The sequence below is a fragment of the Rhodobium orientis genome, assembly GCF_003258835.1.
Taxonomy (GTDB): Bacteria; Pseudomonadota; Alphaproteobacteria; order Rhizobiales; family Rhodobiaceae; genus Rhodobium; species Rhodobium orientis.
On sequence record NZ_NPEV01000003.1, the window covers coordinates 1 to 55976 of the forward strand.

The 55976-nt window shown below is 66.7% G+C and carries 56 protein-coding genes and 1 pseudogene (1 of these 57 running past the window's edge); 22 read left to right on the top strand and 35 right to left on the bottom strand.

Going from position 1 to position 55976, the window contains the following annotated elements; genetic code table 11:
* Nucleotides 1-21: 21 nt before the first annotated feature.
* The gene (locus tag CH339_RS24530) at nt 22-165 is read right to left on the bottom strand and encodes a hypothetical protein (RefSeq protein ID WP_170138368.1); all 144 of its coding nucleotides are present in this window, start codon (nt 163-165) and stop codon (nt 22-24) included.
* A 180-nt stretch (nt 166-345) separates the two neighbouring features.
* Nucleotides 346-1545 carry a LysR family transcriptional regulator gene (locus CH339_RS02230; protein WP_111432653.1) on the bottom strand — a complete coding sequence of 400 codons (1200 nt, stop codon included), beginning with the start codon at nt 1543-1545 and terminating at the stop codon, nt 346-348.
* A 249-nt stretch (nt 1546-1794) separates the two neighbouring features.
* On the opposite strand from CH339_RS02230, the gene CH339_RS02235 reads away from it, so the two are divergent.
* The 5 genes from CH339_RS02235 to CH339_RS02255 all read left to right on the top strand — a co-directional run bounded on the left by CH339_RS02235 (nt 1795) and on the right by CH339_RS02255 (nt 5902).
* On the top strand, nt 1795-2904 hold the full coding sequence (locus CH339_RS02235; RefSeq protein ID WP_170138369.1) for a pyridoxal phosphate-dependent aminotransferase: 1110 nt from the start codon (nt 1795-1797) through the stop codon (nt 2902-2904).
* A gap of 26 nt (nt 2905-2930) precedes the next feature.
* Nucleotides 2931-3725, top strand: a complete 795-nt coding sequence (locus tag CH339_RS02240; protein ID WP_111432655.1) for an ABC transporter substrate-binding protein — start codon at nt 2931-2933, stop codon at nt 3723-3725.
* A gap of 106 nt (nt 3726-3831) precedes the next feature.
* Nucleotides 3832-4506, top strand: coding sequence for an amino acid ABC transporter permease (locus CH339_RS02245; protein WP_170138370.1), 675 nt, complete (start codon nt 3832-3834; stop codon nt 4504-4506).
* A gap of 4 nt (nt 4507-4510) precedes the next feature.
* The gene (locus CH339_RS02250) at nt 4511-5158 is read left to right on the top strand and encodes an amino acid ABC transporter permease (RefSeq protein WP_111432657.1); all 648 of its coding nucleotides are present in this window, start codon (nt 4511-4513) and stop codon (nt 5156-5158) included.
* A 15-nt stretch (nt 5159-5173) separates the two neighbouring features.
* Entirely contained in the window at nt 5174-5902 is a 729-nt protein-coding gene (locus CH339_RS02255; RefSeq protein ID WP_111432793.1) for an amino acid ABC transporter ATP-binding protein, read from the top strand.
* Between the two features lie 207 nt (nt 5903-6109).
* On the opposite strand, the gene CH339_RS24535 is transcribed toward CH339_RS02255, so the two are convergent.
* The 3 genes from CH339_RS24535 to CH339_RS25280 form a co-directional block, all read right to left on the bottom strand.
* Entirely contained in the window at nt 6110-6565 is a 456-nt protein-coding gene (locus CH339_RS24535) for a hypothetical protein (protein WP_170138367.1), read from the bottom strand.
* 218 nt (nt 6566-6783) lie between these two features.
* Nucleotides 6784-6909, bottom strand: a complete 126-nt coding sequence (locus CH339_RS25275; RefSeq protein WP_274609896.1) for a hypothetical protein — start codon at nt 6907-6909, stop codon at nt 6784-6786.
* Between the two features lie 116 nt (nt 6910-7025).
* Nucleotides 7026-7661, bottom strand: coding sequence for an EF-hand domain-containing protein (locus CH339_RS25280; RefSeq protein ID WP_111432658.1), 636 nt, complete (start codon nt 7659-7661; stop codon nt 7026-7028).
* 170 nt (nt 7662-7831) lie between these two features.
* Between CH339_RS25280 and CH339_RS02265 the strand changes: the two genes are divergently transcribed.
* The 8 genes from CH339_RS02265 (at nt 7832) to CH339_RS02305 (ending at nt 15450) form a co-directional block, all read left to right on the top strand.
* Complete coding sequence (locus CH339_RS02265; protein ID WP_111432659.1) at nt 7832-8566, top strand: response regulator; 735 nt, start codon at nt 7832-7834, stop codon at nt 8564-8566.
* Complete coding sequence (locus CH339_RS02270; protein ID WP_111432660.1) at nt 8563-9954, top strand: ATP-binding protein; 1392 nt, start codon at nt 8563-8565, stop codon at nt 9952-9954. The genes CH339_RS02265 and CH339_RS02270 overlap by 4 nt, the downstream gene beginning before the upstream one ends.
* Nucleotides 9955-10308: 354 nt before the next feature.
* A complete protein-coding gene (locus tag CH339_RS02275; RefSeq protein ID WP_111432661.1) occupies nt 10309-10716 on the top strand; it encodes a c-type cytochrome in 408 nt (135 codons plus the stop codon).
* A gap of 51 nt (nt 10717-10767) precedes the next feature.
* Nucleotides 10768-11166 (top strand): hypothetical protein, encoded by a 399-nt coding sequence (locus CH339_RS02280; RefSeq protein ID WP_111432662.1) that lies wholly within the window; start codon nt 10768-10770, stop codon nt 11164-11166.
* A gap of 58 nt (nt 11167-11224) precedes the next feature.
* Nucleotides 11225-11830 carry a c-type cytochrome gene (locus tag CH339_RS02285; protein WP_201240986.1) on the top strand — a complete coding sequence of 202 codons (606 nt, stop codon included), beginning with the start codon at nt 11225-11227 and terminating at the stop codon, nt 11828-11830.
* Nucleotides 11827-12726 carry a c-type cytochrome gene (locus CH339_RS02290; protein ID WP_111432663.1) on the top strand — a complete coding sequence of 300 codons (900 nt, stop codon included), beginning with the start codon at nt 11827-11829 and terminating at the stop codon, nt 12724-12726. The genes CH339_RS02285 and CH339_RS02290 overlap by 4 nt, the downstream gene beginning before the upstream one ends.
* The gene (locus CH339_RS02295; protein WP_111432664.1) at nt 12723-14117 is read left to right on the top strand and encodes a multicopper oxidase family protein; all 1395 of its coding nucleotides are present in this window, start codon (nt 12723-12725) and stop codon (nt 14115-14117) included. Before CH339_RS02290 ends, CH339_RS02295 begins: the two co-directional genes overlap by 4 nt.
* A gap of 544 nt (nt 14118-14661) precedes the next feature.
* Nucleotides 14662-15450 carry a L,D-transpeptidase gene (locus CH339_RS02305; RefSeq protein WP_111432666.1) on the top strand — a complete coding sequence of 263 codons (789 nt, stop codon included), beginning with the start codon at nt 14662-14664 and terminating at the stop codon, nt 15448-15450.
* 75 nt (nt 15451-15525) lie between these two features.
* Here the strand turns inward: CH339_RS02305 and CH339_RS02310 are convergent, their stop codons facing one another.
* The 8 genes from CH339_RS02310 to CH339_RS02345 form a co-directional block, all read right to left on the bottom strand.
* Nucleotides 15526-16740 carry an anaerobic sulfatase maturase gene (locus CH339_RS02310; protein ID WP_111432667.1) on the bottom strand — a complete coding sequence of 405 codons (1215 nt, stop codon included), beginning with the start codon at nt 16738-16740 and terminating at the stop codon, nt 15526-15528.
* Between the two features lie 7 nt (nt 16741-16747).
* Nucleotides 16748-17677: a sulfite exporter TauE/SafE family protein gene (locus tag CH339_RS02315; RefSeq protein WP_111432795.1), complete on the bottom strand. Its 930-nt coding sequence runs from the start codon at nt 17675-17677 to the stop codon at nt 16748-16750.
* A gap of 171 nt (nt 17678-17848) precedes the next feature.
* Entirely contained in the window at nt 17849-18622 is a 774-nt protein-coding gene (locus tag CH339_RS02320; RefSeq protein WP_111432668.1) for an L-iditol 2-dehydrogenase, read from the bottom strand.
* A gap of 44 nt (nt 18623-18666) precedes the next feature.
* Complete coding sequence (locus CH339_RS02325) at nt 18667-19677, bottom strand: ABC transporter ATP-binding protein (protein ID WP_111432669.1); 1011 nt, start codon at nt 19675-19677, stop codon at nt 18667-18669.
* Nucleotides 19678-19701: 24 nt separating this feature from the next.
* Nucleotides 19702-21162, bottom strand: a complete 1461-nt coding sequence (locus CH339_RS02330; protein ID WP_111432670.1) for a sulfatase family protein — start codon at nt 21160-21162, stop codon at nt 19702-19704.
* 125 nt (nt 21163-21287) lie between these two features.
* A complete protein-coding gene (locus tag CH339_RS02335) occupies nt 21288-22616 on the bottom strand; it encodes an ABC transporter substrate-binding protein (RefSeq protein WP_111432671.1) in 1329 nt (442 codons plus the stop codon).
* Between the two features lie 46 nt (nt 22617-22662).
* The gene (locus CH339_RS02340; RefSeq protein ID WP_111432672.1) at nt 22663-23478 is read right to left on the bottom strand and encodes a carbohydrate ABC transporter permease; all 816 of its coding nucleotides are present in this window, start codon (nt 23476-23478) and stop codon (nt 22663-22665) included.
* Nucleotides 23475-24335: a carbohydrate ABC transporter permease gene (locus CH339_RS02345; RefSeq protein WP_170138372.1), complete on the bottom strand. Its 861-nt coding sequence runs from the start codon at nt 24333-24335 to the stop codon at nt 23475-23477. Before CH339_RS02345 ends, CH339_RS02340 begins: the two co-directional genes overlap by 4 nt.
* A gap of 123 nt (nt 24336-24458) precedes the next feature.
* Here CH339_RS02345 and CH339_RS02350 point away from each other — a divergent pair, with 123 nt between their 5' ends.
* The gene (locus tag CH339_RS02350) at nt 24459-25334 is read left to right on the top strand and encodes a LysR family transcriptional regulator (RefSeq protein WP_111432674.1); all 876 of its coding nucleotides are present in this window, start codon (nt 24459-24461) and stop codon (nt 25332-25334) included.
* Nucleotides 25335-25435: 101 nt separating this feature from the next.
* Here CH339_RS02350 and CH339_RS02355 read toward each other — a convergent pair whose 3' ends face one another.
* The 9 genes and pseudogenes from CH339_RS02355 to CH339_RS02395 form a co-directional block, all read right to left on the bottom strand.
* Nucleotides 25436-27358 carry a bifunctional sugar phosphate isomerase/epimerase/4-hydroxyphenylpyruvate dioxygenase family protein gene (locus CH339_RS02355; protein ID WP_111432675.1) on the bottom strand — a complete coding sequence of 641 codons (1923 nt, stop codon included), beginning with the start codon at nt 27356-27358 and terminating at the stop codon, nt 25436-25438.
* A gap of 73 nt (nt 27359-27431) precedes the next feature.
* A complete protein-coding gene (locus CH339_RS02360) occupies nt 27432-29225 on the bottom strand; it encodes a thiamine pyrophosphate-binding protein (protein WP_111432676.1) in 1794 nt (597 codons plus the stop codon).
* Nucleotides 29226-30632: an aldehyde dehydrogenase family protein gene (locus CH339_RS02365; protein ID WP_111432677.1), complete on the bottom strand. Its 1407-nt coding sequence runs from the start codon at nt 30630-30632 to the stop codon at nt 29226-29228.
* A gap of 27 nt (nt 30633-30659) precedes the next feature.
* Nucleotides 30660-31496, bottom strand: a complete 837-nt coding sequence (locus CH339_RS02370; protein ID WP_111432678.1) for a sugar phosphate isomerase/epimerase family protein — start codon at nt 31494-31496, stop codon at nt 30660-30662.
* On the bottom strand, nt 31493-32425 hold the full coding sequence (locus CH339_RS02375) for a hydroxymethylglutaryl-CoA lyase (RefSeq protein WP_111432679.1): 933 nt from the start codon (nt 32423-32425) through the stop codon (nt 31493-31495). Before CH339_RS02375 ends, CH339_RS02370 begins: the two co-directional genes overlap by 4 nt.
* A pseudogene (locus CH339_RS25360) lies at nt 32425-33698 on the bottom strand (TRAP transporter large permease). Before CH339_RS25360 ends, CH339_RS02375 begins: the two are co-directional and overlap by 1 nt.
* A 3-nt stretch (nt 33699-33701) precedes the next feature.
* Nucleotides 33702-34247 (bottom strand): TRAP transporter small permease, encoded by a 546-nt coding sequence (locus tag CH339_RS02385; protein WP_111432680.1) that lies wholly within the window; start codon nt 34245-34247, stop codon nt 33702-33704.
* Between the two features lie 74 nt (nt 34248-34321).
* Entirely contained in the window at nt 34322-35335 is a 1014-nt protein-coding gene (locus CH339_RS02390; protein ID WP_111432681.1) for a DctP family TRAP transporter solute-binding subunit, read from the bottom strand.
* 33 nt (nt 35336-35368) lie between these two features.
* Complete coding sequence (locus CH339_RS02395) at nt 35369-36262, bottom strand: shikimate dehydrogenase (protein WP_111432682.1); 894 nt, start codon at nt 36260-36262, stop codon at nt 35369-35371.
* 105 nt (nt 36263-36367) lie between these two features.
* Here CH339_RS02395 and CH339_RS02400 point away from each other — a divergent pair, with 105 nt between their 5' ends.
* The 6 genes from CH339_RS02400 (at nt 36368) to CH339_RS02425 (ending at nt 41384) form a co-directional block, all read left to right on the top strand.
* The gene (locus CH339_RS02400) at nt 36368-37042 is read left to right on the top strand and encodes a TetR/AcrR family transcriptional regulator (RefSeq protein WP_111432683.1); all 675 of its coding nucleotides are present in this window, start codon (nt 36368-36370) and stop codon (nt 37040-37042) included.
* 195 nt (nt 37043-37237) lie between these two features.
* A complete protein-coding gene (locus CH339_RS02405) occupies nt 37238-37762 on the top strand; it encodes an SH3 domain-containing protein (protein ID WP_111432684.1) in 525 nt (174 codons plus the stop codon).
* Nucleotides 37763-37812: 50 nt separating this feature from the next.
* Nucleotides 37813-38094, top strand: coding sequence for a cysteine rich repeat-containing protein (locus CH339_RS02410; RefSeq protein WP_111432685.1), 282 nt, complete (start codon nt 37813-37815; stop codon nt 38092-38094).
* A gap of 43 nt (nt 38095-38137) precedes the next feature.
* Nucleotides 38138-39493 (top strand): efflux RND transporter periplasmic adaptor subunit, encoded by a 1356-nt coding sequence (locus CH339_RS02415; protein ID WP_170138373.1) that lies wholly within the window; start codon nt 38138-38140, stop codon nt 39491-39493.
* On the top strand, nt 39490-40656 hold the full coding sequence (locus CH339_RS02420; protein WP_111432687.1) for an ABC transporter permease: 1167 nt from the start codon (nt 39490-39492) through the stop codon (nt 40654-40656). The genes CH339_RS02415 and CH339_RS02420 overlap by 4 nt, the downstream gene beginning before the upstream one ends.
* Entirely contained in the window at nt 40653-41384 is a 732-nt protein-coding gene (locus tag CH339_RS02425; RefSeq protein ID WP_111432688.1) for an ABC transporter ATP-binding protein, read from the top strand. The genes CH339_RS02420 and CH339_RS02425 overlap by 4 nt, the downstream gene beginning before the upstream one ends.
* 10 nt (nt 41385-41394) lie before the next feature.
* On the opposite strand, the gene CH339_RS02430 is transcribed toward CH339_RS02425, so the two are convergent.
* Entirely contained in the window at nt 41395-42753 is a 1359-nt protein-coding gene (locus tag CH339_RS02430; RefSeq protein WP_111432689.1) for a HAMP domain-containing sensor histidine kinase, read from the bottom strand.
* Nucleotides 42753-43472 carry a response regulator gene (locus CH339_RS02435; protein ID WP_111432690.1) on the bottom strand — a complete coding sequence of 240 codons (720 nt, stop codon included), beginning with the start codon at nt 43470-43472 and terminating at the stop codon, nt 42753-42755. The genes CH339_RS02430 and CH339_RS02435 overlap by 1 nt, the downstream gene beginning before the upstream one ends.
* Nucleotides 43473-43668: 196 nt before the next feature.
* On the opposite strand from CH339_RS02435, the gene CH339_RS02440 reads away from it, so the two are divergent.
* Together CH339_RS02440 and CH339_RS02445 are read left to right on the top strand one after the other, a co-directional pair.
* Nucleotides 43669-43980, top strand: coding sequence for a hypothetical protein (locus CH339_RS02440; RefSeq protein ID WP_244669089.1), 312 nt, complete (start codon nt 43669-43671; stop codon nt 43978-43980).
* Nucleotides 43981-43997: 17 nt separating this feature from the next.
* The gene (locus tag CH339_RS02445; RefSeq protein ID WP_111432691.1) at nt 43998-45374 is read left to right on the top strand and encodes a cytochrome P450; all 1377 of its coding nucleotides are present in this window, start codon (nt 43998-44000) and stop codon (nt 45372-45374) included.
* A 9-nt stretch (nt 45375-45383) separates the two neighbouring features.
* On the opposite strand, the gene CH339_RS02450 is transcribed toward CH339_RS02445, so the two are convergent.
* From CH339_RS02450 to CH339_RS02500, 11 genes are all read right to left on the bottom strand, one after another.
* The gene (locus CH339_RS02450) at nt 45384-46139 is read right to left on the bottom strand and encodes a hypothetical protein (RefSeq protein WP_201240982.1); all 756 of its coding nucleotides are present in this window, start codon (nt 46137-46139) and stop codon (nt 45384-45386) included.
* 179 nt (nt 46140-46318) lie between these two features.
* Nucleotides 46319-47236 (bottom strand): RDD family protein, encoded by a 918-nt coding sequence (locus tag CH339_RS02455; RefSeq protein ID WP_111432693.1) that lies wholly within the window; start codon nt 47234-47236, stop codon nt 46319-46321.
* Nucleotides 47233-48231: a stage II sporulation protein M gene (locus tag CH339_RS02460; protein ID WP_111432694.1), complete on the bottom strand. Its 999-nt coding sequence runs from the start codon at nt 48229-48231 to the stop codon at nt 47233-47235. Before CH339_RS02460 ends, CH339_RS02455 begins: the two co-directional genes overlap by 4 nt.
* Nucleotides 48231-49502, bottom strand: coding sequence for a DUF58 domain-containing protein (locus tag CH339_RS02465; RefSeq protein WP_201240981.1), 1272 nt, complete (start codon nt 49500-49502; stop codon nt 48231-48233). Before CH339_RS02465 ends, CH339_RS02460 begins: the two co-directional genes overlap by 1 nt.
* A gap of 23 nt (nt 49503-49525) precedes the next feature.
* Complete coding sequence (locus CH339_RS02470; RefSeq protein ID WP_111432695.1) at nt 49526-50482, bottom strand: AAA family ATPase; 957 nt, start codon at nt 50480-50482, stop codon at nt 49526-49528.
* Nucleotides 50472-51788, bottom strand: coding sequence for a hypothetical protein (locus tag CH339_RS02475; protein WP_111432696.1), 1317 nt, complete (start codon nt 51786-51788; stop codon nt 50472-50474). Before CH339_RS02475 ends, CH339_RS02470 begins: the two co-directional genes overlap by 11 nt.
* Complete coding sequence (locus CH339_RS02480) at nt 51785-52498, bottom strand: DUF4129 domain-containing protein (protein ID WP_111432697.1); 714 nt, start codon at nt 52496-52498, stop codon at nt 51785-51787. The genes CH339_RS02475 and CH339_RS02480 overlap by 4 nt, the downstream gene beginning before the upstream one ends.
* A gap of 174 nt (nt 52499-52672) precedes the next feature.
* Nucleotides 52673-54223, bottom strand: coding sequence for a magnesium-protoporphyrin IX monomethyl ester anaerobic oxidative cyclase (bchE, locus tag CH339_RS02485; protein ID WP_111432698.1), 1551 nt, complete (start codon nt 54221-54223; stop codon nt 52673-52675).
* 113 nt (nt 54224-54336) lie between these two features.
* Complete coding sequence (locus CH339_RS02490) at nt 54337-55149, bottom strand: di-trans,poly-cis-decaprenylcistransferase (RefSeq protein WP_111432699.1); 813 nt, start codon at nt 55147-55149, stop codon at nt 54337-54339.
* A gap of 144 nt (nt 55150-55293) precedes the next feature.
* Nucleotides 55294-55674 (bottom strand): transcriptional regulator, encoded by a 381-nt coding sequence (locus CH339_RS02495; protein ID WP_111432798.1) that lies wholly within the window; start codon nt 55672-55674, stop codon nt 55294-55296.
* Nucleotides 55658-55976, bottom strand: the 3' portion of a protein-coding gene (locus CH339_RS02500; RefSeq protein WP_111432799.1) for a hypothetical protein. The gene runs 302 nt beyond the window's last position; only the last 319 of its 621 coding nucleotides appear in the window; its start codon lies beyond the right edge, outside the window; it ends in the stop codon at nt 55658-55660. The genes CH339_RS02495 and CH339_RS02500 overlap by 17 nt, the downstream gene beginning before the upstream one ends.

Below are 55976 nucleotides of genomic sequence, written 5' to 3' on the forward strand. Positions count from 1 at the left end.
CGTCCGGCTTTCCCGCCGCCGTCACGGCGTCGGCCCCCGGCGGGTCGATCCGCCGGGTGATCTACCTTCTTGTTTTAATTTGATATTTTCAGACTTGAGCTGAGCGTTCCAGTTTTCCAAGATTTCAAAGACGGAGTTCGAAGTTTCTACATCGATGTCCGCCATTATCCATATCTCACGGCTGATCCTCGCGTCGCTCGGGCCTCCGATGGGGCGGCCTGATCGGCCGACGCCCGTTCGGGCTTGCGAACCCTCCGGGTTCGAAGTTTCCCTCTCCGCCATCTGCATCGCGACCACCGTCATCTTCTGGCTTTGATCGATGAGTCCTGACCCTAGCAGGCCCGGTCAGGCATCGAACGATGTGGATGCATGCATCGTATCAACAAAGTCCCGTGCCAGTTGCGTCGGCATCCAGTCGACGCGGACCGTTAGCCCCACCGGGCGCGATGCCCCGACAATCGGTACGGGCAGCGCCGACAGCAGTCCCGCGCGTTCCTCGTAGACGATTTGGCGGCGGGAGATAATCGCCAGCCGGTTGCTCTCGAGGAGGAGCCCCCGGAGCGCGGCGAAGCAACTTGTCTCGATAAGCGGCGCTCCCAGGGTCATGCCCTCAGTCCGCATGACCTCGAAGATGTCCCGCGTCGGCGTGCCGAGCTTCGGTACGATCCAGGAGGAGCCGTCGAGATCGGCGAGAGACAGCGACGGCCGCTCAACAAGGGGATGGCCGGCCCGGGCGACGATCGACAGCGTGTCGTCGAACAGCGTCTCCTCGCGCACATCGCCGGCCGGGGCCGGATTCCAAAGGGCACCTAGGAGCACGTCGACCTCGCCCATCCTCAGCGCATGCAGCAAGCTTTCGTAGGATCCCTCGACGACGCTGAACTCCGCGGCCGGATGGCGCTCCGAGAGACGGGTGAGCACCAGCGGCAGCACGTAGGAGCGCATAAGCGGTAGCGATGCGATGGTCAGCATGCCCTGGATCAGTCCCCGGCTTTCGTCGAGATCCTGGCGGATGAGTTGGATTTCGCGGAGCGCCAGACTGGCGCGCATCGCCACGTCCGCGCCGAGCCGGTTGAGGGCGATGCCGTGGCTTCCCTGCTCGAAAAGGGGAATTCCCGCCAGCCGCTCAAAGGCGCGTGCCGATCGGTGCACGGTCGGGACCGACAGGCCGAGCCGGGATGCAGCGGCAACGAAGCTTCCGGCCCGTGCGAAGGTCGCGAAGGCGAGCAACTGCGAATAGCTGACGGCCCGGCCGAGTTGCACGGTCGGGCGCCGGGTGTCCTGCGGCAGCGCGGCAAGAATGCGCCGCTCGGCTTCCGCCAGATGCGTAAAAAGCCGCTCTCCGCGGTCGGCGACGAGCCTGCCTTCGGAGGTCGGGAATGCGCCAGAGGCGCGTCGCTCGAACAGGGTCGCGTCAAAGCTTCTTTCAAGTCCGGCAATCGCCTGCGACACCGCCGGCTGGGTCGCATGAACAGCTTCGGCCGCCTTGGAAATGCTGCCGAGCCTTGCCGTGTGAATGACCGCCCGGAGATGGCGCAAGTTCATCGTGATGGCCTTTTGCCCGATGCAGAAAGATTGGGCATTACATAAACCTTATATCCCGGCGCAACAAACTCATTTTCTATCAAGCCGAAAGACCGCCAGCCTGTGGGCACAACAACGCCGCCGTGACGCGGCTCGGTCGGCCGCTGCAAGCCGCCGTTTTATGGGGCGGCTGCATGCCTGGATTGATATAAGGCAATGATGGCAGTTTCTCTGGCGCAACGGGTCGCAAGCCTGGCGCCCTCCGCAACCGTGCAGAATTCCGACCAGATCCGCTCTCTGAGGGAGACCGGACGCAGAATCCTGAGCCTGTCGAGCGGCGATCCGAACTTGGTGACCGACGAGCGCATCGTGGCGGCGGGATGCCGCGCCTTGCAGGACGGCGACACGCACTACACCGCTTCCGCGGGACTGCCCAGGCTGCGCGAGCGGCTTGCAGCCCGGGAATGCGTGCGGTCGGGCCGGCAGATTAATGCAGACAGCATTCTTATAACCCCTGGTGGAAAATTCGCCCTCTATGCCGCCCTCCAGTCGATGGTCGACCCGGGCGACGAGGTGCTGCTTCCCGATCCGGGCTGGGTCAGTTATGCGGCCTGCGTCCGCCTCTGCGGCGGGCGTCCGGTGGCGGTTTCCTCGCTTGGCGGATTCGACCTCGATGAGCTCCGGGCAAGAACCACCGATCGGACCCGTGCGATCATCGTCAACTCGCCGCTCAATCCCACAGGCCGGGTCATTCCCAAGGAGGAACTGAGCGCGTTGGCCGATTTCGCTCGCGAGCGCGGCCTATGGATCGTCTTCGACCAAGTCTATTGCGACCTCGCCTACGACGAGTTTCCCTTTCTGCAGGCCGAGCCCGGCCTTGAGGATCGGTTGATCGTCGTCGACAGCTTCTCCAAGACCTTCGGCATGACCGGATGGCGGCTCGGCGCCTTCATCGGACCGGAACCGGTGCGCAAGGCCGTCGCCAAGATTATCCAGCACTCGATCTATTGTGTGCCGGGCTTCGTCCAGCAGGCCGGACTTCGTGCCCTGGAGCTCGAGGCCGAACTCCTGCCGCGCTATCGGGAGCACTTCCACAAGCGCCTTGTCCCGACCCAGGCGGCGCTCGCGCGCCTTGCGGGGTGGGAGTGCCCGCTCCCGTCGGCCGGCTTCTATCTGTTTCCGCGGATCACCGGCGACGACAAGGCATTCGCGCGCGATCTCCTAGACACGAAGGCAGTGGCGGTCATGCCGGGGTCGGCGTTCGGCGCCGCCGGGGCGGGGCACGTTCGCATCGCCCTGACCTGTCCGGAGGAGGAAATCGCGGAAGCCGTTGCCGCAATTGCGGATTTCGAACGGAGCGGCAATCGCCGAAACGTGTAAAAACCAGAACCAGAAGGGAACTTGCAATGCTTAGATCATTCTGTTCGGCGGCTGTGATGGTGGCAGTCGCTGCGATGCTCACCATTCCTGCGGCGCAGGCTCAGGCCGGCGTCGACACGATCCAGGAGCGCGGCAAGCTCATCGCCGGCGTGAAGTTCGACACGCCGCCGTTCGGCTTCATGGACGACAACAACGAAATAGCCGGCTTCGACGTCGATCTCGTGAAGGAGGTTGCCAAGGCGCTCGACGTTGACGTGGAGTTCGTCCAGGTGACGTCGCCGACGCGCATTCCGATGCTGTCGGCCGGCAACGTCGACATGGTCGCGGCGTCGATGACCCACACCCGCGAGCGAGACAAGGTCATCGACTTTTCGATCACCTATTATACCGGGGGTCAGTCCCTGCTGGTGAAGAAGGGGAGTGACATCCAGTCGATCGACGATCTTGCCGGCAAACAGGTTTCCGTCCAGCAGGGCACCACGCTTGAGCAGACAATGGGCGAGGTCGCGCCGGACGCCGACGTGGTCAGCTTCAAGGACTACAACTCGGCCTGGCTGGCGCTGCGCCAAGGCCGCGTCGACGCCCTGACCGGCAGCCTGAACATTCTCCAGGGCTTCGCCAAGGGCAGCGACGAATTCGAGATCGTGGGCGAGCGCTTCTCCACCGAACCGTTCGGCATGGGTGTCGCCGAGGGCGACAGCACTCTGCGCGATCAGATCAACTTCACCCTGCAGGAACTGTGGCAATCCGGGCGCTATCAGGAGCTCTACAAGAAGTGGTTCGGCATGGAGCCGGACGTCGCCATCGAAATCTGGCCGTAGGCACAGAGCGGCTCGTTGAAATGCCCGGTCGGCAATGCCGACCGGGATCGTACATGCGAGAGCAGCCAGGCTCCCGCTCCAACATCGACTGCGGGATCGGGTTCGGATGAACTACAGCTTCGATTGGTCGGTCATCTGGGAGTATCGCGAACTCATCACTCGCGGCTTCATCAACACGGTCCTGTTATCCCTGCTCGGCCTGATCTTCGCCGCGCTTCTCGGCATTCTGATGGGGACTCTGGCGAGCGTCAGCAGCCGGCGCCTGCGCTGGATTGCGACGATCTATGTGGAAACAGCGCGCAACATTCCGCTCCTGATCCACATGTACTTCTGGTACATCGCGCTGGCCTATCTGCGGCTTCCGGCCTTTGCCTGCGCGGTCCTCGGCCTGTCGATCTATTCGGGCGCCTACGTCACAGAAGTCGTGCGCTCCGGCATTGCCGCGGTTCCGCGCGGTCAGTACGCCGCCGCTCTTGCGACCGGGTTGCCGCCGTTCGCCGCGATGCGCCACGTCGTCTATCCGCAGGCGCTGAAGATCGTCACGCCCTCGCTCGCCGGTCTTGCATCGCAGCTCATCAAGGATTCCTCCCTTGCCTCGGTCATTGCCGTTGCCGAACTGACCTACGAGGCAGGTGCGATCGAGGGTCTGACTTTCCGCACCTTCGAGGCCTACATCTTCGTCTCGCTGCTCTATCTCGCGCTGGTCACGATCGTGAGCCAGGTACTGATGTTGCTGACGCGCAGCCGCAAGTCCGAGACGATCTCGGTGTCGGAGGGTTAGGTCCGTGGACGTCATCCTTCCCAACCTCGGCTTCCTGCTCAGCGGTCTTGCCACCACCGCCGTCCTCGCGCTGATCTCCATCGTTGCCGGAACGGTGCTCGGCATCGTGCTGGGCACGCTCCGCTACACATCGGTGCCTGTGCTCGGTCAGGCCGCTGCGATCTACATCGAATTCACCCGCGGTATTCCGCTGCTGGTGTTCCTGTTTCTGTTCTATTTCGCGCTGCCTGCGCTGGGCGGCTACAAGGTTTCCGCCTACGTCGCGGCGGCACAGGGCTTCAGTTTCTTCATCGGCGCCTATCTGGCGGAGGACTTCCGCTCCGGCCTGAGGTCGGTGCGGCCGCAGCTTAAGCAGGCGGCGCGGGCAAGCGGTCTGACCGAAACTCAGGTCTTCCGGCATATCGTCCTGCCGATCGCGCTGCGCAGGATCATTCCGACGCTCTTCAACCAGTATGTCCGGCTCTTCAAGTTCACCTCGGTCGCCTCGGTGATCGGCGTCAGCGAACTGACCGGACGGGCAATGCTGGTCAATGCACGCGAGTTCGCCCCTATCGCGATCATCGTGACGCTCGCGCTGACCTACCTGGTCTGCTGTCTGGCGCTCTCCAGTATCGGTCGCGCACTGTCCCACCGCTTCACCGTGAGAACCTAGATGTCCGACCGCCCGATGATCGAAATCGAGTCCGTCAGCAAGTGGTACGAAAGCTTCAGGGTGTTGTCCGACTGCACGACGGCGGTCGGCCGCGGCGAGGTCGTGGTGGTGTGCGGACCGTCCGGGTCTGGAAAATCCACCTTGATCAAGTGTGTGAACGGCCTGGAGCCCTACCAGGAAGGCCGGATTCTCGTCGAAGGCGTCGAAGTCGGCGCAAAGGGGACGAACCTGCCCGAGCTCCGGGCCGGCATCGGCATGGTTTTCCAGCATTTCGAGCTCTATCCGCATCTCAGCGTTCTGGAGAACATCACGCTGGCGCAGCGCCAGGTCCTGAAGCGCTCCAAGGCGGAGGCGGACGAGCGGGGCCGGGCTCTTCTTGCGCGCGTAGGTCTGGCCGAGAAGGAGAGGCAGATGCCAGCCGATCTTTCCGGCGGCCAGCAGCAACGTGTTGCCATCGCCAGAGCCCTGGCGCTCGATCCCAAGGCGATGCTCTTCGACGAGCCGACGTCGGCGCTCGATCCGGAGATGATCCACGAAGTCCTTGCCGTCATGAGCGAGCTTGCCGCCGAAGGCATGACGATGATGGTGGTCACCCACGAGATGGGCTTCGCCCGCCGGGTGGCGAACCGCGTTGTCTTCATGGACGAGGGGCGGATCGTCGAGGATGTGGAGACCGAGGCGTTCTTCACCGCGCCGGAAAGCGAACGCGGTCGGGATTTTCTGTCAAAGATCCTCAATCATTAAAGCGCTTTCCCAAAAAGTGATGGATTTTTTGGACAAGAAATCGCGTAAAAACAACGGACCAAAGCATTTTGCGTGTTTCAGAAAAAACGCAACATGCTTTGGTCGAATGAACAATCCCGCCTCTCTTGACGGACAGATTCGCTACGTGCCGATCGCCTCGGAATTCGCTGCGTTAGGGTCGCGAGGGACTGAATAGCCCCGGGTTCTCTAGACGCCCTCGGTGCTCATTTGCTGGTGCTGAGCTGCTGCCGGTCCTGAGGACACCGCGATAAGGTGTTCTTGAGGCAGGAGAGCAAAGATGACGAGACGACGTTTCAGCCGCGAGTTCAAGCTCGAGGCAGGTAAGTTGGTCAGGGAGCGGGGCGTGTCGGTCGCGAAGCAGACCACGACCATGTCGCGGGGCGGAGAGACATAGAGCCCCTGGCCGCCGACTCCGCCCTTGTACATGTCTCCGTCCGAAAAGATGGCGTCCCACATGTGGGCGTTCGAGATCTTGCCGGTTTCCGCTGGAAATTTCACTCCGATCGTCTTGCCGACATAGCCTCCGGCAAAGGCCGCGGGATTGTCGGCGTCGCGGATGCGCGCGACGATGCGGCTCGTTGTCGGAATAAGACTGCCTCGGTTCAAATGCCGGCTTGGAATTGCCTGGTCGTCGCCGACCAAGACACCGTCTCCCACGATCCGCATCACCACCACCCTCGCCGTGACGGCGATGGGAACGGATGCGCCCGCGGCCGACGCGCCGAACGCTGCTGTCGCCGATGATCGCCGCAGCGGCGATGAGCCTGTCCTCCGCGTCGGTCATTTCCAGCGCGCCGCGCTTGCGCAGCATCGACCTGTGAACGCATTGCGGCCGGGCTACCGGTCGGGCCGCAAGGTCTCTAGCTGCGCAGGTACTTGACGAGGGCGGCGATCGCCAGGACGGCGACGGCGAGGAACAGCAGTCCGCCGATCCATCCGAAGCCCATCCCGTATCCGCTCATCATTCCATATCCACCATCCATCATGGCGAAATCTCCTTTTTCGTGGGCAATGCCTCCGGCCGCGCAACCTTTTCGTTGCGTCGGGCCGGTCGAGCGCGGGCACGGCATCACCGTGCCCGCGGCCCTGTCATGTGGCCTTGTTACTTTGCGTCCGGGGCGTCGGCCGGCGGAGTGCCGGTGGCGTTCCCGGGACCGATATCGTAGGGCGCGAACCGCGCCATCATCTGCGCCGGGAACTGCAGCTCCTCGGCACTGACCTGGCCGTCGGCATTGCGGTCCATCATCTGGAACGGACGCCTGGCGAAGTCGCGGGTCACCTCGGCGTGGAGCGCCTGGAACTCGGTGAGGGACAGGGTCCCGTTGCCGTCGGTATCGTAGGTCTTCTGCAGCGAGGCGACGCCCTTCTCGATCTCGTCCGCGCTGACGGTACCGTCCTTGTCGGTATCGAAGGCGCGGAAGACGGAGCTGTTCATCGGGCCCATCCCACCACGCGGACCGAAGCCCATGCCGCCGCGCGGACCGAAGCCCATGTGCCGGCCGTGCATGCCACGCCCGCGCGGTCCGGGCATGTTGCCCCATTGCCCGCCGGGCATATCGCCCTGCTGCATCATGGCGCCCGGGCCCCAGGGCCCGTGGCCCCATGCGCCGGGACCGCGCATGCCGCTCTGGCCGCAGTTGCCGGGTCCCCAGCCGCCGGCGACGGCGGGGATTGCGAAGGCGCCACCGACGACGGTCGCCGTGACAAGGCTGAGGGCAAGGATCGTTTTCCGTTTCATCACATAACCTCGTGTGTCTGTGTTTCGATGATGGAAAACTGGGGGGCTTGTGTCGCAGAAGCATGCCGGCAAGACGGGCGTTTTGTATCCATCTGTCGCAAAATGCCGGCCTGATACGAACCGCGACACAATCTTTTTCGATGCCGCCGGCGCCTCGCTATAGTGCGGCCATGGCAGAGCATATCCATACCCCCCATGTCCTCGTGGTCGACGATCACCGCGAGATCCGCGATGCGGTCGCGCGCTATCTGGAAAAGAACGGCCTCAGGGTGACGTCGGCGCGCGACGCGGCGGAGATGGATAGCTGCCTCAAGACCGGCCGCTTCGACGTCATCGTGCTCGACGTCATGATGCCGGGCGAGGACGGGCTGTCGGCCGCCAAGCGGCTGACCGCGGCGGGCGGTCCGCCGATCCTCATGCTGAGCGCGCTGTCGGAGGAAACCGACCGGGTGGTCGGGCTGGAAATCGGTGCCGACGACTATCTCGCCAAACCGTTCAGCCCGCGCGAACTCCTGGCCCGGATCAAGGCGATCCTGCGCCGCACGGAACGCCGCGAACCGCTTGCCGGCAACCTCGGTGGCCGGCGGCTCGCCTTTGCCGGCTGGGTGCTGGACACCGACCGGCGCGTGCTCACCCGTGCCGGGGACGACACGGAAGTCAGCCTGACGACGGCCGAATTCAAGCTCCTCACCGTGTTCCTGGAACGCCCGCGCTTCGTGCTGTCGCGCGAGCAACTCCTGGATCTGACCAGCGGTCGCACGGCGGAGGTGTTCGACCGCACCATCGACAACCAGGTCAGCCGCCTCCGGCGCAAGATCGAGCGGACCCCCTCAAAACCGGAGATCATCACCACCGTCAGGGCCGGCGGCTACAGCCTTGCCGCCGACGTCGAGGTGCGGTCATGAGATGGCTCCTGCCGCGCAGCCTCCTCGGGCAACTGGTGCTGCTGATCCTTGCCGCCCTGGTCGTCGCGCAGGCCGTCAGCATCTGGCTGTTCGCCGACGAACGCGGACACGCGCTGCGCGCCGCCATCGGTCTTGAGACGGCGGACCGGTTCGCCACGGTGGTCCGGCTGATCGAACAGGCGCGGCCGGACGCGCGCGTCGCGATCCTGCAGGCGGCAAGCTCGCCGTCCGCCCGGTTCTCGGTCGATGCCGAGCCGGAGGTCTCCGCAAGCGACGACACTGCGCGCGGCATCGTCCGGCGCGTCCGCACCCTGCTCGGCGATGCCGGCAACCGCGATATCCGCGCCGTTCTGGTGCCGATCGGGCCGCGCGGCCGTGCGTTCGCGCCCCCGGGCATGCCGCCGCGCGGGATGCACCAGCGCATGATGGCGGGCTTTGCGCCGATGCAGATGCAGATCTCCGTGAGGCTTGCGACCGGCGGCTGGCTCAACATGGCAACCCGCGTCCGGCACCCGGGCCTGCAGCGTCCGCCCGGCTTCTTGCTCACCACCGTGCTGTCGGTCGTGGGCGTCGTCGCCGCGCTCTGGTTCGGGCTCAGCCGGATCACCGGACCGTTGCGGCGCCTCGCCGTTGCCGCCGACCGGCTCGGGCGCGGCGAAGAGCTGCCACCGCTGCCGACCTCCGGCCCGCGCGAGGTGCGGGCGTTGTCGGAAGCCTTCGGCGACATGCAGGGCCGGCTGACGCGGCTCATTTCCGACCGCACGCGCATGCTGGCCGCCCTCGGGCACGACCTGCGCTCGCCGATCACGGCCCTGCGCCTGCGCGCCGAAATGGTCGACGACGCGGAAACCCACGAGCGCATGGTCGCCATCCTCGACGAAATGCAGGAGATGGTCGAGGCGACCCTTGCCTATGCAAGGGGCATCGCCAGCGACGAGGAAACGGAGACCGTCGATTTCACCGCGCTCGTCAGCGATCTCGCCGCCGAAGTCTCGGAGACGGGGCATCCGGTGAGCGTCGAGCCGGGGCCGTCCCTCCCCGTCCGCCTGCGGCGTACGGCCATGCGGCGCGCCTTGCGCAACATCTTTGAAAACGCCCAGCGCTATGCCGGCGGGGCCGCCGTCAGGCTGGACGCGGCCGATGGCAATGCACGGCTTGTCGTCATGGACGACGGTCCCGGCATCGCCGCGGACGCGCTGGAGCAAGTGTTCGACCCGTTCGTGCGGCTGGAGGCCTCCCGCTCGCGGGAGACCGGCGGCACCGGCCTCGGCCTGTCGATCGCCCGCGACATCCTGCGCGCCCATGGCGGCGACATCACGCTCGCCAATCGCGCCGAAGGCGGGCTGGCGGCAACGGTCGTCGTGCCGCTCGCCCGGGACGGGCACTGAAACCTCGCAACAAGCATCCACGTCACGACAGCGACCGCCGGCGCGCACGGGTGCCGCGCCGCACGATCCTGTTTTCCGCGCGACAACGCCTCTTGATCTTCCAGTTACCGGAAGGTCTAGGCTTCAATCGTGCGAATTCGACGCTTTCGAAACGATGTTGCCGCCGGATCGGATGAAAGAGCGAGACACCAAGCAAAGTGCCCTGTTGCCCGGCTCCATCGGGGCCGATTTCGTGGCGACATCCCAAAGGCTCGGATTTTCCTCGCCGGAATTGCGCGAACTGAACCGCCTCTACGGACGGTTCGTGCACGGCCGCGCGGGGGGCACATCACCCCCAATGACAGATGAGGAAAGATGAACAAGTCCTTCTGGATCATAATATCGGCCTTCGCCCTGGTGGTCGTGGGCGTCCGGCTCTATGTCGGACACAGCACCTCGGAACCGGCGGTCACGGTCGTCGACGTCAAGGTGCCGGAGCTCAGCCAGGTCGCCGCCCTCGGCGCGCGCGACTTTGAAGCCAATTGCGTGTCCTGCCACGGCGAGAACGCCAGCGGCACGGAAAACGGGCCGCCGCTCGTTCACGACATCTACCGGCCCGGCCACCATCCGGACTACGCGTTCAGGACGGCCGCAAAGGCGGGCGTCCGGGCGCATCACTGGCGCTTCGGCAACATGCCGCCGCAACCTGAGGTCACAGCAGAGGAGATCAATCGCATAATTGTGTATGTGCGTGAGCTTCAAAAGGAAAACGGAATCCTTTAGGGCTCAGCCATGACACGCCGCCGCCGGATACCCCAGGGACGGAAGGATCGCATGCTGCACCGGCTGCTCGTGCTGGTGTCGATGCTGTGTTTCGTGCTGTCCGGCGCCACCTTCACCCATGCGGCGGAGATCCACACGCACCTGTCCGGCCACGGCCCGAATGTCCGCGGCCAGGAGAGCCACGGCCAACAAGAGGCCCGCGGCGAGGCAGTTCACGGCACGCCCGATTGCGGCGGCCATGCCTGCCCGCACCACCACCAACATGGCAGCAAGAAGGACGGCATGGGCGAGTCCTCCGTCCATTGCGGAGCCTCCATTCTCGGCATCGCACCGGAGCATTTCCGCTTCGGCCCGCGCGCCGGCGCCATCCACGAGCACGTCCCGGCGGCCGATTTCACCGGCCGGCTCCACGTCCTGGACCCGCCCCCTCCCCGCCTCCTGTCCTCCTAGTCGAGAAACGTCGCGGCCAAAGAGGCCGTCTCCCAGACATCAAGACAGGAATTCTATCGTGAAAAAGAAGACCCTTTTTGCCGGGGGGCTCGTCCCCGCGGCCCTCTCGCTGTCCATCGCGGCGGCATTCGCCCATGGCGGCGCCAGCGGCATCGTCAAGCAACGCATGGACGCCATGAAGGAGATGGGCGACGCCGTCAAGGCAACGTCCGCCATGTTCAAGGGCGAAGCGGAGTATGACGCGGAAACGGTCCGGAAAACGGCGAGGACCATCAACGCCCATTCCGGCGCCGCCCTGATCAAGCTCTTTCCGGAAGGAACCGACCACGCCCCCTCCGAAGCGCTGCCGAAGATCTGGAACGACCGGGAGCGGTTCGAGGATCTCGCCAACCGGCTGGAAGTGCTCAGCGAGGGCCTGGCCGAGGCGGCAGACAACGGCCCCGGAGAGGCCGGCTCGGGCGGCCACATGATGGACGCTGACAGCATGATGATGGAGCCCGGTGCCATGATGGGCGACGGCTCGATGATGGATGGCTCGATGATGGGCGGGTCCGGAATGCCGACGCCGGAGATGCTGGCCGCCATGCCGGCCGAAGGCGTCTTCACCATGGTCGTCCAGACCTGCTCGTCCTGCCACAGCGCGTTCCGCCGCGACAAGGAATGAAGACGGCGACTGGCGTTGCCGCTCTGGTCCTGGCGCTCGCCGGCGCCGGAGTGGTCGGCCTATCGGCCTGGCCGATCGGCACTAGGGTCACACTCGCGGAGCGCGATGGCGATGCCCGGCGCGGCGCCTATCTGGCGCGCATGGCCGGCTGCATCGCCTGTCACACCGACGCGAAGGGCGGCGGCAAGCCGCTCGCCGGCGGTCTCGCCCTGAAGACCAAATTCGGCACCTTCTATTCGCCGAACCTGACGCGCGATGCCAAGCACGGCATCGGTGCCTGGTCGATCGAGGCGTTCGCCCGCGCGGTCCGCCAAGGCGTCTCGCCGGATGGAGCACCGTATTACCCCGCCTTTCCCTATCCGTTCTACGCGGTGCTCTCCGACCGGGACATCGCCGACCTCTGGGCCGCATTTCGAACCGTTGCTCCCGTCGCCGAGCCGTCGAAGCCGCACGAGCTGTCGTTCCCCTACGGTTTTCGCAGCGGTGTGAAGCTGTGGCGTGCCGCGTTCCTTGCCGACGGTGGATTGGCGGACGCGCCGGACCGGAGCGAAGCCTGGCGGCGCGGCCGGTTCATCGTCAAAGGCCCGGCCCATTGCGGGGCCTGCCACACGCCGCGCAATGTCGCCGGCGCCCGCGACGCGGAGCTTGCCCTGCACGGCTCGGGCGACCTTCCGGACGGCGGCAAGTCGCCGCCGATCACGGCGAGCGCCCTGAAGCAAAAGGGCTGGACGAAAAACGACATCGCCTATGCCCTGAAGACCGGTCTTGCGCCGGACGGCGATGCCTTCGGCGGATCGATGGGCGACGTCGTCCGCCACGGCACGTCGTTTCTCACCGAAGGCGACCGCAAGGCCGTCGCCACCTATCTCCTTGACGAGGACAACAAGCAGCCATGACGATCGATCGCCGCTCCTTTCTCAAACAGACCGCCGCAGCCTTTGCGGCAGTGCCCTTCCTGACGGCCGGCGCCGCCTCCGCCGACGGCTTTCGCGAGCTGACGGCCCGCAAGACGAAGGTCAGGCTCGCCGATCCGGACGGTCCGACGAGCGACCTGTGGGGCTATGACGGCAAGGTGCCGGGTCCCGTCATCCGGGCGAAGCGCGGCGAGACCCTTCGCATCCGCTTCCGCAACGAACTCGACGAGCCGACCTCGGTCCACTGGCACGGCATCCGCATCGACAACGCCATGGACGGCGTCTCCGGCCTCACCCAGGAAGCGGTCAAACCCGGCGACAGCTTCGACTACGTCTTCACGGTGCCGGATGCCGGCACCTACTGGTACCACGCCCACAACAAGAGCTGGAACGAGGTCGCGCGCGGCCTCTACGGCCTCCTCGTCGTCGACGAAGACGAACCGCTTTTTGCGCCGGAGGCGGACATCTCCTTCGTCCTCGACGACTGGCTCCTCGACGACAGCGGACGGTTCGATGCGGCGAGCCTCGGCAACATGATGGACTGGAGCCATGGCGGGCGCACGGGCAACCGGCTGACCGTCAACGGGGTGAGCCGGCCCGACGTCGTCGTGGAAACCGGGCGCTGGTATCGCATCCGCCTCGTCAATGCCTGCAACTCCCGCATTCTCTATTTCGATCCCAACCGGATCGGCGCGAAGGTCATCGCCTATGACGGCCAGCCCGTCGGCGAAGCGCGCAAGCTCGGCTACAGCCCGCATCTCATCGGACCGGCCCAGCGCGTCGATCTTGTGCTGACATTCAACCGGCCAGGTGCGGTACCGATTTCCCTTGAAACCGAGGACAAGCCCTATCCCTTCGCAACCTTCCGCGTCGCCAAGGGCCGCGAGGCGGCGCCCGCCCTGCCGGCGATCCCCGCGCCCGGCCTGCCGGTGCCGGACCTTGCCGCGGCAAAGCACTTCAAGCTGTTGATGGAAGGCGGGGCGATGGGCCGGATCGGCCACCTCACCTATGAGGGCAAGCCGATCACGCGCCAGGTGATGATGCAGACACGGCGAATGTGGGGCTTCAACGGCATCACCAACTTTCCGGACGAGCCGTTCTTCTCGGTCAGGCGCGGCGAGACCGTGGTCATCGATACGGTCAACCAGACCGCCTTTCCGCACGCCATGCACACCCACGGCCACCACTTCCAGGTCATCGACCGCAGCGGCAGCGAAGTCGCGGAAACGCCCTGGCGCGACACCTTCCTGATCGGTCCGGAGCAGACGACACGGATCGCCTTCGTCGCCGACAATCCCGGCAAGTGGCTCTACCACTGCCACATGCTGGAACACGCCGCGGCCGGCATGACGACCTGGTTCGAGGTCACGTGAGAACCTCCAAGCAAGGGCTCCGATCACACATGTTTGACCGCAATGTCAGTTCGGACCGCCGGTGCAGATGGGATAGAAGGCGGGCATGAACAAAAGTGTCGTCGTCCTTCTGCTGATCGTCGCCATGCTCGCGAACGGTGTCGCGCACCGTTTTGCCACGGCCGCGACGGTGCCGTCCCTGGCGGCGGCCGGCGGCGGTCAGGGCGCCGGTTCGGAGCGAACCGGGGCGCTGCCGGAGGTTCGTGTTGCCAAGACATCCGCCGATGTGGCGACCCGTGCGGCTTCCCGCTGCCGGCCCTATACCGCCGGCCCGGCATCGCCGCGCGGCGCCTGCATGTCGGATCTGAGCCTTCCGGCCGGCGGGAGTGCCGCCCTTTCGCGGCAGATCCCGGCGCGTTTCGCGGTGGCGCATAGTCGAATGCCGCCGGGACGCGGATCACCGCATCCTTTTCATCCCCCGCGCGTTTCCTCCTGAGTCCTTCGTCCTTCAAGCCCGGCCCGCACCCCGCGGCGCCGGACAACGCGTTGTCTTCAGGAGAGTAAAATGTCTTGCCGAATTGCTTCGACCGGCGCCCGACCGACGGGCGATCAGGCCCGGTCGCCCGTCCCGCACCATGACAGTGTCCGCAGCCTGACCGAGCCGCGCGAGGCTGTCGCCGCGCCGGCGTCGCCCGCCAGACGGGTTTTCCTCACCGGCAGCGCCAGTGCTGCCGGGTTGTTGCTTGCCGGCTGCGCCATCCGGCCGCCGCGGCAGGAAGGCCCGACCGCTGTCGAACTGGCCGAGCGGAACGCGGCCATGATGTACCGGGCGATGCCCGAAGAACCGTTCCCGATCCCTGCCGTCGATCTGAAGAAGGTCGATCCCAGATACTACCGCACCACCGTTCCCGACCCGACGGGTGCGCCTCCGGGCACGGTCTATGTGGATACGGCCAACTTCTACCTCTACCTGGTTGAGGAGAACGGCATGGCACGGCGCTACGGCGTCGGTCTCGGGCGCGCCGGCTTTGCCTGGTCGGGCCGGGCCCGCATCGCCTGGAAAAAGGAATGGCCGACCTGGACGCCGCCCGACGAGATGATCGCGCGCCAGCCGGAACTCGCCCCCTACAGTGCCGACAATGGCGGCATGCCGCCGGGCCTCGGCAATCCGCTCGGCGCCCGCGCCCTCTACATCTTTCAGGGCAAGGTCGACACGCTCTATCGTATCCACGGCACGGCGGAAGCCTGGAGCATCGGCAGGGCCGTCTCGAGCGGCTGCGTGCGGCTCCTCAACCAGGACGTCATCGACCTCTACGACCGCGTCCCGCCCGACACACCGATCATCGTCGCCTGAGGCAGGCGGCGCGTCCGCGGCAAGACCATCGCTTCGGACGCACCAGGAACGGATGCTCCGAGCCTATCGGGTGGCTCAGCCACGGGGAGAATTGCCGGAGCTGCGGTGCGGAAAACGCCCGAGGGCGGTCGCCATCTCGCGCAGCCGGTCGCCGGCATGGCGGAAGAACATCATGTAGCTTTGGCAGAAATAGTTGTGCCCCGGCTCGCCGTCCCTGGAGGTGAGGATGCGGTGCTTGGGGCAACCGCCATTGCAGGCGAAGCGGAAGTCGCAGGCCCCGCACTGGGCCGTCAGGGTGTCGCGCTTGGTGGTGCCGAAGGTCTCCGTCTTGTCCGACCATGCCATGTCGCCGATCGGCGCCTCCCGGATGTTGCCGAGCTTGAACTCGGGATAGACGAAGTGGTCGCAGGCATAGAGATCGCCATTGTACTCCATGGCAAGGGCGTTGCCGCAGGTCTCGGCGAAGACGCAGAGCAAGGCCGGATGCCCCATCCACAGGGCGACCTGGTTCTCGAAGAACTGGACGAAGATCTTGCCGATGTCCTTGCGGTGCCAGACGTCGAACACGTCGCACAGGAACTTGCCGTAGGCGCGCGGCGTAACGCTCCACGGGCTGATCGCGTTTGACGGGTCGTCGTCGACCTGGGGCGCGGCGGCAAGGCCGCCTGCGGGCGAATTGCGTTCCACGATGGGAATGAACTGGATGTGCGGGGTGCCGAGGGTCTTCAGGAATTTGTAGACCTCCTTGCCCTTGATGGCGTTCTCGCGGTGGACGGTGGCGAGGATGTTGTAGTTGACCCCGTGGCGCTGCAGCACCTCAAGCCCCGCCATCACCCTGTCGAACGTGCCGCGTCCGGCCCGGTCGCGCCGGTAGCGGTCGTGGATGCGGCGCGGCCCGTCGATGCTGATGCCGATGAGGAAATTCTCGCGGGCAAGGAAGTCGCCCCAGTCGTCGTCAAGAAGGATGCCGTTGGTCTGCAGGGTGTTGGAGATGCGCACGCCCTCGGGGCAATGGGTTTTCTGCAGCGCGACGGCGCGCTCGAAGAAATCGAGGCCGAGCATGGTCGGCTCGCCGCCCTGCCAGGCGAAGGCTATCTCGCGCTGGCCGACGCGCAGCCCGGCGGCGATGAGATCGCGCACATAGCGCTCCAGCACCGCGTCCGACATCCTGAACCGCTTTTCGTCCGGATAGAGCTTTTCCTTCTCAAGGTAGTAGCAGTAGGCGCAGTCGATGTTGCAGCGCGGCCCGATCGGCTTGGCCATGACGTGAAAGGGATGCGGTTCGGTCATCGGGGGGTCAGCCTCCCGGTCTCGGAAGGGCCGACATCGAGAACGCCTCCCCCGGCGACACGATCAGGCCGGCGGCGAAGCGCAGGGCGACGGCAAGCACCAGAAGGGCCAGCAGTGCGCGCAACTGCCCGCCCTTGAAGTGCCGGCCGGCCGCGGCGCCGAACTGGGCGCCGAAGATGCCACCGATCATCAGGCAGAAGGCCAGAACCACATCGACGCTCCAGGAGGTTGCGGCATGCAGCACCGTCGATGTCGCCATCACCGCCAGCACCTGCAGGAGCGCGGTGCCGATGACCACGGAACCCGGGACCCTCAGGATATAGACGAGCGCCGGCACCAGGAGGAAGCCGCCGCCGGTGCCGAGCATCGCCGCCACGAAGCCGACGCTGAGGCCGATCATCAGGACCGGCAGCACGCTGATATAGAGCTTGGAGCGCTTGAACCGCAGCCGGAACGGCAGGCCCTGGATCCGGGTGTGATGGCGCGCCAGCTTGGCATGGATGTCGGTGTCGTGCCTGTGGTTGAGCGCGGCGCGCACCGCCTCGCGCAGCATCAGGACGCCGAGCGTGCCGAGGAGGACAACATAGGAACCGGCGATGACGAGGTCGAGCTGGCCGAGCGACCTCAGGATATCGAAGGTCGCCACGCCTGCGATGGCCCCGATGACGCCCGACAGGACGAGATAGAGCGCCAGATGCACATCGATGCCGTCGCGCCGCCAGTGGGAGAGCGTCGCCGGCGTCGAGGCGGCGACGATCTGGGCGCTGACCGAGCCGACCGCGACCGGCGCGGGAATGCCGGAAAAGACCAGCAGGGGCGTCAGCAGGAAGCCGCCGCCGACACCGAACAGGCGCGACAGGAACCCGACCGCCGCACCGAGGGCGGCGAGATAGAAGACGTTGAACGAAAGGTCCGCGATCGGAAGGTAGATCTGCACGGTCGACGCCTGTCCCTGCCAGAGCATTTCACGCGATTACAGAACCGCCCGAAACGCCCTAACCTTTTGTTTTGACGCGTATTCTTATCCGAAAACCGGTCTTTCACTTTTCGCTGTCGCGGACCTGTGGTTCGGGAATACGCTCCAGGGCGCGGACGCCCCGGCGCCACCTCAGCTCATCCACTGCCCGCCATCGACGTTGAAGCACTGGGAGACGATGTAGTCGGCTTCGCTGGTGGCGAGGAAGATCGCCATGCCGGTGAGGTCCTCGGCCTTGCCCATGCGGCCATAGGGAACGCCGAGGCCGACTTCCTTCTTCTTCTCGCCCGGCTCCTTGTGCTCAAGCTTGGCAAAGAAGCCGTCGACCCCGTCCCAGTGCTCGCCGTCGACGACGCCGGGCGCGATGGCGTTGACGTTGATGCCGTATTTGATGAGGTCGAGGCCGGCCGACTGGGTGAAGGAGATGATCGCCGCCTTGGTGGCGCAATAGACCGCGACCAGCGCCTCGCCGCGGCGCCCGGCCTGGCTCGCCATGTTGATGATCTTGCCGCCGCCGCCGCGTGAGATCATGTGCTTGGCGACCGCCTGCAGGGTGAACACCGCGCCGGTGAAGTTGACGGCAAAGACCTTGTCGTAGTCCTCACGGGTGATCTCCACGATCGGCGCGGCGGTGAAGAGCGCCGCATTGTTGATCAGGATGTCGATGCGGCCGAGCTTGTCGACCGCCTCGGCGACGCCGGCATCGATGCTTTCCTGCCGGGTCACGTCCATGTCGATGGCGATGGCCGCCTCGCCGAGTTCGGCGGCCGCTTCGCGCGCCCGCGCGATGTTGATGTCGGCGATCGCCACCCTGGCGCCCTCGCGGACATAGGCCTTTGCGTAGGCGAAACCGATGCCGCGCGCGGCTCCGGTAATCAGCGCTGTCTTTCCATCCAAACGTTTCATGTCGATCGGTCCTCGATTTCCGGCCGGGCGTTCCACGTCCCGGCCTACAGCGTTTCCGGCGCGTCGGTGCGCCGGCCATCCTTGAACAGGTGCAGCATGCCCGGTTTGGCGGCAACGCGCAGGTCCCGCCCGACGAGTTCCGCCACCTCGCGGTGGCAGCGCACGATGAGCGGGCCAACCTCGCTGTCGACATGGGCGAAGGTGTCGCTGCCGAGCTGCTCCAAGAGGTGAATGCGGGCGGTCCAGCCGGTATCGCCCTCGCCGAGCGTCATGTGCTCGGGGCGAACGCCGAGAAGGTCGCCGCCGAGCCGTTCGGGGATGTCCCCGCGCACGAAGTTCATCTTCGGCGAGCCGATGAAGCCGGCGACGAACGCCGTCTGGGGGGTGTCGTAGAGCTCCAGCGGGCTGCCGACCTGTTCGATCCGGCCCTCGTTGAGCACGACGATGCGGTCCGCCATTGTCATCGCTTCCACCTGGTCGTGCGTCACATAGACCATGGTGGTCTTCAGCCGCTCGTGCAGTTCCATGATCTCCACGCGCATCTGCACCCGGAGCGCGGCGTCGAGGTTGGAGAGCGGCTCGTCGAACAGGAACACCTCCGGGTTGCGCACGATGGCACGGCCGATGGCGACACGCTGGCGCTGGCCGCCGGAGAGCTGTTTCGGCCGCCGGTCGAGCAGCGGCGTCAGTTGCAGGATGTCGGCCGCGTTCTGGACCCGGGCCTCGATTTCGGCGGGATCGGCCTTGGCCAGGCGCAGGGCAAAGGAGATGTTCTCGCGCACCGTCATGTGCGGGTAGAGCGCATAGGACTGGAAGACCATGGCGATGCCGCGGTCGGATGGGTCCCTGCCGCGCACGTCGACGCCGCCGATCGACAGATCGCCGCTCGTCTGCAGTTCCAGGCCGGCGATCATCCGCAACAGGGTGGACTTGCCGCAGCCCGACGGGCCGACCAGCACGGTGAACGAGCCGTCCGGGATGACGAGGTCCATCTCCGGGATCACCTCGACCGTCCCGAAGCTCTTGGTCAGCTTCTTTATCTCGACGTCTGCCATGCGCGATGCCGCTCCCTTTGACGCTCAGTAGTCGGCGATACGTTCCGGACCGGCGCCGGAGACCATCATCATTGCCGAGAAGTGCTTCAGCACAAGATCCGCCCTCAGCGCCGCATGGTCCGGATCGTCCCAGAGGTCGTTGAGTTCGTCCGGATCGGTTTCCAGATCGAACAGCTCGCCGGTGCCCTGGTCGTGATAGACCGCGATCTTGTAGCGTCCGTCGAAATACATGGTGCCGCGGGAGCCGACGAAACCCGGGCTGCGCAGCGCGTCATGGTACTCGCTGAGGACGTAATCCTTGTGATGTGCCGCGTCCGTCTCGCCCGTCAGCAGCGGCCAGAGCGACAGGCCCTGGTTTTGCTGCGGCGGGGAAAGGCTCGCTGCCTCGCAGAGCGTTGCCGGCAGGTCGACGAGTTCGACCAGCGCGTCGGAGCGCAGGCCCTCGCGCACCCGCCCCGGCATCGAGGCGATCATCGGCACATGGACGAGGCCCTCATAGAAGCGGCAGCCCTTGTAGAGCAGGCCGTGGTCGCCGAGCATCTCGCCATGGTCCGACATGAAGAGGATCAGGGTGTCGTTGCGCTGGCCGGTTTCGTCGAGCCAGGCGACGAGCTTGCCGACCATATCGTCGATCTGGGCGATCATCGCCGCGTAGGCGGCGCGGATGCGGCCGACATCGTAATGGTCCGGCGGCGTGTCGTGGCTGATCCTGCCGGCCGGCTCGACCGGGACAAGGGTTGGGTCGACCGGGCGCTGGGTCTGCTGGTCGACGCCTGAGAGCTTCTTGTGGTGCTCCAGGTCCGACGGCGCGAAGATCGGTGCCGGCATCTCGGCCGGATCGAAGCGCTCGTACCATTCCTTCGGCGGATCGAAGGGCGGATGGGGGTCGTAGAGATTGATCGACAGCATCCAGGGTCTGTCGTCGTCCTTGCTGCCCATGAAGCCGAGTGCGCGATCCATGGCCCAGGCGACCTGGCTGTGTTCGGCATCGACCGGATGGCTGACGATGTCGTTCGACGGCTTGTAGGCCTCGCGGATATCGACGCCGCGTTCGGCAAGCCAGTCCTGGTAATCGTGCCCGTCGGGCCAGTCGGGTCCGGGGTGCTGCGACCAGTAGAATTCGTCGTAGCCGTCCTCGGTCGGCCGCTTTTCGATCATGTCCTGCGCGGCGGAAAGGTGCAGCTTGCCGATCAGTCCGGTGCGGTATCCCGATTCCTGGAACACCCGCGGCACCAGCTTCAGGTGGGAGGGAAACCCGACATTGCCGTTGCGCTGGACCTGGTGGGCGATCGGATACATGCCGGTCAGGAACGAGGCGCGCGACGGCGTGCAGATCGGGCTCTGGGTATAGGCGCGGGTGAAGGCCACGCCCTGATCGGCCAGCCGATCGAGATGCGGCGTCCTGGCGCCGGCAAATCCGAGGCCGGAGAGCGTGTCCCAGCGCTGTTGATCGGTGCAGATCCAGAGGATGTTCGGGCGGCTCATGTCAATTCGGTCCTGCATGCCCCGGTGTTGCCGGGGTCATTCTTCCGGCCGGGCCGGGTTGGAAGAAGAAGGGGGAAGCGGCAGTGTGGGAGGAAGCACCGCCGCTTCCAGTTGGGCATCGGGTCTTATTTCAGGTAACCGGCCCGCTTCAGCAGCTTCTCCACATCCGCCTGGGCATCGTCGAGGGCTTCCCGGGCGGATTTCTCGCCGGTGACGACCTGCTGCAGCGCAAGGCCGACGCGGTCGCCCATTTCCCGGAATTCCGGGATCGGCAGCCGGTAGTTGGGCTCGCCCAGTTCCAGGGCCTTCGAATAGGCCTCGGTGAAGGACATGCCGTAGCCGAAGTCGTAGCCATGGGCCTTGACGAAGGCCGGATGGGACCAGACCGAACTGCGGGTGACCGCCAGGAAGGTCGAGTTCGCGGCGATATCGAGCACGGTGTCGCGCGACGTCACCCAGAGCACGAAGGCCTTGGCGGCATCGACGTTGCGGGATGCGGCGCCGACCACGTAGCCCTGCGCGGTGAACGGTGCGAACTGGCCGGCCGGGCCGCCCGGGGGCGGTGCGAAACCGACCTTGCCGACCACCTTGGAGAGCTCCGGATCGAGGATGCGGCCGGCGAGCGGAGCGCCTTCCACGACCATCGGCACGTTGCCCTGCTGCATAGCGACGACGACGTCGTCATAGCCGGCCGAGACCGAGCCGGGGATGCCGTGATTGTTGAGGAGATCGGCATAGAGCCCGGCCGCCTTGACGGCCGCCGGCGAGTTGACGGTCGGCGTCATGTCGTCGGGGAAGTCCTTGACCCAGGTCCCGCCCTCGCCGAGCATGATCTGGGTCCAGTACCAGATGTTCTCCGAGGTCGACGGCTTGCCGCGCATGGCCGTGCAGGGGGCGACGCCCTTGTCCTTCAGCGCACCGCACAGGGTCAGCATGTCTTCCCAGGTTTCGGGCGGCGCGGTCAGGCCGGCCTCCTCGATCATCGGGCCGTTCCAGTAATAGAGCTGGGTGGCGGCAAAGTAGGGCAGGCCCATCACCTTGCCGTCATAGGTGAAGGCCTTGACGGTCGAGGGGATGAAGTCGTCGACGTCGAAGTTTTCCGACGCGATGGCATCGTCGAGCGGGCTGAGCCGGCCGGCGGCGGCAAAGCGCGAGACGTCGGACGCCTCCAGGAAGAAAACGTCATAGGCCGGCGAGCCGGTCGACAGTTCCACGGCGATCTTCTGCACCGCCTGGCCGAAGGCATAGAGATCGTATTCGACAGTGGCGCCGGTCGCCTCCTGGAAAGCGGCGACGCGCTTCTGGACTTCGATGTCCCAGGGCTGCTGGGTGGAGAGCACGCGGATCGTCACGCCGTCATAGGGCTTGTCCTGTGCGCTCGCGGTACCGAGCCCGAGCGCCATGATACCGGCTGCCGCCAGGGCGGCGATCTTGCTGAGGTTTTGTCGTTGCATCGTTTTCCTCCTCCTCAGTTGGTTGGACGTTTGCTGGGGTAGTGACTCAGCCCTTGACGCCTCCTGCGGCGGTCTGGACGAAGTATTTGCGGATGCCGATGGCGAAGATCGCCACGGGCAAAAGGATCAGGATACCGGCGGCGGCGATCTTGCCCCACTCGGTTCCCGCGTAGCCCATGTAGTTGAGGATCGCGATCGCCGCGGTCTTGGCCTCGAAGCGCGTCAGCGTCAGGGCGAACAGGAACTCGTTCCAGGAAAAGATGAAGACCAGGATGGCCGCGCTCGCGATCCCCGGCGCCGCCATCGGGATAGCGACCTTGGTGAAGGCCTGGAACCGGGTCGCGCCGTCGACGCGCGCCGCCTCCTCGATCTCATAGGGGATGCCGTCGAAGAAGGAGATCAGGATCCAGATCGCCAGCGGCGCGGTGAACACCGTGTTGATGAGCACGAGGCCGAGGCGCGTGTCGATCAGGCCGATCTCGTTGAAGACCATGAAATAGGGGATCACATAGATCATCCCCGGTGCGGCGCGCACCAGCAGCACCCAGGAGAGAAGCGGGATCTTCGCCGGCGAGCGCAGCCGCGACAGCCCGTAGGCCGCCGGCAGGGCGAGCAGCATGGAAAAGACCACGGTGAGCGAGGAGATGATCACCGAATTCAGGAACGAGCCCATGAAGCGCCGGTCGGTCAGCACCTCGCGGTAGTTCTCCAGGGTGAAATCGCCGATCAGCACCGGCGGCTTGGCGAAGATGTCGAGCTGGCCCTTGAACGAGGTCGACAGCAGCCAGACGACCGGTGCCACCAGGAAGACGATGAAGACCGTCGCGACGACATAGGCAAAGAGCTTCTCGGCCGGCTTCATGACCGCGCCTCCCGCCCTTCGCGCCGGGCGATGTTGATGAGGAACGGTGCCGTCGCGCCCATCATGGCGACGAAGAAGAAGAAGATAATGGTCGCGGCGTAATCGACGCGCAGATATTCGAAGCCGTTGACATAGGCGTAGTAGTTGATCGGCTCGGTCGAGCCGGCAGGGCCGCCGCCGGTCAGAACGAAGATGATCGGGAAGATCGCCAGCGCCTCAAGGATGCGGAACACGGTAACGGTGACGATCACCGGCAGCATTTCCGGCACGGAGATGTACCAGTGGCGCTGGAACCAGTTGGCGCCGTCGATGCGCGCCGCCTCGTATTGCTCCTCGCCGATCGATTCCAGCGCCGACAGCATCAGGAGCGCGACGAAGGGCGTGCCGACCCATACCGAGGTGGCGACGACGACGGCGAGCGCGCTCGACGGCATCGACAGCAGGTCGAGGCTGAGGTCCATGCCGAACAGGCTGGCGCCGTAGGTGAGACCGCCCGCGCCCGGAACGATGAACAGCTTCCAGACCAGGCCGGAAACGGCGGGCGGAATGACGGCCGGCAGCAGGAAGGCGATGCGCATCCAGCCCATGCCCGGCAGCTTTTCCTTCAGGATCATCGCCAGCAGGAGGCCGATGACGATCTGCAGCGCCACGGGAATGAAGATCAGTTCGACCGTCACCACCAGGGAATTGAGGAAACGGTCGTCGGTGAAGAGCTCGAAATAGTTCTCCAGTCCGATGAAGACCGGACCGGCCGCCGAGGTCAGCTTGATATAGAACAAACTGATACCGAACGTAATCAATATGGGAAGGACGGTGATCGCGACCAATGTCAGAAAGGTCGGCAGAATCAGGGTCATTAGGCCTTTATTGGCCGGATTTTTCATTTTTTTCCTCCCTTAATTCCGGTTTGTGACGCAAGCGCGACCATTGCGCAAATATCAATCTTCGATAATATATCGAAAAAACTGATAGCTGATGCCATGGAAGACTACATCCGTTTTCTCGCCGTCGCCGAGCACCGCTCGATCTCGCGCGCGGCCGAAGCCCTGCACGTCTCGCAGCCGGCGCTGTCGCGCACCATCAGCCTGATGGAGGAGGATCTGGGCACGCGATTGTTCGTGCGCACGCGCCAGGGCGTGCAACTTTCTGAGGCCGGCAAGACGCTCTATCTTTACGCCAGCCGCGCGGTCCGGGCGATCAACAATGCGCGCGAGGAAATCGACTATTCCCTGCGCCAGACGGACCTCGTCCTCAGGATCTGCTGCGGCGATAGCTGGGGGTTCGGCATCCTGCCGCCGATCGTGCAGCGGTTTTCCGAGGCCCACCCGGATGTCTTCATCCAGGTGGACATTCTCGACCATGAAAGCCGCATCCAGAGCCTTGAGACGCGCAGCCACGCCATCGCCTTCGGCGTGATCTCGCCGGAGGTGCTGGCGACCCGCGCCTATGATTTCGAGCCGCTGATCGAAGCGCCCTACGACGTCTACTGCGACGAGGCCCACCCGTTGCGGGCGAAGGCCGAGGTGACGGCCGCGGACCTGTTGTCGTTCCACTGGATCAACCACAAGTTCGAGTATGACTACGACCCGTCATACGCCTTGAAGACCAAGCGGCATTTCGCGCTTCGCACCAATGCCATCCTGCACGCCATCGGTGTCATGCGCGGATCGACGTACCTGTTGTCCACCGCCAAGACGCTGAAGGGCCATTTCGCGCGGGCCGGCATCGTGCCGCTGATCGAGGACCCGGAAAGCCCCGTCTTCGTCTCCGGCGCGATCACCGCCCGCACCGCCCACCAGCGCTCCGCCAGCCGCGAATTCCTGGCCTATGTCCGCGCCACGCTCGGCAACGGCTGAGGGGATGGGGTGATGGTTGCGCAAAGGGGAGGTTCGACCAAATCCGAAGGCCGCCCCTGCCCGGCCGGCCAGGACAGAGGTCCGCTTGGATGCCCCCTGCCCTACGCCTGCTCGCGCCCGCCGATGCGCGGAGATCCGTGGTCGGCGCCATAGGGCATGGCGAGCCGCTTCAGGGCGGCGGTACGGTAGGGCGCGTTGCGGGCGCCGTAGCCGTTATAGGTGCCGCGGCGTTCCACGATCTCGAAGAAGAAGCCGTCGCCGTGGGGGCGCGAATAGAGCTGCAGGAAGCTGCCGCCCGTCTCGTCCCGGTCATAGAGGATGTTGAGCTCGCGCAGCAGAGCGATCTCGTCCTCGGCAAGGTCGAAGTCGCTGCCGAGATCGCTGTAGTAGCTGTCGGGAATCGAAAGGCTCTCGAAGTGGTTCTCGGCGAGCTTGCGGGCGCTCGCCACAATGTCGTCGGTCAGGAACGCGAAATGCTGGACCGAGGCGCCGTAGCTGTCGGAGAGGAACCGGCCGGCGAAGGTGCGGTAGGTGTCGACGCCGTTCATGGTCAACCGGAACGCGCCGTCGGCGCCCTGCAGGGCGCGCGAGCGGACGAGGCCGGAGGGATCGGAGACGCCGACCTGGGGCGCCTTTTCCACGTCGAACACCGAGGTGTAGAACAGGATCCAGCTCGGCAGTTCCTCCTGCTTCATGACCTGCGCCAGATGGTCGATGCGCCGCAACCCGGTCGACTGGATCGACGTGTCGGGCGGCAGGGGCTCGAACTCGGTCTCCCAGACCTTGCCGAGCTCGGTCTTGCGGTCGAGGAAATGGAGCACCGAGCCGCCGACACCGCGCACGGCCGGGATGTTCAACTCGCCGGAATAGCGCCGCTGGGCGAAGCGGCGGGCACCCAGCATCTCGGTGCGCGTCGCCGCGGCCTCCGCATCGCCGACCAGCAGGCCGATATCGCAGACGCTGGTGCCGTGCATGACATAGGCGGAGTGGGCGTAGCCCCGGGTCTCGGAATTGACGACGATGTTGATGCCGTTCTGCTGCCAGAGCGTCACCTTGCGGGCGATGTGGCGGGCGACCGGTGTAAAGCCGAGCTGCCGCAGCATCTCGCCGAGGGAGGCGGCGTCATCCGCGCCGGCGGTGAACTCGATGAACTCCACGCCCTCGATCCGGGCCTTGGCCGGCATGTCGGGTAGGTCGAAGCGGCAGGTCGGCTCGGCCCTCCGGACCGCATCGGCGAGCGCGGTCAGCGCCCGGTGGCCGTCGAGGGCGAGCTGGCGGGTCGTCGCGCGGCTGCGGTTCTCAACGAGGTCGAGGCTGTAGGCGCCGGCATAGCCGGTCGCGGCGACGGCGCTGAGGAAGTCGAGGAGCGGCAGGGCGCCCTCGCCCGGCAGCAGGCGGAAGCGGCGCGACTTGTATTCCAGGTCCATCGCCACGGCCGGCGCATCGGCAAGCTGGACGTGGAAGATGCGGTCGGCGGGAATCGCGCGGATGCCATCGGGCGCGAGCCCGCGGGCAAGGACGTGGAAGCTGTCGAGAACGAGGCCCACAGCCGGACGGTCGGCCCGGCGGATGACCTCCCAGGCATCGCGATAGTCGGAGACGTGGCGGCCCCAGGCGCGAGCCTCGTAGCCGACGCGCAGGCCCCTTGCGGCAGCGCGCTCGCCAAGGAGGGCAAAGTCGTCGGCCATGCGGTCGACGCCGCCAAGGCTCGCCGCCGAGGTGGCCGAGCCGAGGAGCATGAGGTCGGTGCCGAGTTCCGCCATGACGTCGAAGCGGCGTTCGATGCGGTTCAGCGCCTTTTCCCGCAGATCCTCCGGCAGGCCCTCGACCTCGACCGAGGGCTGGAACAGGTGGATGGCAAGGCCCTGGTCGCGAACCATCTGGCCGATCTCGGTTGGCGTCCGGCCCTGGACGGCGAAGTCCAGCTCGGAGATCTCGATCCCGTCGAAGCCGGCGGCGGAGAACGCCGCGAGCTTGTCTTCCAGCGCATCGGCTGCCGAGAGGGTGGAGATGGAGGTCTTCATCGGGCCGTTTCTCTCAGAGGTTCCGGGGCGGAATTGTCAGCGCGGCAGCTCCGTGTCGCCGCCCCGCCGGGCATCAGCCAGTCGCGGCGTGACCGCCGGTGCCGTCCGGGGAGTAGATGTCGAGGATGTTCCAGTGTCCGGAGGTCGGCGTCGGGTTGTTGATCATGGCGACATCGATGACGGTCGGCTTGCCGCTGGCGATCGCCGCCTGCAGCGCCGGCTTGAACGCATCGGCCGAGGTCACGCGCACGCCCTCGCAGCCATAGGCGCGGGCGATCGCCGCATAGTCCGGCATCTGTTCCGCCGGGCTGGCGGCGCCGGGGAAGGTGGTGCCGTGCGTCAGCCCGTAGTTCGACTGCTGCAGGCCGGCGATGGTGCCGTAGGCGTTGTTGTTCATGATGATCCAGATGACGGGCGTGTTCTCGGCCACCGCCGTTGCCAGCACCGCCGGGTTCTGGCCGAAGCCGCCGTCGCCCACCAGCGAGATCACCACCCGGTCGGGCTCGGCGATCTTGGCGCCGACCGCCGCCGGCGGGCCGAAGCCCATGGTGGCGAAGCCGCCGGGGATCAGGATCGAGCCCGGCGTGTAGATGTCGAACTGCTGGGCGACGCCGTTCTTGTTCCAGCCAACGTCGGAGGTCAGGATCGCGTCGCGCGGCATCACGGCGCGAAGGTCGGCAAGGATGCGCTCCGGCATCATCGGGAAGGCATCGGAGGCCTGCATTTCCGTGTTCGTCTCTGCGAAGGCCTTGCGTTCCTCGGCGATGCGCGCGGCGCGCCCGTCCGGCCGGCGGCCGTCGGGCAGCATCTCGCGGGCGACGCGGTTGAGCACGGTCAGCGCCGCCTTGAGGTCCGCGACGGCGCCGATCTCGACCGGATAGTTGCGGCCGATCTCCTGCGGCTCGATATCGATATGGATGAGCTTTGAGCCGTCCTTGCCGATGTCGAAGGTGTATTCCGGATACCAGCTTGAGCTGTCGGCCTCCTTGAAGCGGGTGCCGAGGGCGAGGATCCAGTCCGCGCCGAGGGTCTGCTCGTTGGTGAATTTCATGCCCCAGAAGCCGGTCATGCCGAGCACCAGCGGATGGTCGTCGGGCAGGACGCCCTTGCCCATCAGCGAGAACGAGACCGGGATCTGCATGTGGTCGACGAAGGCGCGCAATTCGTCATAGGCGCGGGCGAGCGCGATGCCGCCGCCGACATGGATGACAGGCGCGGCCGCATCGGCTAGCGCTGCGACGATCCGGCGGGCGGTGTCGTCATCGAGCGAAGGTTTTGCGAGTTTCTTGGAGCCGACCTTCAGCCGGTCCCAGAGGGCGACGTCGACCTCGGCGGAGAAGATGTCCATCGGCACGTTGACGAGCACCGGCCCCGGCTGGCCGCTTTCTGCCAGGATGAAGGCCTTTTCGATGATCTCCGGCAGCAGTTCCGGCGTGTCGACGCGCCAGGCGCGCTTCACGAACGGGCGGTAGATCTCGTATTGCTGGGCGTCGGCGTGGAGGTTGACCTCCTGGTGCGGATGCTTGCCGTAATAGTAGGACGGTACGTCGCCGGCGATCACCACCATCGGCGTGCAGTCGAGCGCGGCGTTGGCAACGCCCGTTGCGGCATTGGTGAGGCCCGGCGACAGGTGGGTCAAGAGCACCGAGGCCTTGCCGGTCACCCGCGCATAGCCGTCCGCCGCATGGGCCGAGATCTGCTCGTGGCGGACATTGACGAAGCGGATCCTGGAATTGGCCAGCGCCGACAAGACGGCGATGTTGGTGTGGCCGCACAGGCCGAAGATGTGCTCGATGCCGCGCGCTTCCAGATAGCGCACCAGTTGCGGCGCCTGTTCCGCCTTCTTCGCGTTCGGGTCCCTGGCCATTCAAAGCACCTCGGTGTTGTAGAACTCGCCGAACAGCTCCTCGTCCGGGGGCCGGTCCTCGGGGATCGGACGAGCGACCCAGGTGACGTTCATGTAGTGCTTCAGCGAGACGTTCTCGTTGGTGATGTTGCCGCCCCAGATGCCGCAGCCGAGGCTGGAGGTCATCGGCATGCCGTTGGTGAAGGAACCGGCATTGGCCTTGGACTGCGGCTGGCGCACCATGACCCGGCTGACCGGGGCGTTGGCGGCGTGGCGCAGGATGCGCTCCTCGTCGAAGGAATAGATGCCGCAGGAATGGCCCTTGCCGCCGACCTCGTAGATGGCGCGGACCATCGGCAGGGTCGCCTCGAAATCCTTCGCGCGGTAAAGCGCCATGGTGACGCTGAGCTTTTCGCGGCTGAACGGATGCTCCTTGCCGATCTCGTCCTGCTCGACCATCAGGAACTTGGCGCCTTCCGGCAGCTCGAAGCCGGCGAAATGGGCGATGGTCTTGGCATCGACGGCGACGGTCTCGATCTTGCGCGAGCCGTCCTCGTTCCACAGCGCCTTGGCCAGCAGCTCCTTTTCCTCCGGCGAGCACAGATAGCCGCCCTCGGCGATCAGCGCCTCCTTCATCTGGTCGTAGACCGCATCGACGATGATCAAATTGCCGTCGGCCGAACAGCCGGAGCCGAAATCCGACATCTTCGACATGCGCGAATTGGCGGCGGCCTCGGCGATGTCGGCGGTCTCGTCGATGACCATGGTGGAATTGCCGGCGCCGACGCCGTAGGCCGGCTTGCCGGAGCTGTAGGCCGCCTTGACCATCGGCTTGCCGCCGGTGGCGAGCGTCAGGTCCGCCGACGCCATCAGATAGGCGGTGGACGGGATCGAGGGCTTGCGCACGCACTGGAACAGGTCCTCCGGCGCGCCGACCAGCTTGCAGGCGTGGCGCATCACGTTGACCATCTCGTTGGTGGTCTCCTTGGCGCGCGGATGCGGCGAGAAGATCACCGCGTCCTTGCACTTGGCGGCATAGATGCCGGTGACCGGCGGGGTCAGCTCCGGGTTCGTGGTCGGGATCAGCGAGGCGATGACGCCGGCCGGCTTGGCGATCTTGGTCAGGCCCTTTTCCGGGTCCTCCTCGATGACGCCGACCGACTTGCCGCGCAGCGCATCGCGCAGGATGCCGAGCACCTTGAAGCGCTTGCCGCCGCGCCCGGCGCGGTCGCCGATGCCGCTTTCGTCGACGCCCATCTGGGCGATGCGCAGGAACGTCTTCTCGTTGCCGCAATGCCAGCCGATGGCCTGGGCAAGACGGTCGACCTGACCCTGGTCCCAATCGGCGATCTCGTCCATCGCCTTTCGGGCGCGCTCGATCATCCCGTCGATCGCGTCAATCTCTTCCTGTGTGATCTCGCGTGCCATTGGTATCTCCTTGTGATCCTGTCGGCGTCAGACTGACTGCAGGGTCTCGGCCGGGTTCGCGTCGAACACCGATCGCGCCGCTTCGAGGCAGTTGCGGGCATGTTGCTCAAGCCCGAGTTCGGCAATCCGCTTGGCGTGGGGCAGTTCGATCGACAGCGGAAGGTCGGGAAAGAGGTAGTTGACCGCCCAGAAGTCGATCGCTCCCTCGCCCGGATAAAGGCGGGCGTCGCGGGCGGTCTGGATCATCTTCTCGCGGGTGAAGGCGAGGTCTTCCGCGTCACAGATATGCAGGAAGTTGATCCACTCCGGCGGCACTTTTTCCAGCGCCAGCAGCGGCGTCTTGTTGAAGTGCATGTAGAGCGTGTCGACCAGCATGCCCTGGTTTCGCCTGCCGGCGCGCTCGAGCACCTCCATCACTTCTTCCAGCGTCGTCAGCCGCGAGAAGGCGGGGAATTCCAGGTTCACCGTCAGCCCGAAGGGCGCGGCGAGGTCGCAGATCTCGGCAAAGGTCTCCACGATGTATTTGCGGTCGTTGCGCACGTCGGTCCAGGCCGAGCAGATGACCTGGCTGGCGCCGAGTTCCGCCCCGACCTCGAAGGAGCGCAGGAACTCGCGCGGCTGCAGGCCGCGCATGATGCGCATCAGCTCGATGTCGAAGCATTTGAGGCCCGTGTCGGCGAGCGCGCGCTTCGTCTCTTTGACGATCTGCGGGTCGGTCGGGTCGATGTCGGGCTCGCCGGCGACGCCGAGATGGAACAGCCGGTAGCTGACATAGTCGTAGCCGGTGCGCGCCGCCATGTAGGTCTGTTCCGGCGGTGTGACGCCCGGCACGGTCAGGTAGGACAACGAATAGGGATGGCTCATGCCCCCTCCTCCACCGCGCGCTCCCAGGGGGGAACGGGGACGTGGCTGACGCGGGCCGGCAGGGCGCGGCCGAACAACTCCTCCGCCTCGGCGACCAGCGGGCGTAGCGCCTGCCAGTCGATGCCGGTCCGAAGGCCGATCTGCTCGCAGGCAAAGGCCGCGTCCTCGGTGGCAATGTTGCCGGTCGCCTTGGGCACGAACGGGCAGCCGCCGAGCCCGCCGAGGGCAGCATCGATGACCCGAACCCCGGCCTCGATGCCGGCGATCATGTTGGCAAGGCCAAGCCCCCTCGTGTCATGCAAATGCAGCGACAGCGCCACCTCAGGCGCGATCTCGCCGCGAAGGCGCGTGCACAGCTCGAACACCTGGCGCGGATTGCCGAGGCCGGCCGTGTCGGCGACGTTGATCTCATTGACGCCGAGGTCCGAGAAGCGGCGGGCGATCTCAGAGACACGCTCCGGGTCGATGCGGCCCTCATAGCCGCAGCCGAAGGCGGACTGGATGCCGGCCCGCACGGCAATGCCCTCACCGAGCGCCTTTTCGATCACCGGCAGGATGCGCTCGATGCCGTCGTCGACGCTGCGGTTGGCGTTCTTTCGCGAATGGGTTTCCGAGGCCGAGACGGAGATCGACAGGTGCCGGACACCGACGGCCATGGCGCGGTCGAGCCCGGCCTTGTTGAGGACGAGCGCGGTGTAGACGACGCCCTCCTTCGGCACGATCCGCTCGAACAGCGCATCGGTGTCGGCCATCTGCGGCACGCGATCCGGATGGACGAACGAGCCGACCTGGATGCGCCGCACCCCGGCCGCCTCAAGGGCCGTCAGGAAGTGCAGCTTTTCCTCGATCGAGAGCTGCCGCTTTTCGACCTGCAGGCCGTCGCGCAGGAAGGTGTCCTCGATCAGGATATCGTCCGAAAAGTCGTACATCAGAACCCCAGGACGTGCGGAAGCCAGGTGACGGTCGCCGGCACGAAGGCGAGGATCAGGAGCACCAGCACCTCGACGAAGAAGAACGGTATGATCTGCCGGACGATCCGCGACATGCCGACATTCGCCACCCCTTCGGCGACGAACAGGCAGAGCCCGAGCGGCGGCGTGATCAGGCCGATCATAAGGTTGAAGATGACGAGGATGCCGAAATGGACCGGATCGATGCCCATGGAGACGGCGATCGGATGGAGGATCGGCACCAGCACCAGCATCGCCGCAATGCCTTCGAAGAAGAGGCCGACGAACAGGAACAGGAGGATGACGGCGAGCAGGAACATGGTCTGGCTGTCGACATTGCCGATGACCCAGTCGGTCAACATGTTCGGAACGCGGTTGTAGGTCAGTAGCCAGTTGGCGGCGGCGACGGCCGCGATGATGGCAAGGATCACCGCGCTGTCGCGCATGGCGTGCGCAAAGAGCCGCGGCAGCATCGACGGCTTGATCCGGCGGTAGACGAAGAGGCCGAGACCAGCGCATAGGCGACGGCAAAGCTCGCGGCCTCCGTCGGGGTGACGACGCCAAGCAGCATCGAGCCGACGACGAAGACGGGCATCAGGAGCGGCAGGACGCCGCCGAGAAGCGCCTCGCGCGTCGTCGGCCCCTCGTGCATGGCGTCAGCGGAGACCTCCTTCACCTTGACCCTCAGCGCGACATAGGCCGACAGGAAGAGGGCGAGCAGGAGGCCCGGAACGACACCGGCGAGGAACAGCACCGGCACGGAGACGCCGGAGACGATCAGCGCATAGATGATGACCGGGATCGAGGGCGGGATGATCGGCCCGATCACCGAGGAGGCGGCCGTCAGCGCGGCGGCGAAGGCGCGGTCGTAGCCGTTCTTTTCCATCTCCGGGATGAAGACGCGCCCGATCGCCGAAGTGTCGGCGACGGCCGAGCCCGAAAGGCCCGCAAAGATCACCGAGGCCCAGATGTTGACATGGGCAAGGCCGGCCGGAAACCGTCCGACGAGGATCTTGGCAAAGGCGATGATGCGGTGGGTGATGCCGCTTGCGTTCATCAGCTCGCCGGCGAGGATGAAGAGCGGAATGGCCAGCAGCGGGAAGGAATTCAGCCCCTTGAACATCTCGGTCGCGACGATGCGGATGTTGTAGGGGGGCTCGCCCGTCGCCATGAACCACAACAGGGCGGCAAGGATGGAAACGGCGATGGGCAGGCCGAGCAACAGACCGCCGAGGAGAATGGCATAGGACATCGCTCAGGCCGCCTGATCTTGAACGCCGGCGCGGATCTCCTGCAGCCGCGTCAGGAACCGGATGAAAGCGGCGAGCGCGAGAAGAACGCCGCCGGTGGCGACGGCTGATTGCCAGGTGCCGACGCGGCCGATCCATTCCAGCCACGAAAGGCCCGTGCTTTCGGCCAGCGCGCGGGCCGTGCCGATGAGGCCGGAGGCATCGATCTGCGGGCGCCGCGTGGCGAACAGGATGCCGGACCAGGCGAGCGCCGCGCCCGTCACCATCGTAACGATGTCCGTCGCGGCATAGAGCTTCTGCGTCCAGTCCTCCGGCAGGATGTCGGTAATGAGGGCGAAGCGGATGTGCCGGTCGTTGAGATAGGCCAGGCCGATGCCGAACATGACGCCGTAGATCATCAGGTAGATCGGCAGTTCCTCGCCCCATTCCAGGGAGCGGCCCGTGGTGTAGCGGCGCATCGAATTCACGAAGATGATGGCAAAGACGAGGAACATCATCAGGCCGGCCCCGAAGGCCAGGATGCGTTCGTAGAGCCGGCTGATACGTTTCATGGGCGCTCTGTTTCTCAAGGCATGCCGGGCAGGAGGGCAACGCGCAAGGCGCTGCCCTCCGCAGGGATAGTGGATTATTCGGTCGCGGCGGCGACGGCCTTGTCGAGGCGGTCGATCCATTCGGCGTCGTCACCGAGCTCGCCGGCGAGCCATTCCTTGACGGCCGGCTGGGCGGCGTCGCGGAACTGGGCGAGTTCCTCGGCGGTCGGCGAATAGACCTGCATGCCCTCGGCCTGCACGGCGTTGACGCCGAGCGCGGTCGAGAACTGCTGGATCGAGCGGCCCATATTGCCGGCGACGATGGCCGCCTTCTGGACCACTTCCTGCTCCGCCGGGCTCAGCGACTGGAAGAACTCGTCGGAGATCAGCAGGAAGTCGGCGCCGTAGACGTGGCCGTCGAGGGTCATGTATTTCTGCAGCTTGTGCAGGCCGTTGTTGTAGATGACGCCGACCGGGTTCTCCTGGCCGTCGACGACACCGGTCGTCAGGGCGTTGGGAAGCTCGGTCCAGGCGATCGGGGTCGGCTCGCCGCCGAGGCCCTTGACCATCTCGATGTAGAGCGGGATCGGCTGCACGCGGAACTTCAGGCCCTTCATGTCGGCCGGGGTACGGATCTCACGCACGCCGTTGGTGAAGTTGCGGAAGCCGGTCTCGCCATAGGCGAGGGTCCTGAGGCCGGTCTTTTCCAGGCAATGCTCGGCGAGCGCGGCGCCGAATTCGCCGTCGAGCACCTTCCAGGCGACGGGCGCGGAGGGGAAGGTGTAGGGGATGTCGAGCACGGAGGCCGCCGGGCAGACCTTGGACATGGCGCCGGAGACCATCACCACCTGGGTGATGCCGTCCTGGGCCTGGCCGACCAGTTCGTCCTCGTTGCCGAGCGCGCCGGCCGGGAACAGCTCGACCGTCAGGTCGGTCTCGCCCTCGACGATGTTCTTGAAGATCTCGGCCGCGGCACCCTTCTTGGAATTCTGCCAGTCGGCCGGGTCGACATGTGCAAAGCGGATGGTCTGCGCGTTGGCGACCGCCATCCCCAGCCCCATCGCCAGTGCGGCGATGGCCGATAGTGTCGTGGTGGTGGTGAAACGCATGGTCTTTCCTCCCTGTTGCGTTGCGTCAGTGTCTTATTCTTCGGCGCCGGCCATTAACCGGGATGCCCTGGCGAATGCCTCGCGCATCGCCCGCCGGTCCGGCTTTTCGCCCGTGAACAGTTCGAAGGCGCGCACGGCCTGCCAGAGCGCCATGCCGCCGCCGCCCATGACCCGGCAGCCGCGTGCCCGGGCGGTTGCGAGGAACTCGGTCTCGATGGGGAAATAGACGACGTCGACGACCCAGGCATCGGCCGGGATCGCCGCCGCGGGCAGCGGCATGCCGGGCATCTTCTGCATGCCGACGGGCGAGGCGTTGACGACGCCGTCGCAGCCCTCGGCCGCTTCGCCGGCATCCTCGACGACGACGATCTCGGCCCCCTTGCCGAGCTCCGCCATCTCGCGGGCGAGCAGCTCGGCCCTGGCGCGGTCGGGGTCGAAGAGGCGCAACTCGCCGACGCCCTCGCTCAGAAGACCGAAGGCCACGGCAGAGCCGGCGCCCCCGGCACCGAGCTGCAGGACGCGCGTCCGCGGCACATCCGGAAGTTCGTCGCGAAAGGCCTCGGTGAAGCCCCAGATGTCGGTGTTGTGGCCGAAGCGACGGCCGTCCCTGAGGACGACCGTGTTGACGGCACCGACGGCGCGGGCATTTTCCGACAGCTCATCGAGGAACGGCAGGACCGCCTGTTTGCAGGGATAGGTGACGTTGAGGCCGTCAAAGCCCATCCAGTCCGCCAGCTCCAGCAGTTCCTGCAGGGGCAGGTCCGGCCCGAGGTCGAGATCGAGGCGGCGATAGACGAGCGAGAAACCCGCCGCCAGAGCGGCAGCCTCGTGCATGGCGGGCGTTCTCGATTCCGCGATCCCAGCGCCAATTAAACCGATGAGCACCGAGCCGCGCCCGGCGCTCCGATCATCCGGCAACCGCAACATGTATCCTCCCTAGTACCGATGACATTGGACCGTACGGTTAAAAGAGTCAATTGCTTTGGGCCGGCCGGTTCATTACCCTGACGTCAAGCAGGGAATTCGAGATCGATGAGCGACATAGAGGCAGTAGACGAGGTTCCGGACGCAGAGCCGAAGCGGCGCTGGAAGCAGGATCCGGAAGCCGTCCGGGCCAACATCCTGGCGGCCGCGGCCGAGGAATTCGCCGAGCACGGCCTGACCGGCGCGCGGGTCAGCGAGATCGCGGCGCGTACGCGCACCTCGAAACGGATGATCTATTACTATTTCGAGGACAAGGAGACGCTCTACCGGCGGGTCCTGGAAGAGGCCTATCGCAAGGTCCGCGGCGAGGAATCCAGCCTCGACCTTTCTTCGCTGGCGCCGCTCGATGCGCTGCGCAAGCTGGTGGAATTCACCTTCGACCACCACCGCGCCAATGAGAGCTTCATCCGCCTGGTGATGGTCGAGAACGTCCACAAGGGCCGGCACCTGGCGACGTCGGACCTGATCGCGCGGGTCAATGCCAGCGCCATCGAACGCGTCCACGAGATCTGCGCGCGCGGCCAGGAGGACGGCAGTATCCGGGCGAGCGTGACGCCGCTGGAGCTGCACTGGATGATATCGGCGCTCTGCTTCTTCAACGTCTCGAACCGGCCGAGCTTCGGCATCAGCTTCGGCGAACACCTGTTCGATCCTGAGAACGAGGAGCGCCTGCGCGCCCTCACCATCGAGGCCGTCCTGTCCGTGGCGCGGCCGCCAAGGTAGGGCGGCGGATACTTGCGGGCGGCCACCCTCCCCTTCGCCCGTTACAGTCCCGATACAATTTGCTCCACAGCGTTACGCAGCCGCCAAACGGCGGCTAAGCGGCGGGTCTATCTCTCCTTGCAACACGACAAGCCGGTGGCGGGCCTGCGCCTTGCCCCGGCCCGTATTGCCAGGACATTTTGAGGACCCGATCCCATGAAACGTACCGCCCTTGCCGCCCTCGGCCTCGGCCTCGTCGCGGCCCTTGCCGCCTCAAGCGGAATGGCCACCGCCGCCACGCGATCCGTCGCCACCGGCGACGTCAACCTACGCGCCGGGCCGGGCACCTCCTATCCCGTCGTCCGGGTCGTGCCGCGCGGCGCGTCCGTCGCCACCCATGGCTGTCTGAAGGACTATTCCTGGTGCGACGTCAGCTACGCCAGGGCGCGCGGCTGGGTGTCGGCCCGCTACCTGACCACCGTCGTCGCCGGCGCCCGGGTCGTCGTCTCGCCGCGCGTCGCCGTACCGGTGGTGACCTTCGGCCCGGCCTACTGGAACCGCTACTACGCCGCCTATCCCTGGTACCGACGTGGCCCAGCCTATTATGGCCCGGCCAATCGCGGCCCCGCGCCGCGCTATTACCGCGGACCGCGCCCCTGCGCCGGCGGCTGCAGCGGAGCGCGCGTCGTCACCGGCCCTGCCGGGCGCACCCGCGTCAGGCGCTGGCACGTCAATCCCTGACCGGCCGACGGACGGCCGCCCCCCAATCACCACCTCCCGAGGACCCTGCAATGATGAACCACGCCATGACCTCCCGGATTTCCACCCTCACCGGCCTTTGCCTGCTCGCCACGGCGAGCCTTCCGGCGCGCGCCGCCGAGCCCCAGACGCTGCCGAACAACATTTCCTGGGCCGAGGTCCGGCAGGCCGCAAAACTGTGCGAGGGCGACATCGAGACCCATTGCAGCGGCGTCAAGCGCGGCGACGGCCGCATCGCCGCGTGCCTGCGGGGACACGGCGACAAGCTGACGGAGCCCTGCCGGACCAAGCTCGTCGAACTCCTCGGGCGTTAGGAGGCAGGTCGCGGCCATCCCGCCGATGCCTGGGGATACAGCCATGCTGGACGATACGACCATCGGGCGAGAGCCGACCGCGACCGGCTTCGACGATGCTCTGCTTTCGTCGCCCGATGCCGCTGCCGGAGCGGCGGCCCGGACGGACGCGAGACCGGCGCCGCGCCAGGGCGATGCCGGGGCCGGCGACCACGGCGCGGGTGCGCCGGCGGCACCGCGTCTGGCCAAGACCCGGCCAGCCTCCCGCCCGCGGCGGCGCGGGCGCGCGTTTGCCCTTTTCCTCCTCGTCTGTCTTACCGCCGTTTGCGCCCTCCTCGGCGTCAGATACGGCGTGCCGCGCAAGGCCGTGGGCCTTAGCGTTGCCCGCGGCACGATGGTGGTCCAACGCAACGGGCCGGGCACCCTCGATGCGATCAACCGCAGCGCCGTCAGCGCGCGGGTGCAGGGACGGCTGACCGCGATCCCGGTCGACCTCAACGACCGGGTGGCGGCGGGCGACGTCGTTGCCGAAATCGCCTCGGACGACCTCAAAAGCCAGCTCCGGGCGACCGTCGCGTCCCATGAGGCGGCACGGGTCGCCGTGCTCAAGGCGAAGGCCGAGGAGGAGCAGCGCCGGGCCGAGGTCGCCAACGCCGAGACGACGTTCCGGCGCCAGGCGAAACTGGTCGAAAAGGGCGCCACCTCGCAGGCCGGCTACGACGAAGCGGAGGCGGCCATGCGCACCGCGCGGGCGCGCCTTGCCGCGGCCGAGGCAGCCGTCGGCCAGGCCGAGGCACAGCAGCGCTCGGCGGCGGCAACGGTCGAACACGACCGCGCCCGGCTCGATGAGACGACGGTGCGATCCCTGTTTGACGGTGTCGTCGTCGCCCGCCAGCAGAATATCGGCGACCTGGCGACGCCCGGTTCGCCGATCGTGGAAATCGTCGATCCGGCGACGATCGTGCTGAAGGCCCGGTTCGACGAGAGCGCGATCGCTTCCGTAAAGCCGGGGCAGAAGGCCGATCTCAGCTTCGTGTCGCAGCCGGGTCGGATCATTCCCGGCCATGTGCTGCGCATCAGCCGTCAGGTCGACGCCGAAACGCGGGAGTTCACCGTCGACATCGTGCCGGAGGACCTGCCCCGCAACTGGGCCATCGGCCAGCGCGGCACGGCGGTCATCGCCATTGCGGTGAAGTCCGACGTGATCTCGGTGCCGAGCCGCCACATCCTGCGGCGGCGGGGCGAGGCCGGGGTGTGGACGGTCGCCGGCGGCCGCGCAAGCTGGGTTCCGGTCGAACTCGGCGAGATCGGCGGCGACCTCGTGGAGATCCGCGCCGGGCTCCGGGACGGCGACATCGTGCTCTCCCGCGGCCGGATCTTCCAGGGCATGCGGGTGCGCGGCATCGGCGGCGCCCCATGAACCTTGCACTGAAAGACATCCGCTTCGGCCTCGGCCGGTTCCTCCTGACCGTCGTCGGCGTCGGCTTCCTGATCACGGCCTCGGTCGGCATGGTCGGGCTCTACCGGGGCATCGTCGACGACGCCCTCCTGATCATCGACAGGATCGGCGCGGACCTTTGGGTCGTCCAGGGCGGGCGGGCCGGCCCGTTCGCGGAGGGCTCGGCCATCTCCTCGACGATGGACCGGCGCGTCGAAGGGCTGCCGGGCGTCGACCGGGTGCGGCGCTATGTGCAGTCGAGCCAGCAGTTCGAATTCGCGGGGCGCCTGCGGCGCGCCACCGTCACCGGCCTCGACTACCCGGCGGATGGCGGAGGGTGGCTCCCGCTGATCCGCGGCCGGCACCTTGCCAGCGGCCACTTCGAGGCGATCGCCGATGTCAGCCTCGACGTCGCGCAGGGCGACCGGATCCGCCTCGGCCAGGACGACTACACAATTGTCGGCATCACCAGCGGCATGGTCGACATGCAGGGCGACAGCCTCCTTTTCGTCACCGTCAGCGACGCCATGGCGATCGCCCGGCGGCGGACCAGCGAGGAGGTCCTGCTGGCACGGGCGAGTTCCGGACGGGTTCCGGCGGAGGCCGGCACCGGCACCAGTTCGGTGGAACAGGAGAGCAAGATCGCCGCCGTGCTGACCACGCTCTCGCCCGCGGCCGACGCCGACAGGATCGAGGCCACCATCGAAGGCTGGGGGGATGCGAATGTGCTCAGTCGCGCCGACCAGCACGACCTTCTCCTGAACCAGCGCCTGTGGCGGCTGAGGATCCAGATCCTCGCCTTCACCGTGGTGCTGCTCGCGGTGATGGCGATCGTCATCTCCCTGATCATCTACACCATGACCATCGAAAAGCTGCACCAGATCGCCATGCTGAAGCTGATCGGCGCGCGCAATTCCGTGATCGTCGGCATGATCGCACAGCAGGCCGGGCTCGTCGGCAGCGGCGGTTTCGTCTTCGGCGTCGGCATGGCCTATGTCATCTTCCCGTTCTTCCCGCGCCGGGTTGTCATCGACCTGCCCGATCTGGCCCTCCTCTTCCTCGCCGTTGCCGCGATCTCCGCATTCGCCAGCGTCGTCGGCATAAGGCGGGCCATGAAGGTCCGGGCACAGGAGGTGCTGTCATGAGCCGCGACCCGGTCCTCTGCGTCCGCGATGCGGCCAAGCACTACCGGAGCGGCGATACCATCGTCCGGGCGCTCGACGGCGTCTCGCTGCACGTGGCGCCCGGCGAGCTGATCGGCATCACCGGCCCGAGCGGTTCCGGAAAGAGCACGCTGCTGCTGATCGCCGGGCTGCTGGAGCCGCCGACCCGCGGCGAGGTCCGGATCAACGGGCAACCGGTCGCGCAGCCGGACGCCGAACTCGACCATCTGCGGGACTTCCGGCGCCGCAATATCGGCTTCGTCTTCCAGAAGGCGAACCTCATCCCGTTCCTGACCGCTGCGGAAAATGTCGCGCTGGCGCTGGAGATCGATGACGTCCCGGTGCGGGAGGCGCACCGCCATGCCGTCGATCTGCTTGAGGGCCTGGCGCTCGGCCATCGTGTCGACAACCGGCCGGCGCGGCTGTCGGGCGGCGAGCAGCAGCGCGTCGCCATCGCCCGGGCGATCGCCAACGACCCTCCCCTCCTCCTTGCCGACGAGCCGACCGCCGCCCTCGACAGCGTGCGGGGACGCCAGGTGATGGAACTCTTCCGGGAGATCGCCAGCGAGCGCCAGGCCGGCGTGCTGGTGGTCACCCACGATCCGCGCTCGCTCGACCTGTTCGACCGGACGATCGAATTCGCGGACGGGCGCATCGTCGCCGAAACCACATCGAGACAAGCACCTGCAGAAACTGTTGCGGCGCAATGACCGCAGCCGCTCAGTCCCGGGCGGCAGCTTCGAACAGCGGCAGGGTCACCGTGAACCGCGCGCCGCCGGTCGGCGCGTTGCCGAGGGCGAGCGTGCCGCCATGGGCCTCGACGAGGCTGCGCACCACGGTGAGGCCGAGGCCGGCGCCGCCCGTTGCCCTGTTGCGCGAGGCTTCTGCGCGCACGAAGGGTTCGGTCACGATGGCCTTGACGTCGTCGGGAATGCCGGAGCCTTCGTCATCGACCGTGAGGACCGCGTCCGCCAGCCCGACGTCGAGCGCGACGTGGGCGACGTAGCCGTATTTCAGGGCGTTGTCGACGAGGTTGAAGACGATGCGCCGGAGCGCCAGTCGGTCGCCGAGCACGGTCGCGCTCCGCCCCGGCGGACCGATCACCAGGTCGGCCATGGCACCGACGTCGCGGCGATCCTCGATTTCGGCGGCCAGCAGCTCGTCGAACTCGACCAGTTCCTGCTGCATCTCGCCGGCCCCGGCCCGAATTGCGAGCAGCGCGTCGTCGAGGAGATGCATCATGTCGGCGATGTCCTGGATGGCGCGGTCCCGCTCCGGCCCCTCCGGCAGGCGGTCGAGCCTGAGGCGCAGCCGGGTGGCGAAGGTCCTGACATCGTGCGAGATGCCGCCGAGCATGGCCATGCGCGCCCGCATGAGCTGGGACAGGCGCGTCTGCAGCCGGTTGAAGGCATCGACCAGCGAGCGGATCTCCGGTGCCGACCTTTTCGGCGGCGGAAACAGCGCCGGCTCGCCGGCAAGGTCGATGCGGTCAGCCGCCGCCGCCAGCCGCCGTAGCGGCCGCGTCTCGCGGTGCATGACGATGAGGGCAAGGAGCGCCAGCACCGTGCCGAGGAGGCCGGCGCCGAAGCCGACCGGCAGGCCGAGCCGCGAGCGCACGGTGGTGTTTTTTGTGTCGATGACCAACACCTTGCCGCCAGCAAGCGCGACGCGGAACTGCAAGGCGTTGACGGCGCTGCCGAGCGCCCGCGGAAAGCGCTTTTGGACGTCCTGGGGCACGGCCGCGATGACGACCGGCCGGTCCCCGAACGCGGTCAGGTAGCGCGCGTGCAGCTTTTCGCCGATCTCGCGGCTCGCCTCCGGCACGGCCTCAAGGGTGTTGCCGGGCGCAAGGTGCGCCTTCAGTGACTTGGAGGAAAGGCTTTCCAGGAGCAGCGGTCGGTTCTTGTCCGGCGTCTCCTCGACGAGCCGCACGATCGCCGCAAGCCGTTCCGGCGCGGGAAAGGCATCGCCGTCGCTGTCTGTGCCGAGATAGTAGAGAGCGATGGCGATCAGCCACACCGTCAGCAGTACGACGATGACGAGGACGCTGAGGCGGGCGGCGAGGCTGAGGCGCAACATCAGGACACCGGCGTCACGGGTGCCGTGAACAGATAGCCGCCATTGCGGATGGTGGTGATCAGGTTGGCGCCGGGCCGGGCCGCCTCCAGCTTCCTGCGCAGCCGGGAGACGGTCATGTCCACCGTACGGTCGAACGGATCGGCCTCGCGGCCACGCGTCCAGTCGAGGATCTGGTCGCGGGTCAGCACCCGGCGCGGCCGCTGCACGAAACAGGACAGCAGTTCGAACTCGCCGCTGGTGAGCGAGACCATCTCGCCGTCGCCCAAGGTGAGTTCGCGCGCGTCGATGTCGATCAGGAAATCCGCAAAGGCAAAGCGCCTGGACGGCGGCTGCAGCGACGGCAGGGTCTGCCCGCGACGCAGGATGACCCGGACGCGGGCGACGAGTTCGCGCGGGCCGAAGGGCTTCACCAGATAATCGTCGGCGCCCATCTCAAGGCCCAGCACCCGATCGATCTCGTCGCTCCTTGCGGTCAGCATGAGGATCGGCAGCGTATCGCGCGCCCGCAGGCGGCGACAGAAGGACAGGCCGTCCTCGCCCGGCAGCATGAGATCGAGAATGATGAGGTCCGGGCGCGTGCGCTGGAGGACCGCATCGGCGGCCGCGGCGTCCTTCGCCTCGTCCACGGCAAAGCCTTCCCTGGCCATCAGCTCGGCCACGAGCTGGCGAATGTCGGGATCGTCCTCGACGATCAGGATCTTTGCGGCGTGTGTCGTCATGGCCCTAATTTCGGCCAATAGGGCGTCACTCTCAAGCGGATAATCCCGCTGTTACAAAGCGTTACGCGGCGGTGACCAAACGACGACAAACGATACGGCCGGGTCATGCCGTGCTGACAATAGCGCCCCAGTCTCCAACCCCATCGGCGGTGCATCCCGCGCCGTTCGCATCAGACGAAGACTGGAGACCGGAGCCATGAAAAAGATCCTGACGATGTCGACCGTTGCCGTCGCCCTCGGCATGAGCCTTGCCGCCGCCGACGCCAACGCCTGGGAGCGCCACGGCACGGCGAGCGGATGGCGCGGCACCGCCCGCGTCGACGCCCAAGGCGGTTGCTACAACGGCACCTGCTCGCGCAACATCACCCGTTACGGCCCCTATGGCGGATCGATGCACCGCAGCGGCAGCGTCACCTGCAACCCCAACACCCAGAGCTGCACCGGCCATCGCACGACGACCGGCCCCAATGGCGGGACCGTCACGCGCCACGGCACCGTCTACCGCTGATCGCGGGGGTAACCGCCATGGACGATGTCCACGGGCGATCGCCGGTGCGGCCCGCAGCACCGGTGCCGCCGACACGCAATCTGCGGTTGCTGTCCGCGCTGCGGGCGCTGCGGGCGAACCCGATCACGCTGTTTCCGCGCCAGGCCTATGTGGAGCCGGTCCTCGCCCTCGGGCGGGGCCGGCGCTCCATCCTGCTCGTCAACGATCCCTGCACCATCGGCCACGTCCTCGTCGACAACGCCGGCAACTACGTCAAGAGCCGGCTGCAGCAGGACGTGCTTGCACCGGGCCTCGGCGAAGGCCTTCTGACGGCGGAGGGCGCGCGATGGCAGGCGACGCGCCGCATCACGGCGCCCCTGTTCAGCCCGCGCGCCGTTGCCACCCTGCTGGAGGACATGCGGTCATGCGCCCTTGCCATGCGGGACCGCTGGCTCGCCCGGCCGCAGCCCGGGGAGACGGTCGATCTTGCCGCCGAATTCCAGCGCCTGACCTATGAGGTCGTCTCGCGAACACTGTTCTCCGGCGCCCTCGATGCCGACCGCGCAGGGGTGCATGCGGAGATGGCGGTCTATTTCGACAGTATCGGCCGCCTCGATCTTTCCGGGGTGCTCGGACTGCCCGGCTGGTGGCCGAGACCGGCGCACCATCGGGCCGCGCCGGCAATCCGCTCGCTCCGGCAGCAGATCAAGGCGGCGGTTTCTGCCCGTCTCGGCGACGAGGAGCACGAGCGGGAGGACCTGCTGGAGCGGCTTTCGCGCGCCGCCGATCCCGCAACCGGGCAAATGCTTTCCGCCGGGCAGGTCGTCGACAACGTCCTCACCTTCCTTGCCGCCGGCCACGAGACGACGGCCAACGCGCTTAGCTGGATCGCCTATCTCCTCAGCCTCGATCCGGCGGCCGAGGCGGCGGTCGTTGACGAGATCGCGGCGTGCGCACCGATGGGCATTGCGGACGCAAGGGCGCTCGACCGGCTCTCCTTCACCCGCGCCGTCATCAACGAGGCGCTGCGGCTCTATCCGCCGGCGCCGTTCATCGGCCGCGAGGCGATCGAGGACGACCGGATCTGCGGCCGGGAGATCCGGCCGGGTGCCCAGATCCTGATTGCGCCCTGGGTCGTTCATCGCCACCGCGCGCACTGGTCCGAGCCGGACATGTTCCGGCCGCAACGCTTCCTGGATGACTGTGGCGACCGGCGGCGACCGTTCCTGCCCTTCGGGCTCGGTCCGCGGATCTGCATCGGCCAGCGCTTCGCAATGCAGGAGATGCTGATCGTGCTCTCCGCGATCCTGCCGGCGTTCCGCTTCGAGCCTGTCGATCCGGACCGGGTCTTCCCTCTCGCCCGCGTGACGCTCTCACCGGCCGGCGGCCTGCCGGTCCGGCTCGTCCCGCGATAGGCCGGCGGATCAATCGAAAACCGATGCGATCTCGTCGACGCTGATGCCTTCCTTGATCGCGCGCAGGCGGGCGTAGATCAGGGCGATGACGATGCCGCCAAGACCGGTAACGAAAGCGGTCATGACGGAGAAAATGCCGGCGGCGACGACCATGCTGCCGCCGATCAAGGCGATGATGCCGCCGCCTGCGAGACTGATGAGGACCAGGCAAATACCAATCAGGATCAGGGTTCCGACAATCGGCCAGCGATATCCCTTGGTCAACCGAACGCTGCGGCCGAGGCCGCCGAACCCGGCCCTTTCGATGACCACTGCGGGTGCCATGACTGAGAACACGGCGTAGACCCAGAGGCCCGGTACAAGCAGTGCCATCGCGGCAATCCCGGCGAGGACGCCTGCAACGATGCTCAGGATTGCGATCGGCACCGCCGCACTGAAGGCGCGAGAGACGTACTCGCCCATGCGCAGCGGGCGCTTGAGCTTTGCGTCATAGGCCAGTTGCACCAGAAGGCCGGTCGTCACGGCATAGACCACCTGGCTGATCAATGTCTGCAGGACGAAAGCCAATCCGCTGCCGGCGCCTGACAAATCCGGATCGGCCAGGCCGAGGGCGACGTTCCATCCGACCAGCGCGGCGGAGATGGCAAGCCCGATCACCGTGGGGATGAGGGCCATGGCGATTACGGCAGGAAATTTGCCAAACAGAATCGAAAAACTGTCGCCGATGATCTTGCCGACCCCCAGCGCCGCCCTGGGCTGGTCCATGGATATATCCGTCATGACAAATCCTTTTCTAAAATGCCTTATCGGTTCAATCGCGCACCCCGTGCCGGCGCGCGAGGAAGCGACCGCACACCCCGAACCAAGGAAAGCCCGCCTCCCTTGCGCGCGCAACCCTTTTTGGCGCTTCGGCACGGCTCAGTCAGGCGGCTGTGGCAAAAGCCTCACTCGTCCTCGGTCGATGCGGCGAAATGCTTGTCCTTGCGCCGGTCGCCGAAAAGCTGGCGCTGCTCCAGGTGCTGGCGCTGGGCGTTGTAGAACGCGCGCAGGAACTCCCGGTGCTCGGCCGGCGGGACCGGGTCGGCATGGCCGATCTTGTGCTGGATCTTGTCGACGATCGCGGCGAGCGTCGCCCGGCGATTGGCGTATTCGGACTGCGCGACGGATCGTTCCTCCACCCTCAGAAACCTCTCAAGGGTCTGCAGCTCGAACGCCCCGTAGTGGTCGAGCTGGTGCGGCAGGAACGTGAACCTCTCCGCGCTTGCCGCTCCGGTTGGGGCCTCTGCCGCAAGGTCCTTCAGGAGGATCGGCTCCGGCAGGTGGATCACATGCGTGCCCGCAATCATGTCGCCGAGCCGCATGCGGTAACGGTTCATGAGCGGGACCAGCAATGTGGCCAAGATCCAGGCAATGCCGAGCAGTGCCGGGATGGCCGCGTTGCCGTCCAGCGTCAGGAGCAGGGTGGCGGGCAGGAAGACCTCGGCCTCCTTCATCAGGTTGCGCGCGACGACCGCATGGGTCGTCAACGGGCCGCCGTCATGGGCGACCACCTTGATCCTCAGGAACCGCTTACCGAGCGTCTGGCCGTTCCAGATCAGTTCCGACACCACGTAATAGGGCACACGGATCAGGAAAAAGAACAGGACGCCGATGGCCAGCATGCTCTTGGGGTCCGTGGCTCTGAGGGCGATCAGCAACAGGAAGGCCGCCAGCGCTCCGACGAAGGTGATGAGCACGTCCGCGATCTGGGCCCCGAAGCGGACGCCAAGGCCGGCTACCGGAAGCTTCAGCGGCACGCCCTCCGGCGGCATGATCTCGTCGGCCGGCAGCCGCGTGTCCGGTTTGCGGGAGCGAAAGATCATCGCGGCGACCGTCCCGCCAGCACGGCCCAGGCCAGCCAGAGGAGGCCGACGCCCCAGCCGAGCGCAAAGCGCGTTGCCGGCTCCTGGACGAGTTGCCGGGCAAAGCCTTCCAGAAATGCCGCTACCAGCAACATGGAAGCCGCGACGATGGCTAGCTTGGCGGCGTCGCGGCCGGCGTGGCGCAGGGCGTCCCGGCGCGTCCGCTCGCCGGGAAAGAGGATCGCGGCGCCGAGCAGCAATCCCCCGGCGCAGGCAACGCAGATCGCCGACAGCTCCGTCACCCCGTGCACCGAAAGCCAGGCGGCCAGATCGATGCCGAGCCCGCGGTCGACATGGAGAGCAAAGAACGCGCCGAGCGACAGGCCGTTCTGGAATGTGAGCAGGATTGCCGGAAAGCACAGGAAAACGCCGAGGCCGAAGACCAGAAACGCAATCCGCGTGTTGTGGGAAAACAGAAAGGTCGCAAAGGCGCCGAGCCCCGATGTGTCGGGGTTCTGATCGTAAAGCACGGAGCGCAGGTACTCGGTGGTGGCTTCCGGTCCGCGCCCCCCGGCAAGGCCCGACGGCATGAAGACGTGATACCAGGCGGTGCTCTCCCGGTAGAGCAGGTAGCCCGCAAGCGCGCCGAGGCCCAGGCACAGATAGGCAATGAGGATGAACAGCCACGAGCGCCGCAACGCCTGAGGCCCGCTTTGCGCAAAGAACCGCCGTACGACGCCGCCGACACGTTCCTGCGGCGCGTAGACGCTGAGATAGGCCCGCGCCGTCAGCGCCTCCAGATAGTCGAGGAGCGCCTTGTCGAGCGAGATCTCGCGGGCGATGGCGAGCGCGGTCGTCGCCTGCCGGTAGAGCGCCGACAGGTCGCGGGCCGCGGCAAAGCTCATGCGCCGGATGCCGGACGTCTCGGCTTCGACGACCAGCCGTTCGAGCCGCTTCCAGTCCGCCTCGCGCTCCTTGCGGAACCGCGCCGAACGGATGAGATCGCCCTCATTCATCAGATCACCTCGCGCGCCTTGATGTCGAGGTAGGCCGAGATCAGCCGGGCCGTCACCTGGTCGGGCCTTGCATTGACGACCGTCACGCCGAGCCGGGCGAGCCGCTCGTGCACCAGGCGTCGCTCCGCGATCGACTGGCTCGCGGCGACGAGCGTCGCAACGCCGTTGAGGGTCTGCGGCGCCGCCTCGGCGAGGTCTTCGGTTTCCGGATCGCGCAGGGTCACGAAGATCAGCACGTGGCGCCTTGCCAGAATGCCGATGTTCTCGATCAACAGCTCGGCCGAGGTGGTATCGACGAAATCGGTGAAGATGATGATCAGGCTGCGCTTCGGCGTGCGCGCGTTGAGCTCGCTCAAGGCCAGCATGTGGTTGGTTTCGCGGCCGACATAGGTGAGGTCCGCCATCAGGCTGCGCAGCCGGGCAAAGGCGGCGCGGCCGGCCTGCGGCGCAACGAAGATGCGGGGCTGGATGTCGTAAGCATAGCAGCTCACCAGGTCGCCGCCGATGATCGCCGCCCATGCGGTGGCGAGGGCGGCGGTGACGGCGTGGTCGATCTTCGGCAGGCCCATGATCTCTTCGCGCATTAGAAAGCCGGTATCGAGCGCGACGACAACGTGGTGATTGCGCTCGGCCCTCAGTTCCTTGGCGACGAGCGCGCGCCGGCGGGCGGAGCGCTTCCAGTCGATGGTCTTGACGTCCATCCCTTGCACGAAGTCGCGGAGCTGGTGGAATTCGGAGCCCTCGCCGATCACCCGGTTCTCCTTGACGCCGTAAAGCGTGCTGGCGACGGTCGTGGTGATCGCGCCCGACTGGACGAGGCGGATGTTCGGCACCACCCGCACGCTCGCTCCGACGGAAAGCCGCGGCACGAATTCAAAGAGCTTCAGGCGCGAGGACCAGGAAAGCCACAAACGGTCGAACGACCAGACCCCGCGCCGGACCGCCCGGCAGGAAACCTTCGCCCGGGCCGCCCCGCCCTCGCCGGCCTCGAACGGGAACGCGCCGGGGCCGCTGACACCCTCCGGCCAATCGAGCCGGCCGCGCATGCCGTCCGGGGCATTGGCGACTTCGAGCTTCAGGTCCGCGGTCTCGCCGATGAATATCTCCGGGACGAGAGCGAACGTCACCTGCTTGCGCCGCGACCGCGAGAGCATGAGATCGGCGGCCGCGACAAGCGCGAGCAGCGCCCACGGCAGCAGCGCCCTCTCGCGCAGCACGCCGCCGAGGACCGACGCCACGACCGACAGGACCAGCGCCAGGGTTCCGGCCAACAACAGTCTGGGAGCGGGACGGATCAGCGCGGTGCCTCGATCTGGTTGAGGATGTTTTCAAGCACCTGGGCCGGGTGCCGGCCCTCGATCTCGGCGGTGGGGCCGAGCACGATGCGGTGGCGCAGCGCCGGCACGAACAGCCGCTTGACGTCGTCCGGGATCGCATAATCCCGCCCGCTCAGGGCCGCCAGGGCGCGCGCCGCGCCGGCCAGGGCATCCGCCGCGCGCGTCGAGGCGCCGAAGGCGATGTCGGCGCTTTCCCGCGTCGCGCGCACCAGCCTCAGGATATAGGCGAGGATGTCGTCGTCGAGGATGATGGCGTCGATCGCCGAGCGGATGGCCGCCAGCTCTCCGGCGCCCAGGACCTGATCCAGGCCGGCCGGCTCCGTCCCGACATCGATCGGCTGGGCGGCGTGCTGTTGCAGGATCGCCATTTCGACATCCTGCGGCGGGAAATCGATGACCAGCTTGAACAGGAACCGGTCGAGCTGTGCCTCCGGCAGCGGATAGGTGCCCTGCTGCTCGATCGGGTTCTGGGTGGCGACGACGATGAATTCCGAGCCGAGCGCATGGTCGGTGCCGTCGATGCTGACGATGCGCTCGTTCATGGCCTGCAGCAGCGCGGCCTGGGTCTTCGGCGGTGCCCGGTTGATCTCGTCGGCGAGCAGGATCTGGCTGAACACCGGTCCCTTGGTCAGCACGAAATCGTTTGTCTGGAAGTTGAAGATCGAGGTGCCGAGGACGTCGCCCGGCATCAGGTCCGGCGTGAACTGGATGCGCCCGAAGTCGAGATCGAGCGCGGCGGCAAAGGAGCGCGCCAGCAGCGTCTTGGCCGTGCCCGGCGGTCCCTCCAGCAATACGTGGCCTTGCGCGAACAGCGCCACCAGCAGGAGTTCGACGACGTCCTCCTGGCCGAGAACCACCTTGCCGATCTCGGCCCGCAAAGCCTCCGCCCGGTCGCGAAGCATGTCAGGTGTCATGCGTTATCTGCTCCAATATCCGTTCCAGTTCGTCGACATGTTGCATGGCTTCGTTGGCGCCGATCCGTTGCGGCAGCCTCTCGATTTCGGACAGCGCGGCGGCCAGCGGTTCGGCAAAATCCGGGTGCCGCCGGCGCAGGTATTGCAAGAACGCGTCGCTTCCCGCAATGCGATGGCCCTCGGCGGGACCGACCATGGCCGCCGCCGTCGCCGCGACCCGTGCCCTGGCATATTCCTTGACCATGGCGCCGTCCTGGTCGGCAAGGCGCATCAGGCGTGCCCGGGCCGCGATCGCCACGGTCTTGCTGGCGCCCGGGCCGAGCACGTCGGCCCGGACCGGACCGTTGCGCCGGGCCGCGCGCCACAGGAACAGGCCGAGCGTCAGCGCCGCGCCTACCCAGAGCAGCGTGAAGGGTGGCGAGAAGAAGCGCTTGAGGTCAGCCCATGTGCGTTCGCGCCGCGCGGTGTTGCGGGGCTCACGCAGCCAGTTGCTCAGGCTGTAGTCGATGAGGATGTTGCGGTCGCCGGCACGCTTGCGGAACAGGTCCCGGGCGATGAACGCGTTGTCACCGAGGCGCAGGCCGTGATTGTTGAAGACGTCGGGATCGGACAGGACGAGAACCCGGCGTTGTCCCTTGCCGCCGGCCAGCGGACAGTCGGCGAGCAGCATTGCGCCGGGGCGGCCGATCATCGGCTTGCAGCCCGGCGCGTCGAAGAGCTGGGCGGCATAGATCTCTGCCGTCAGGGACCTGCCCGCCCCGGTCCTGTAGGAAAAGGTGGTGAATGCCTCGCCCGAATAGGACAGCCGGGCCGCGGGGATCCCGGTCAGTTGCCGCAGCATTGCGTCCAGACGCCCGGCCTCGACCCGAAGCTCCGGATGGCCGACGTCTTCCAGCCGCATGGCGCTGCGCCATTTCGGCAGCGCGATCAGGGCATCGACCCGGCGCGCCTTGTCGCGGATGAGGTCGTAGGTGAGATCGTTCTCGTCCTGCTGAAAGAGCAATTCCTCGCTCGTTTCGGGCGTCGGGCGCACCTTGCCCGGCCGGGTGTCGTAGATCGGCAGGACGAGGAGGCCGATGGTGCTCTGGTCGATCTGCCAGCCGCCGGAAAAACCCTGTGCGCTGAGGCCCTCGGACGACAGCCACGCCTGCAGACCGTCAAACCCTGTGGTCGAATTGCGCAGCACCTGCTGGCGCATCGAGATCCCGTACCAGAGGATGCCGAGCACGATGAGGACGAAGCCCGCAATCAGCACCGTCTCGGTGCCCGGCCCCCTCACCCGGTCCCTGATCGCCGCATCGCTCATGGGCCGGTCGCTCCGAACAGCGGCCTGATCTCCTCAACCAGCGCGTCGAACTCGCCCTCGCTCACGTCGCGGCCGCCGAAATGCACGCGTTCGCTGGCAAGGACCAGCGCGCGGAGCGCGTCCAGATGGGCCTGACCGGCGGGAATGTGGCGCAAGGCGTCCCTCGCCGTCCAACTCCTCTGCGGCAGCACGCCATGGGCGCCGAGCACCCGCAACAGGGCAGATTGCGCCAGCAGCATCACGGCGCGGCGCCTGTCCTCGATCCGCAGCAACGCGTCCAGGGTACCCGGCACGGGCTCGCCCTCGGTTGCGTCACTGGCGCGCACCCGTCGGCGGGACCGCCCGGGATTGGCCATTTCCTGCCTCAGCGAGACGGAGATGCCGCCGCCATAGCGGACCAGCAGATAGGCAAGGGCGGCAAGGATGGACGCGGTGACGACGACGGTGACGATCCGCGGGGTGCCCCACTCCACGTCCGTCCAGTCCTCGGCCGGCGGCTCCGGCTGCCGGCTCGCGTCCAGCGGCGGAATTGGCCCGAGCGGGTCGTAGTAGACCGCCTCGGTGTCGACGCCCCGAAACCGCAGGGCCTTGAGATAGGCGGAGCCGGACTCCGTGACCTGCCGGCGCGGCTGCACCACCTCCTGCGCGGCGACACCGGACGCGAAAAACAAGACCGCGACAAAGAGGATGTGAACAACGCGCGGTCGCATCCCGAACTCCGATTGTGCAGGCGCCGGTCGGCCGAGATGAAGGTCGGACGGATCCCCGAGCGTCGCCCGGCCATGCCGTACGGCCGATGCCGCGTTATAGAACGCACCGCCGATCCCGAACAAGGCGCGGGCGAAAAGCGGGCCGCGGCGGATGCGCGGCCCGGCGCGATTTTCTCAAGGAAGCTGCGAAAGCCGAGGGGCCGGCACTTCCCGGGCCGAAAGCCTTTCCGGCCGCTCAAGGACCGGGCGTTCGGCGATTTGCCGTCCCGGCGCGTGTGTCCAGAAGGCGCGCAGCGATGGTCCGTCCCTGACGCGGCGCTCGCGGAAGAAGGAGAGGATCTCGTAGGGCCAGACGCGGCGGCCCATCGCGGTGTACCATCGCATCGCGTGCCGTCGCTCCCGATCCGGCTGCAGATAGGTGCGATAGAGCGCCCGCGGCCGGCACTGCAGGGCCGCTTCGATGAACTTCACCCAGACCAGGACCCGCCAGGGCGCCATGTTGCCGGTTGCCAGCACCTGGTGTTTGTAGTCCCAGCGGCGCCGGTCGGGCTGGATGGTGGTCCGGTCCGCCTCCTCGTCGAAATAGGGCGTCCAGCGATGCGGCGTCGCATAGAGGATCTGGACCTGATCGGGGTCATAGGCGAGCAACTGGCGCAACATGCGCCAATAGTCCCGGTCCGTTTCCTCCCTGAACCCGACGACCGAGGTCGCCATGGAAAGGATGCCGTGGCGGCGCAGCAGCCGGATGGCCTGGCGGTCGGTCGCCGTGGTCGAGCCCTTTTTGATGCGCTCAAGGGTGGCCGTATCGGTGTTTTCCAGCCCGAGCAGGAAGCGGATCACGCCGGCCTTGCGGTAGAGGTGCAGGATGTCGGCATCGCGGACGATGTCGCCCGCGCGGGTCGATCCGACGAGGATGAGGTCGACGTCCTCGTCGATGAGCGCTTCCAGGAACGCTTTCCAGGCGCGCCGCGACGAGGTCGGGTTTTCGTCGGCAAGGTTGATGACCTTTACCCCCTCCTCGCGGTGCAGGCGGGCCAGTTCCTTTGCAAAGGCGACCGGGTCACGGTGCCGCCAGCGGCGCCAGAAGAGGTTCTGGCCGCAATAAGTGCATTGGTGCGGACAGCCGCGCGAGAACTGGGCGACGACGGCCCGCATCCCGCCCCAATAGCTGTACCGGGCGTGGTCGATCAGCTCCCAGCCGATCCGGTAGTCGTCGAGAGTGCCGATCAGCGGCGCCGGTGCGGTGCGCACCGGCTGCCCGTCGCTGAGGAACGCCAGTCCGGGCAGATGGCCGAACGGCTGGCGTTCAGCCATCGCCCGGACCAGCCGGCGGGTGGTTTCCTCCCCCTCCCCGCAGACGATCGCCGTCACATGGGGTTCCGTGAGCAGGATTTCGCGCCAGTGGTAGGTCGGATAGACGCCGCCATAGACGATGGCGATGTCCGGGCGGGCCCTTGCGACCGCCGCCGCGACCTCGGCGATGACCGGGTGGCCGGAGGTCGAGCCGGAATGGCCGAACAGGACGATGTCGGGATCGAAATGGACCACCGCCTCGACGAGCGCCCGCGTCGGCGTCGGCGCAAGGTCGGCATCGATCAGGCGCACCTCGTGGCCGTCGTCGATCAGCGGGCCGCCGACGGCCAGGAGGCCCAGCGGCGGCAGATGATCGTCCGGGATGCGGCTGCCGATGGCCGGGTGCGGGACGTTGACGAGCAGGATGCGCATGGCGGAATTCCCGGAAACACGTGCGGGCATCGGCGCGTCGGCGACGGGGTTCCCGACCTCGCGAACCGCGAAGGTCCGCGCAGGCGTCGCCACTGGGGCGGGACACAGGCTCGTCATTCCGCACCTCCCGCCATCGCGTCCTGACCTGCTGGAAGGGCATAAGACCGCGACGGCCTGCGATCGCCAGTGCCGCGATGGCCGTGGGTGCAAGGATCGGTTTCGAGACACGGGTGCTCGGCGAGGCCGCCGAACCGGCGGTTGCGGCGGCGGAAGTCCCGCATCGCCGCGGCCAGTTCTTCGGCGCCGAAATCGGGCCACAGGCAGGGCGTGAAGTAGAGTTCGGCGTAGGCGCATTCCCACAGCAGGAAATCGGACAGGCGTTGCTCACCGCTGGTGCGGACGAGGAGGTCCACGTCCGGGCAGGACACGCCGCCCGTGACGTGCCTTGCGAAGGTCTCGGAGGTGAGCGGGGCGTCGCCGCTTGCGGACGCGGCCGCCTCAAGGATCGCGTGGCGGGCGGAGTAGTCGAGCGCGATCCGCAGGTACAGGCGCCGGCCGGCCCGGGTATCGGCTTCCAGCCCGGCGATCTCGTCCGCCAGGCCGTCCGGCAGCCGGTCGCGCCGGCCGATCACGGTCAAGCGGACACCGTTGTCGATGAGGTCCCGCCGCCGTGTCCGGAAATACTGGCGAAACAGCTCAAAGAGCGCATCGACCTCCGCCGCCGGTCTGCGCCAATTGTCCGACGAAAAGGCGTAGAGGGTCAGGGTTCCGATGTTGAGGTCCGGCGCGGCGCGGACGACGGCCTCCACGGCGTTGACGCCTTCGACATGGCCGTATTGCCGCGGCAGGCCCCGTTGCAGGGCCCAGCGGCCGTTGCCGTCCATGATGACGGCGACGTGGTCTCTTTTACGTAAATAACTTTGCATTGCAAAGCTCCCTTCCAAAAAAATACCCCGAACGCGGCGCGTCCGCGGTGAAGCGCGCCCCTTGCCCTGTCCTGTCGTCTGCGCACCGGATTGTTGCCATCCGCCACGCCCGATGCGCCGAAGCGCGTTGCCTTCAGACGCTTTTCACGCCGGTTTCCATCCGACCTTGTCCGGGTCGGGTTCCTCGCTGCGTTCCGCGGCGTCGGCCGCGTTTTTCACCACCTTTTCCAGCACGGCCAGATAGTCGGCGAAGCGCTTGCGGCCGAGGTCGGTCAGTTCGCACCTGGTGTGCGGACGATTGCGCTCGTAGCCCTTGTGGACGGCAACGAGCCCGGCGTCCTGCAGCACCTGGATGTGGCGGCTGAGATTGCCGTCGGTGAGGCCGCAAAGCTGCTTCAGGTCGGAAAAGGCAAGCCCCTTCGGGTGGCCGATCAGCGACGTGACAATGCCGAGCCTGGCCTTTTCGTGAAAGACGCGGTCGAGCCCGTCATAGGCAAAGGGGGCATTTTCAGACCGGTTGGCCATCGTCGCCTCCATTGGCGGTTCGCAGAAGGACGGCCATCAGGCCCTGGCCGAGGGCGAAGGGCACGCCCATCATCCATGGCGACAGCTCGCGGCTGCCGCTTGCGAGGATGAACACCGCGATCCCGGCGAGGAGATACCAGGCGCCGGCGAGCCCAATGGAGCGCGGCAGGCTGCGCAAGGAGGCGAACAGGCCGAGCGCGACCAGGATCTGCCAGAGGCCGGGAAGGATCCAGACGGCGTCGGCCGCGTATTTCAGCACCGCCGCGGTCACCGCCGCGCCGGCGACGCCGGCCGGGAGAAAC

Coding starts and splice junctions, on each gene's coding strand:
- CH339_RS24530 (WP_170138368.1), bottom strand. CDS start 165: ATGGCGGACATCGATGTAGAAACTTCGAACTCCGTCTTTGAAATCTTG.
- CH339_RS02230 (WP_111432653.1), bottom strand. CDS start 1,545: ATGAACTTGCGCCATCTCCGGGCGGTCATTCACACGGCAAGGCTCGGC.
- CH339_RS02240 (WP_111432655.1), top strand. CDS start 2,931: ATGCTTAGATCATTCTGTTCGGCGGCTGTGATGGTGGCAGTCGCTGCG.
- CH339_RS02245 (WP_170138370.1), top strand. CDS start 3,832: ATGAACTACAGCTTCGATTGGTCGGTCATCTGGGAGTATCGCGAACTC.
- CH339_RS02255 (WP_111432793.1), top strand. CDS start 5,174: ATGATCGAAATCGAGTCCGTCAGCAAGTGGTACGAAAGCTTCAGGGTG.
- CH339_RS25275 (WP_274609896.1), bottom strand. CDS start 6,909: ATGATGGATGGTGGATATGGAATGATGAGCGGATACGGGATGGGCTTC.
- CH339_RS25280 (WP_111432658.1), bottom strand. CDS start 7,661: ATGAAACGGAAAACGATCCTTGCCCTCAGCCTTGTCACGGCGACCGTC.
- CH339_RS02265 (WP_111432659.1), top strand. CDS start 7,832: ATGGCAGAGCATATCCATACCCCCCATGTCCTCGTGGTCGACGATCAC.
- CH339_RS02270 (WP_111432660.1), top strand. CDS start 8,563: ATGAGATGGCTCCTGCCGCGCAGCCTCCTCGGGCAACTGGTGCTGCTG.
- CH339_RS02275 (WP_111432661.1), top strand. CDS start 10,309: ATGAACAAGTCCTTCTGGATCATAATATCGGCCTTCGCCCTGGTGGTC.
- CH339_RS02280 (WP_111432662.1), top strand. CDS start 10,768: ATGCTGCACCGGCTGCTCGTGCTGGTGTCGATGCTGTGTTTCGTGCTG.
- CH339_RS02290 (WP_111432663.1), top strand. CDS start 11,827: ATGAAGACGGCGACTGGCGTTGCCGCTCTGGTCCTGGCGCTCGCCGGC.
- CH339_RS02295 (WP_111432664.1), top strand. CDS start 12,723: ATGACGATCGATCGCCGCTCCTTTCTCAAACAGACCGCCGCAGCCTTT.
- CH339_RS02305 (WP_111432666.1), top strand. CDS start 14,662: ATGTCTTGCCGAATTGCTTCGACCGGCGCCCGACCGACGGGCGATCAG.
- CH339_RS02310 (WP_111432667.1), bottom strand. CDS start 16,740: ATGACCGAACCGCATCCCTTTCACGTCATGGCCAAGCCGATCGGGCCG.
- CH339_RS02320 (WP_111432668.1), bottom strand. CDS start 18,622: ATGAAACGTTTGGATGGAAAGACAGCGCTGATTACCGGAGCCGCGCGC.
- CH339_RS02325 (WP_111432669.1), bottom strand. CDS start 19,677: ATGGCAGACGTCGAGATAAAGAAGCTGACCAAGAGCTTCGGGACGGTC.
- CH339_RS02330 (WP_111432670.1), bottom strand. CDS start 21,162: ATGAGCCGCCCGAACATCCTCTGGATCTGCACCGATCAACAGCGCTGG.
- CH339_RS02335 (WP_111432671.1), bottom strand. CDS start 22,616: ATGCAACGACAAAACCTCAGCAAGATCGCCGCCCTGGCGGCAGCCGGT.
- CH339_RS02340 (WP_111432672.1), bottom strand. CDS start 23,478: ATGAAGCCGGCCGAGAAGCTCTTTGCCTATGTCGTCGCGACGGTCTTC.
- CH339_RS02345 (WP_170138372.1), bottom strand. CDS start 24,335: ATGACCCTGATTCTGCCGACCTTTCTGACATTGGTCGCGATCACCGTC.
- CH339_RS02350 (WP_111432674.1), top strand. CDS start 24,459: ATGGAAGACTACATCCGTTTTCTCGCCGTCGCCGAGCACCGCTCGATC.
- CH339_RS02355 (WP_111432675.1), bottom strand. CDS start 27,358: ATGAAGACCTCCATCTCCACCCTCTCGGCAGCCGATGCGCTGGAAGAC.
- CH339_RS02360 (WP_111432676.1), bottom strand. CDS start 29,225: ATGGCCAGGGACCCGAACGCGAAGAAGGCGGAACAGGCGCCGCAACTG.
- CH339_RS02365 (WP_111432677.1), bottom strand. CDS start 30,632: ATGGCACGCGAGATCACACAGGAAGAGATTGACGCGATCGACGGGATG.
- CH339_RS02370 (WP_111432678.1), bottom strand. CDS start 31,496: ATGAGCCATCCCTATTCGTTGTCCTACCTGACCGTGCCGGGCGTCACA.
- CH339_RS02375 (WP_111432679.1), bottom strand. CDS start 32,425: ATGTACGACTTTTCGGACGATATCCTGATCGAGGACACCTTCCTGCGC.
- CH339_RS02385 (WP_111432680.1), bottom strand. CDS start 34,247: ATGAAACGTATCAGCCGGCTCTACGAACGCATCCTGGCCTTCGGGGCC.
- CH339_RS02390 (WP_111432681.1), bottom strand. CDS start 35,335: ATGCGTTTCACCACCACCACGACACTATCGGCCATCGCCGCACTGGCG.
- CH339_RS02395 (WP_111432682.1), bottom strand. CDS start 36,262: ATGTTGCGGTTGCCGGATGATCGGAGCGCCGGGCGCGGCTCGGTGCTC.
- CH339_RS02400 (WP_111432683.1), top strand. CDS start 36,368: ATGAGCGACATAGAGGCAGTAGACGAGGTTCCGGACGCAGAGCCGAAG.
- CH339_RS02405 (WP_111432684.1), top strand. CDS start 37,238: ATGAAACGTACCGCCCTTGCCGCCCTCGGCCTCGGCCTCGTCGCGGCC.
- CH339_RS02410 (WP_111432685.1), top strand. CDS start 37,813: ATGATGAACCACGCCATGACCTCCCGGATTTCCACCCTCACCGGCCTT.
- CH339_RS02415 (WP_170138373.1), top strand. CDS start 38,138: ATGCTGGACGATACGACCATCGGGCGAGAGCCGACCGCGACCGGCTTC.
- CH339_RS02420 (WP_111432687.1), top strand. CDS start 39,490: ATGAACCTTGCACTGAAAGACATCCGCTTCGGCCTCGGCCGGTTCCTC.
- CH339_RS02425 (WP_111432688.1), top strand. CDS start 40,653: ATGAGCCGCGACCCGGTCCTCTGCGTCCGCGATGCGGCCAAGCACTAC.
- CH339_RS02430 (WP_111432689.1), bottom strand. CDS start 42,753: ATGTTGCGCCTCAGCCTCGCCGCCCGCCTCAGCGTCCTCGTCATCGTC.
- CH339_RS02435 (WP_111432690.1), bottom strand. CDS start 43,472: ATGACGACACACGCCGCAAAGATCCTGATCGTCGAGGACGATCCCGAC.
- CH339_RS02440 (WP_244669089.1), top strand. CDS start 43,669: ATGAAAAAGATCCTGACGATGTCGACCGTTGCCGTCGCCCTCGGCATG.
- CH339_RS02445 (WP_111432691.1), top strand. CDS start 43,998: ATGGACGATGTCCACGGGCGATCGCCGGTGCGGCCCGCAGCACCGGTG.
- CH339_RS02450 (WP_201240982.1), bottom strand. CDS start 46,139: ATGGACCAGCCCAGGGCGGCGCTGGGGGTCGGCAAGATCATCGGCGAC.
- CH339_RS02455 (WP_111432693.1), bottom strand. CDS start 47,236: ATGATCTTTCGCTCCCGCAAACCGGACACGCGGCTGCCGGCCGACGAG.
- CH339_RS02460 (WP_111432694.1), bottom strand. CDS start 48,231: ATGAATGAGGGCGATCTCATCCGTTCGGCGCGGTTCCGCAAGGAGCGC.
- CH339_RS02470 (WP_111432695.1), bottom strand. CDS start 50,482: ATGACACCTGACATGCTTCGCGACCGGGCGGAGGCTTTGCGGGCCGAG.
- CH339_RS02475 (WP_111432696.1), bottom strand. CDS start 51,788: ATGAGCGATGCGGCGATCAGGGACCGGGTGAGGGGGCCGGGCACCGAG.
- CH339_RS02480 (WP_111432697.1), bottom strand. CDS start 52,498: ATGCGACCGCGCGTTGTTCACATCCTCTTTGTCGCGGTCTTGTTTTTC.
- bchE (WP_111432698.1), bottom strand. CDS start 54,223: ATGCGCATCCTGCTCGTCAACGTCCCGCACCCGGCCATCGGCAGCCGC.
- CH339_RS02490 (WP_111432699.1), bottom strand. CDS start 55,149: ATGCAAAGTTATTTACGTAAAAGAGACCACGTCGCCGTCATCATGGAC.
- CH339_RS02495 (WP_111432798.1), bottom strand. CDS start 55,674: ATGGCCAACCGGTCTGAAAATGCCCCCTTTGCCTATGACGGGCTCGAC.